The sequence below is a fragment of the Clostridium sp. FP2 genome, assembly GCF_011065955.2.
Lineage (GTDB): Bacteria > Bacillota > Clostridia > Clostridiales > Clostridiaceae > Clostridium_AD > Clostridium_AD tagluense.
Genome location: NZ_JAAMNI020000002.1, coordinates 115,343 through 167,506, shown reverse-complemented (window position 1 = coordinate 167,506; position 52,164 = coordinate 115,343). Strand labels below are relative to the sequence as shown.

The window sequence follows — 52,164 nt, the reverse complement described above, 5'->3', positions numbered from 1 at the left end:
ATAGCCATCAAGCTAAGAAAATTCTATAAAAATAAAGCCCCCCATTTGTAAAAATGTTATTATTTGAAAGATAATAAAAACACAGCAATGGGGGTAATTTACAAATGATAGAAGAAAACTTAAAATTGGATAAAGATATAAAACTTTTTGCAGCTGAACTTAAAAGTTGTTTTTCAAAAGAGGAGCTTGAAGCAATAGCAAGAGAAACAGGTTTTGTGAAAAGAAAAGGTAAAATTCGCGCATGGGAATTCGTTTGCTTATGCTGCTTTATGGATGCAGAGGTTGCGAATAATACACTTGTTACCTTATGTACAAAACTTAGTGCCAAAATAGGAATAGTTATTTCTAATCAAGCATTAGATCAACGTTTAAATGAAAAATGCGTGGAATTTTTAAAGAAAATTTTTGAGAATCTGTTGCGCCAAACAATAACAAATAATACTTGTATACCAAGTGTATGGGATGAACATTTCAAACGAATAAGAATACTTGATTCTACTGCTTTTCAAGTACCGGAAAGCTATAAAGATATTTACCCTGGATCTGGTGGCTGTTCTCAAGCTTCAGGTGTAAAAATACAACTAGAATATGAATTGAAATCTGGAAATCTTCTTAATATACAAGTAGGAGCTGGCTCTGGAAGCGACAATACTTTTGGGAGCAAAATAAGAGATACTATCAAAGCTGGGGATCTTATTTTAAGAGATCTTGGATATTTCAACTTTGAAGATTTTTTGGATATAGAAGATAGAGTAGCTTTTTACATATCAAGACTCAAACCTAATATAGCAGTATATATAGACAATGAGGATATAGAGTACTATAAGAATGGCGCCCCCAAAAAATCAAGCCTTTTTAAAAGAATCTATATTTCTGACATAATGAAACAGATGGCAGAGGGGGAACGTTATGAAATTAAGGATGTCTATGTAGGTAAGGAAAAGACACTAAAAACAAGGCTTATTTTATATAAACTAACAAATGATCAATTGAAAAAAAGAACAGAAAAATCTGTGAAGAACGCTAAGAAAAAGGGTATAGAAAAAAGTGATAATACTATTGAATTATTAGGGATATCTATTTATATAACCAATATTACAGAAGAAGTTTTAAGTGCAAAACAGGTTCATGAGTTTTACAGCCTAAGATGGCAGATCGAAATAGTTTTTAAAACATGGAAATCCATATTTAGTATACAGGTTGTAAAGTTAGTTAAAATAGAACGGTTTCAATGTCAACTTTATGGAAAACTTATTTTGCTACTCATAAGCTCTGCTGTAATGTTTAAAATGAGGACTTTAGCTTTAGAAAATAAAGGGCTTGAAGCCAGTGAAATTAAGACTTGTGAAATAGTTCATGAATATATTGATGGGATATACTCTGAGCTTATCAAATTCCCTAATAAAATTTTAAATACTTTAAAATTAATATTTGAAAATGTAGTTAAGAATGGTCTGAAATCTCATAAAAAGGATAAGAAAACTGTTTTTGATATTCTCGGAGTTTGTTATAAACTAACATCAACACAGGCTAAAGTTGCAGCATAAAACAACTTAATAAAGTTGTAAAATTTCCACTATATACGTGGTTTTTTTTGGTGTACCCTAAAATTCTTTGAATACTAATGTACACTTAAAATTTACCATTGAAACTCATTAAAAGAAAAATAATTGATAACATCTATCATTTAATAATGACTTACTAATGTTCAATAGGGCTTAGCTTGATGGCTATGTTGCCGTACCCCTATTAAAGTATATTTACCGTGTTTTGCGAGCACTCCGACATACATGTAAAAACGAGCCACATACTGGATATTAATTCCAACATGTGGCTTTTCTTAGTTATATTTATTAATTAACATATTTAAATAATTCTTCAACTGTAGTATTGAATACTTTGGCTATATCCATAGCTAATTTTAAGGAGGGGTTATATCTCCCATTTTCTAAATGTACTATAGTTTCTCGTCTAACATTCACTAATTTGGCAAGTTCAGCTTGTTTCATTAATGCTTTCTCTCTATGCTCTTTAATGTTTGTATTTAAAATCGGCATTTATTTACAAATCCCCTTTCTATCATAATATATAAAGGATAATAATCTTATTATACTGAATATAAAGAGGATTAACATTAAACATATTCCTATAGCAACTTTTGAAATAACAAAATCCTTATAAAGTGGAGCTATAAGTATGATGCTTAATATAACAATTGAAATCACTAAAAAATTCATACCAATCTTATTTACTTTAGATAATATACTAAGTACTAATTCATCAGTAATACCACTTAATTTTTCATTGAAGAAAATTATGGACCACGTTATAAACTCAAGAACACACAGAATAAATATGGTCACAGGCTGAAGTAGATTTAGTTTATACAGAAATATTATAATTAATACATATGATGCTGCTACTAATTGCAGAGCAAGCTTTGATTTAATACTCATTTTTAGATTCCTCCCAATGTTATATATTTACAACTTGTTTGTTATAAATATATAACATTGCGAAGATTCTGTCAATACAAAAATCAACATTCCTTTTCGGGAGGATGAGCAAAAAGACCCAATTTAGAATTGTACTAACATCAATGAGTAGTAGGTTTACAAAACTGGACACCAAAAGAGAAGATATATAATTTATATTATGCTAATATTTAACACAAAGAGGTGATTATATGGAGTGGTTGAAGCAACTAAGTCAAGCAATTGATTATATAGAAAATAATTTAACAGGTGATATTTCTTATGATGAAGCTGCAAAAATTGCCTGTTGTTCAACTTTTTATTTTCAAAGAATGTTTTCCTATGTAGCGGGTATTCCGTTATCTGATTATATTCGCCGTAGGAGAATGACAAAAGCCGCTTTTGAATTACAAGTAAGCGAAGCTAAAGTTATGGATATAGGTTCAAAGTATGGTTATGTTTCGCCAACATCATTTAATCGTGCATTTCAAAATGTTCATGGTGTTGCCCCAAGGGTTGCTCGCATGTCGGGAACTATATTAAACTCTTATCTACGCATTAGTTTTTCTATTAACGTCACTGGAGGGGAAAGTATGAGATATCGCGTTGAAACAAAAGATCCTATTAGAATTGTTGGAACCAGAGTTGTATTAAAAGAGGTCGTAGAACAAAATTTCGAAATTGTTCCTACATTCTGGGATACAACTTTAAAAAGCAATTTATTTTCAGAAATTTGCAGATTAGCAAACCAAAACCCTCTTGGTATTTTAGGTGTTACTGTATATCAAAATCCAGCGGAAATCTATTACTACATTGCGGCTTCTACCGATAAAGCTGTTCCAGAAAATTTGGTTGAATATGAAATTCCTTCAGCTACATGGGTTATTTTTGAATGTGATGGACATTTTCCAGATTCCATTCAAACAATCTTCAAACGATTTCTTACAGAATGGCTTCCGTTTTCTGGCTATGAATATGATGAATTGCCAGATATAGAAGTTTATCCTATCAATGACCAAAAATTAAAAGGCGGACATTCCGAAGTCTGGATTGCAGTTAAGAAAGCGAAATAACACAAGCATATTAAGGAGGAGAGAAAATGAATTATAAAATTGAGATCAAAGATATAGAGCCCATTAGGGTAGCCACTATGCGCTACAAAGGGCCCGTTACCGAGGCAGCAAAACAATTTTCAAATGTGTTTAAATCCATAAAAGGCAAAGCGAATGGAGCTCCCTTTTTCTGTTACCATAGGGTTGATCAAAATACCGGCATCGGTGAGATGGAATTGTGTGTACCTACAGGTGAAATACCAAACGGTAATGGTGTAACATTAAAAGACATGCCCCCTGCGAAAGCCCTATGTCTTACCCATATTGGGTTATACGATACCTTGCCTATGGCGTACCAAGCAATTAATCGCCATATACAGGAAAATGGCCTGTCTATACAGCCACCGTGGCGAGAAGTCTTTATAAAAGGGCCTGGAATGATTCTAAAAGGCAATCCCAAAAAATATATTACGGAAATCCTGTTTCCACTGAAAGAGGAGGAATAGAATGCTGGCCATTGAAATTGATAAATTAGTTAAGGAGTACAAGAATGGCGTCAGAGCCCTTGACGATTTAAGTATTAAAGTAAAAAGTGGAGAAATCTTCTCTTTGCTCGGTCCCAACGGCGCGGGTAAATCTTCTCTAATTAACATTCTGACAACCTACTATAAACCCACATCTGGAAATGTAACCATGTTGGGAAAGGATTTATGTAAAAACCCTGATTGGATTCGCACACAAATTGCTTGTGTTGCTCAGCATATTTCCATCGATGCGCATCTATCGCTTATGGAAAATATGATGTTTCAAAGCAGGCTATACAAAGTAGATGCACAGGTGGCAAAAGAAAGAATAAACTCTTTGATTGACAGCTTTAAGCTTGACCAGTATATGAAGTACCCTATATCATCATACTCGGGCGGAGTGAAGCGCAGGCTGGACATCGCCATGAACATGGTATCTATGCCTAAGATTTTGTTTTTGGATGAGCCCACAGTGGGTATGGATGCCCAATCACGAAAAACCATGTGGGAAATGTTACTGAAAATCAGGGAAGAATATGACACAACCATTTTACTTACAACGCATTATCTTGAGGAAGCCGACCAACTAAGCGATACCATTTGTATCATGAAAGAGGGGAAGGAATTGGCCCTGGGAACACCCAAAAGCATGCGTAGTTACATTAAGCAAAACATGCTTCACATCGTATTTTCAAGTGCCTCGGAAACAAAAAAATACAAAACTGTCCTTGATAGTATGGGGTTCATTAAATTTACAAATGTGATAGATAATTCTGTTTTTGTAGGCGTGGATGATAGCAAAACGGCTTTCACAGCTGTGAACAAGTGGCTTTTGGATCATAATGTAGAGTTTAACGCTATCGAAATTGTAGCACCCAGTCTAGAAGATGTCTTTTTTGCATTAACGGATTCAGAAGAAAAAAAAGGGTGGGATTGATATGCTGAATATTTTATGGAGAAATATGAAGTGGCGTTTTCAAAATCCTATTTCCATTGCAGTCACAATATTGCAACCTCTTATTTGGCTTATTTTGTATAGTGCTGTCGCAGGGCAGACAATGCAAAATATGGGTATCAGTAATTACACTGCTTTTATTTTACCCGGCATCATAGTTCTCGTAACTTTTTCCGCTTGTAGCAGCGGCGGTATCATCAATTTCATCATGAAATCTAGTGGCAGCTTTTACAGAATTCTGATTGCGCCTGTGAGTCGAAGCTCCATAGTGCTTGGTCAAATGCTAGAGGCAATACTGCTTTCATTTATTGAAATAGCAATTTTATGTATCGTAGCACTTTTTTTCTCGGTAAAAGTGGAGTCGGGCATTGCTGGGATTACGCTCATGATATTGCTGATTTTTATGACAGCATTTTTCATGTCAAGTATCGCCTATACCATTAGTCTCTTGCTTCCAAATGAAGTTATCTATGAGACAATAATGAATGCAATTGTGCTACCCATCTTTTTTTTAAGCTCAGCTCTTTTTCCTCCCGAAATTTTGTCCGGAGGATTGGCGGTAGCCGTGATGCTCAATCCATTTACACATATTATTAATGCTCTGCGCAGATTGATATTTGGAGAGACAATCTTGCTATGGGACATCTTGCCTGTCATTACGCTATTTGCAGTGATGTGCTGTGGAAGCTTTGCTCTGGCAATGTGGAGACTCAAAAAGGAAACTGCCCACTAATTTCAATCATAACATTTTTTTAAGATACTGAATTTTAGTAAATCAACGATTTACACGTGAAAAGAACAGCCATAAGACATTATTTTTCATTTTAATAAATTAAAATGCATAAGCAGGACATAGTTTATGAACATTATGAAGTAAAACAACTTCTGATTATGCTTATCCTGCCAGGTTATGGCTTTCTTGCCAAATACAAAACAATTGTATCATAAAGCTTTATATTATTGCCAAAACCCAAAATAGCCTCCTTGATTCCTGCGTAAAATTTCGATTTATACGGCTCCGGAAGAGTTATATGACAAGCATGTGTACTTATCCAAGAGACATACTCATCAGCGTTAAGTTCTCTTGTTTTGTGATAATGACGGCATTCAATATCAGTAAAGCCATATTTTTCAGCATTGTTGTAATTTAAATTACGTGTATATTCTGTTTCTGGATGAAAATATTCAGCGTATATTTCCTGTATCTTCAAATATAAGGGTTCATTAGCACTTTTTTCATCTGTTCGAGTGAACATCATCGCAAATATTCCATTGCTTTTTAATATATCGTAAACTTTTGGAAAGCCGATTTCCTCTGGTATCCATTGGATTGTCGCGGCTGAATAAACCAAATCGAATTGATGATGCCCAAAATCATATGTTTCAAAATCAGCATTTACAATTTGAAAATTATCATATAAACTAAATTTATTTTTTGTATACTCTGCAAGATTTTCGCCAAGTTCAATTGCCAAATACGAACAGCCTATTTTCAATATCGGTTCGGTAGCTTGACCTGTTCCAGGGCCAATTTCAAGAACTGTTTTAGTAGCATCTAGCTTTGAGTGTTTTATAACGTCGGCGAAAAGTTCATCACAATAACGGGTTCTCCATTTTTCAAATTCTTCAGGAATACTGTCAAAAATCTTCCTAAAATCCATAATAATACCTTCAATTTTGAGACGCTAAAAAGTAATGGAATATGACATGTAAAAAAAAATATATATTACAAAAAAAGTGTTAAATGGTATGATCTATACACAAGTTGCGTCACGATTGTAAATAATCACGTAACAAATTCGACTAAAGGGAGTTGTACATATATGAAAAAATGTAATAAGCAAGGAGTGCCCACCATAGATGAAGCCAGGTTATTATTGAAGGAAGCAGAAGATTTATTTCCGGGACCCTGGGTACAACATTCACTTTGGACTGCTCAAGCAGCTAAGCTAATAGCTGAAAATTGTGAAGAGTTGAATCCAGATGTGGCATACGTATTAGGGATGCTCCATGATATTGGGAGGAGAAATGGACTACCAAATGGTATAACAACTATTGGACACCTGTTAGGTGGCTATAACTATTCTAAAAAATTAGGATATGATTTATTAGCAAAAATTTGTATAACCCATTCTTGTCCATCTAAAAGCATTAATGATATTGAAGAAGTTGTAAATAAAAGCTGTAGCCATGAAGATTATAAGTTTGTTGAAGATTTTTTTAATAAACTGGAATATACTGACTACGATAAATTAATACAATTATGTGATGCTTTAGCATTACCTGATGGTTTTACACTGATAGAAAAAAGATTGATTGATGTTGCCCTGCGACATGGAGTGAACGAATATAATGTTCCAAAATGGAAAGCCTTTATCGAACTAAAAAATTATTTTGAGAAAAAAATAGGAAAATCTGTATACAGCATATTACCAGGCGTTATTGAAAATACTTTTGAATTATAAAATTAATTTTTCTCTCAAGAAGATACCAATTTAACTGGGAATATGAATAGGTTTGGATTCAGATGTTGAGCCGATAAAAACTATCAGCATAAGTATATACTTAAATGGTGATAGCCACTAAAATTGCTCAATTTCTGAAACAAGCTATAGAAGGATGCCGCGTTTTCACTACTATGGGGATTCAATCTTTCCCCTCTTTCTGAAATTAGCTTTAACATTAAGGATATTAACTGTAATTTGCACAAATGTATCTGGAATCCTTTTAAATTTTGATTGTTTTCTAAAAATAAACGCACTTTCCCCCTCCCCTAAATAAACGCTTTATGCTATTCTATTTGTTTCCCATGGCGGAGAATAGTTTTGGCGAATTAACTTATCTTTTATCATGTACCTATTATGTTAAATGGTTTTTGTTTTATTAAAACTATTTTTAATTTACTTTGATTTAAGATTATTAAACCATTCAACTGTTTCTCTTTTGTGCTCTGATGGTATTTTATTGCTCACTTGCTTATGTAACCACCCTAAAGTCTTATTGTTTAAATACAGTCTCATCTGTTCTTCCGCTTCTAACATGACAACTTTTATCAAGCAAGGACATTTTGTATATGCATCAGGCAAATTTTTTTTATCTAGCAAAATCTCATTTTGCCTAATCTCTGCACACTGAAATAGCGGAGTGTTTCCTTCTACGGCCTGAACTACATCCCAAAATGTTATGCTTTCAGGATCACGTACTAACTCATATCCACCATTAACGCCTATAATTGACCTTACAATTCCTGCTTTTCTTAATTTTGTATATACCTTTGATAAATAAGTTTCTGATACTCCTTGAAATGCTGCTAAGTCTTTAATTCCAACAGCTTTACCTGAAGGAATATCTATCATATATAATAAACAATGTAATGCATATTCTACACCTATGGAAAATTGCATTGTAATCACGCCTCCTAAATAAAAAGATAATCTTCTCATATTACTTTATTATTTTTTAGTAGTCAATAAACTTTATTCAATTATCGTTGACTTTTAAAATTAGTCACTATATAATAAATACAGACAACATGTATCTACCTTATCTACATTATACATCATTTAGTAAAATTAAAGGAGGAAAAATTAATGTTAAATGAAAAATTGCTTGATGTTATTTCCCATGAGGGAGTCGTAGCTATCGTTACTTGTAGTAACAATGAAGCACACGTAGCTAATACTTGGAACTCTTATATTAATGCTACTGAAGATGGTAGGTTATTAATACCCGCTGCTGGAATGATAAAAACCCAAAAGAACATAGAACAAAATGATAAAATTAAAGTTACAGTAGGCAGTAAAGAGATCATGGGATACAACTCATTGGGAACTGGTTTCTTAATCGAGGGAACTGCAAAATTCGTTAAATCAGGTTCAGAATTTGATATGATGAAAGAAAAATTTTCTTTTCTAAATAGAGTTTTAGAAATAAAAGTTACATCTGCAAAACAAACACTTTAGAAACTATATTGTTAATGAATAGTTCTATCATAAAGAAGCCAATGGCTTAAAATATTACTAAATTTAAATGAATTAAATAATTAAGGGCAATCAAGATAAATAATTTATGTTGATTGCCCTTAATTATTCATTTTTTTGTCGTTAAATGAACAGTTTCGGATTCAGATATTGAGCCGATAAAAGCTATCACCTTAAGTATATACTTAAACGATGATAGCTACGAAAGTTGCTCAATGTCTGAAACTAGCTATTGAACGATGCCGCGTTAGCTAAAACATTTTTTTAAAATTTTTCTGTTCTTTGTTTCCGTCATATCCACAAGATGTATAAAAGGCGTGTGCTCCAATTCTTGTTGCTCCTGACACCAATCGTACACCATAAGCCCCTGTAACCTTTGCCCATGTCTCAACTTCATTCAAAAGCATTTTTCCAATACCATTTTTTCTAAAATCAGATGAAACGGCGATACCCATAATATTTTTCAAATGTGGTGCATATAGCAACTCATAATTGTTTGCGTGAATATAGCCTACTACTTTATCTGCAACTACGGCTACATATATTTTATGGTTACTATTATTTAGTAATTGTTTTAATTGCTTTCTTGTATCTTCAGCAGGGTATTCATAACCCATTTCATTCTTATTCAGTAAAACTATGTCCGTATAGTCCTGCGTTTTACATTCTCTAACAACAATTTTCAAATTAACACCCCCAAGGTAAGATAAATAATATTTACTTCGTGATATTTTACTGTTGTGACGCAAAATATTTATTTAATTGTACCATTGTTACCATAAATTGGATATAAAAATAATCTAATTTACAAATTTATCAAGTAAAATATTTGCATTTACGGAATTGTGTTTTTATTAGCTACGAAATATCATTTTTGCGTATATTACCCCATATGTCTTTAAAATCAACTTTATATTTGCTTAGTTAAATTTAACTGAATGCTTAACACCCTATATAAATCAAGGCTTCATTCAAAATATGAATATAATGTTTTATGGAAAATTATACATTTATTTAGGACGTAGTTTATTAAGATACGACATAAATGAATATAAAATTATACCCCATTTACTATCATATTAACACTCCAAAATGTTAATTATTCTATCCGTTTGATTTGCTAAATGTTTACTATGCGTAACCATCATTACAGTTTTTCTATATTGTTTGCTTAAATCCTTAATTAGATTAAATGCTATTTCAGCAGCCGCAGAATCTAAAGATCCAGTTGGCTCATCTGCAAGAATGATATCACCTGGCTTGAGTATTGTTCTTGCCAGGGCTACTCTTTGCTGTTCACCACCTGAGAGTGTATTAACTTTTTCATCTTTAACTTTTTCTAAATGAACCTTTTTTAATATTTCCTCTATTCTTGTATCCTTTTCCTGTGTAGTGATATTAGAGAATTTCATTGCCAGAAAAAGGTTATGATAGATTGTCATATCATTGATTAACGCAAATGATTGAAATAAGTAATTAATTGTATTGCGCCTTAGCATTGTAGATTGGTTACTTTTTATTTTAGGAATTTCTTTTCCTTTTAGCTTAATCTGACCTGCATCGATTGATTCTAAAAGGCCTATCATATTTAGGAGAGTTGATTTTCCACAACCACTTGGTCCAACAATTGAAATAAACTCTCCTTCTTCAACGGACAAATTTAGATTTTTAAATATATATCTTTTCCCAAATTTCTTTGTAACATTTAATACTTCTATTGCTTTTTCCATAATTCTAATCTCCTTTAAAAGCCATACGTATTTTTTCAATTTCACATTTAGTCATATACTTTGAAAAAATAAGTATCTGAATAACTGCCAAAATAAGCATTAGTAGAAAACCAAACTTAGAATGCATAATAAGCATAATAATCAACTCAATACATATAACAGAAATAAGCATAATAATTGGCAGGCGATATAAATTAATAAATCCATAACCTAAAAATTTCTTAACATTAATTTTTTCCTGATTTGCAATTCTAAAAACTGTTGCAAGAGCGATTAATATCCCTAGAAGGATAAGCATTAATATTAAAAATACCACTCCAAACCATGCAATTGTAGTCCTTAAATCTTTCTGTAATCCATCGATATATTTTTCTGTATTTACAAATTCAAGATTGTTGTCATTTAACTTATATTTTTCAAGTATATTTGTATCCAAATGTTTTTCTGCTACTGCTTTATTAACAAATTTTATATAACCATTAAAGCCGTTTGCGTTAAGACTCTCTGATTCAAAATATGTCATATTTTCCGGTGTACATATATAAATAACCGGATTAGTACATGCATTTTCATATGTTGAATTTGGATTCCATGTAAACAGGTTATCTTTAGGCGTATATTCTACAAATTTCACATTCTTTTCTTTATTAAATACAGTACTGATATCTCCTTCATGTGGTTTTTTTGTTGATGATTCTGTGAGCCAGTTTTTCAACTTAACTTTCTCATTTTCTGAATAAGATTTTGGGATAAGGTAAACTCTTGTTCCAGATTTCGCCTCATTTATAATTCTACTATCAACATTAAAATTTAGAGATTTTATATAATTTGCGGAATATGAAAAATACCAAAATGGTTTTTCAGGACTATTTTCATATACATTATTTTGTTTCCATCCATCTAACTGTTCATTATCATAATAGGTTGTATTTATTAGATATACTCCATTATCATCATACATCCCTTTGTACCAGTCATATAAACTTTGATTAAGATATTTTGAATTTCCAGTAATAGAACTTTGATCATACCCAACAGAAACGCTTTTTAAAATCTGATACTCTGATACATTACTCCACATTTGTGAAAGTTTTGCATTTTCTGATACGTCCTTCATAGGAGCGTCTACATAAATACAACAAAACACAATCCCCACACTTACTCCAATATACGCCAGTACCCCAAAAATATATAATATATTTTTGGGTATTCTGCCCTTAATTGCATTCAGTGGATTAACTGATATCTGAATTATAGCAGAAATTGCGATTTCCAATGTTACCAATATAACATTTATAACTGCAAATAATATGAAATAACTAATAAATAAACCTGTTATTTTGCTCCAACCAGAAAGCAAAATTCCTATAAGGATTTGAATTGGAATATTTAGCAGTGCATAAACAATAAATATTCCTAAGGTTTCAGTACAATATGCGGTTTTTGACCATCCTAAAAGTGCCAATTTACCACTTTTACTTATGTTACGTATAGTTATAATCATAAAATACACAGCATTTAAAATTATCAGTGCAAAAATAAGTACAAGTATTATTGTTCTCATTAAACTATTCTCTACACTAGAACCTTTCATTTCCCTTAGTAGATTATCAGCGGGCACATTACAGGATAAAGCCAATTCTTGTACAAAAGCATTTTTATCACTAGCCTTTAATCCAAGGATAACGTAGTCTCCGTTGATAGTACCACTTTCTTTTATTAAGCGGTTCAACTTTTTAAAAATCGTTTTTTTTCCAAATCTGAATGAAGGAATTTCACCAACACTGTAAATGCTACCTTTATCTATACCAAGAGTACTTTCATCCATTTTTGATAAAAGGAGCTTATTAAGCATATCTTTATCAATAACTCTTTTACCATAAAATTCAAATGAAACCTCATTATTTTCAACATCACCATATATGCCAAAAGTATAGCCTGAAAACATAGATTTATCATTTAACGCTAAATCTTTTCTGGCTATAAATAGATTTTTTTTAGATGCTTCACTATGTAGGAATTCTTCAATATTGTCTTTATGACTCTCAGAGATATTTTGAAGATGCACATCAAGTGAAGAACCTGTTTTCAAATATTTATTCCATTGATCATGATACGTGTTATTTAGCATAAAAATAGAAAGCAATGCAATTAAAATGCCCTGCATTACTATTAATATAGCGCCAAAATAGCGAATATTACCAATAAGATGTACTTTACGCATTATTTACAAGCCCAATAAGCTGTAGCTGAGTGAGTATATTTACCGGTCTGAACATCAGAATAACTGTAAACTCCCAAACTTGTTCCATAATCCCAACTTACAGCATCACCCTTGTAATAAACCGTTGAAGCCATTGCTGGAATTGCAGTTATAAGACATAATGAAAGTGCTGTTAACCCTGTTAAAATCTTTTTTTTCATGTTAAATCTCCCTCTTTTCATATTGTTAATATTCTATTTTAAACAAGCTTGTCTCCGTAATTGTGTACCATATCATCCCTTTTGTCAACATATCCCTCCATTATTTTTATTTGTAATTAATAACAAAAATAGGTTGTTTTCAAAGTTAGTTGATTTTAACGTTTTTTTCAAGTCGCAACAACTTTTACGTAGCATATCTCTAGTTGGGGTAAGGCAACATAGCCATCAAGCTAAGAAATTATCATCACACGAGTCAATATCTATTGGCCAGGTTGTTGCTTTTTATTCGTTAAGTATAACTTTTTTTGGCTTGTCTTCTTCTGTATTTGAAATGTTGAATAGTTTTATAAATAGCGGTGTATTATTTGATAGGCTATCAGATATAGTAAGTAATGAAAAAGAGATCGATGCTATTGAAAGTAAAAAAATAGACTTATTAGGTAATATAAAATTAAATAATATTTCATTTAAATATACAAGAAATTCAAATTAATAGTAGGGAAAACCTTCGGTATTTAACTGGTTTCCTGCTCTTAATAGACATTTATATTTTCCTCCTTATTTTTGCTTCATGGTATATTGAATTTTAAAGCACTTATGGTTACTGCATTTACTATTTCAATTGAAGCTAAAGAAGGCGTAACTACAGGAGTTTCCGCTGCTGATAGAGTTACTACAATTCTTACTGCTGTAAAAGATGGGGGGCATATGACGTGAAATTAGAATATTGTGTCTTAATCATCATTTACTTTAGATAATGAAATTTTATTATTTTTGAAATATATCAAAATGGTAGCTCCTGACACAAAAATAATTTCATGAGATAGAATATCTTCATTTACTGGAATTAATTCATCATATCCCCAATCATCAAAGCCTATGCATGTCCCCTCACCTTCCCATTGTTCATAATTCATACTAAATTTCACTACATTTTTATAAGTGATTTTCCATGTAGTAGTTCTATATGTAATAACTATATCAATTGACATGGGCTTTTTGCCCCATTTATCCTTATTATTTATTTTGATATTTTTAATAGTATAATCATGAAAACGTTCATTGTATAAATACGACTTTAAGAACTTTTTAGAAAATCTATTTTGTATTGACTCAAAAACCTCATTATAGGCTTTATCATTTTTATCCCATTCAGCCAGTGATTCATCTATAATTTTCTCAGAATCACTATTAATCCCTCGCCATAGGTCATATTTAAAATACTTCATAAACACACCTCTCAATTACTACGCAATAGTTCAACCAATCCGACTTAACTTTCAAGAATATTATACCACTAGATACTATTTTTACAAACCTAGGGGTAGTAACCGCAAAACGCGGATTTTATACGTTAAGACATATATTACCAAAATACCGATATATTTAAAGAATTCTTTTAATATATCGGTATTTTAATTACTATAAAATATATTTTAAACATATTTCTTAAAAAGAACAAAATCTCCCTACGGTCGAGTATTAAAGTGATGCTCCATTAAATAGTGTAGCATCACCTCTTAATTATCATATCCGAATCACATTTTATACACATAACAATAGGGCTACCACTCTTCTTGTCAAATTCCTCAGGTGTATAACATTCAAACGCAACAAATTCAGGTACTTCTTCTTCATACCCACACTTCTTACATTTAAAAAGTATCATTTTATCGGGTTTCCCTATATCAAATGGTATCTTCTTTTCATTCATTTTAATTTTAAAAATCTTTTTAATATGTTCCCATATCATAAATATACCCATACTTTCTGTGCCAAATTTGGAATAACTCCATTAGCTGACCGCATTTTGAACATTTTCCAGGATCTTTAGAAAAATTAATAATCATTAATTCTCTATACTTCATTTTTCTTATTTCCTTTTTCCAATTTATTTTTAGTGTGCACTGAATTGCTTTAAGACCACTTTTTATGTATTGCAATAAGCCAAAACATTTTCTAATCTTTATACTTATACTTCCAGCATATACTCCGTATAATCTAACCATCTTAAAATATTTAGGTGAGATATGCATTAATAGCTTGCCTATAAACACTTGTGCTGTAACTGTTTCTTCTACTCTCTCATTAGTTTCATGGCTCTTATACCAAAACGTTACATTTTCCCCATCATAGCTAAGTATTCTATATTCTGCTATCGCAGGTCTTGCTAAGTATCTACCTATATATCTTGCTGCACCTCTTGCACTTTTCATTCTTGATTTGGCATTTATATAAAAACCATTAGGATAATCTTTGAACATTTTTAAGTACTCTGCTTTTTTCTTTGGGTTTTTACTAATCATATAATTTATTAATTTGTACTGCCATACCTTTCTAAAATACTCATAGTCGAAGAATTCCATATCCTTAACTTCATTACCCCTTGTTTTTATTTCTGGAACCAATGCATGCACATGTGGGTTAAACCCTATGTTCCTTCCAAATGTATGCACTACTCCAATCATTCCACTTTGCCAAAGTACCCCTCCTTTTTTGCTCCTTTTCTTCTTTTGATATTCTTCTCTATTTTTATAGTTTACACCATTTGCAAACTCATTTATAACCTCATTCACCATGTCTTGCAGGTCTTTCAGACTCTCTCTATTCCAAAAAAAATATTTCCTGTACTCAGCGGGTATTGTAAATACACAATGTCTATGTGGTACATCTAAAACTTTACTAACTTGTTTCTCTACCCATTCATTTATATATTTTTTACCACATTTACTGCAAAATCTACTTTTACATGTAAATCCTATTTTAAATACTTCCAAACATTTTAAACATATATATGCCACGAAACCTAATGCAATATCCCCGCATCCTATCATTTTCATAACTTCCATGTGCATATGTTCTCTCATTTTTTCAGGGTACTTCTCTTTATTCTTTTTCCAAAACTCTTCGTAATTGTCTTCAAATATTTTTTTTATAGTAATTTTATTTTTTTTCATAGCTTAATCATCTCATATTTTTCTAAATTTTTCTACCTATCTTTTAGTTAGAATGTTATCCACAGCGGTTTCCGCAAGCTGTTTCCTATATAATGAAAAAGGTAGAATTTGAGTCACACTAAAAGAAATATACGACAGACCTTAATCTAAAATTATGTTACATCAACTCTACAACTTGGAAATTATTGCTTAGTTATTATACCCCTTTGCAATAAGTTTTTTTAAATCTTTTTTTAAATTATTGCTTTTATACTCTCCACCATGGAAACATATAATTTTTTCAATATCCAAATTAACAATTTTCTTTAGTGAATTTATTTCTGCCCCTTTATCTAACACAAATTGTTCATCTGCAATACCTAATACACCACCCTCTGAAATTAACATGTCTCCACTTATTAAGGTTTTCATTGATTCAATATAAATAGAAATATGTCCTGGCATATGCCCTGATGTTTCAATAACCTTTACTCCATTACATATAATTTCATTATCTGTAACTGCTAAAGCAGAATCCAAATACTCTACACTTTTTATCATTTGTATAAATCCAGCGTCTGCCTCCAATTTTTCTGCCTGTTCTAATCGAAGTGATTTCTTTTTTCCTAAAACATATGGAATTTGCTCTGCGGAACACTTCACCTTTACAGAAGGATATTTTTTTACAAGTTCCTTTACTGCTCCCATATGGTCATGGTCGTGGTGAGTTAAAATAACTTGTTGAAGATTTCTGATATCCAACCCATTTTTCTCAAAAGCTTTTTCTATTACTGACAAAAACATAGGATAACCTGTGTCAACTAAAATTAAATCATCATTGTTTTTAATTACAACTGGATAAATATAAAATTTTATTTCACCCATTTCAAACAATAATGGTAACGTTATTAGTTCAGCCATTTCATTTCCTCCTTTTTTAAAAATTTTACATATACGACCTATTTGTTAGTATATCATTACGGTAAATACAATTCTAATTTTTATAAATTATTGCAATTTCTTCCTCAAAGGTCTCATATTATCTATTAAATTGTAATCAGAACTATCATCAAAGTTATATTGACCAATAAAATTAATATGTTCCCATCCAAGTGGAGAAACGTGTCTTAGAAGAGATTCGTCAACTTCTTCTTTTTCCTTAAGCTTCTCAACTGCTTTAGGTAAGTACATGGTATTCCAAAGAGCTATGGAGTTTATAATTATACTTAAAGCAGTAGCTCTCTGTAACTGTCCTTGAATATCTTTTTCATGAAGCATTCCATATTTCCCAAAGAATATGGCTCTTCCCAGTGCATTCATTGCTTCACCTTTGTTCAATCCTATCTGAATTTTTCTTCTGAAATCTTCGTCTGATAAATAATCAAGGATAAAAATAGTTTTTTCTATTTTGCCTAGTTCAGTTAATGCTTTAGCTAAGCTGTTTTGCCTAGCATAGGAACCGAGCTTACCCATTATCAATGATCCAGAAACTTTACCTTCCTTTATTGAGTATACAAGTTTCAATATATCATCATAATTTTCTTTTATAATTTTAGTATTTATCTTACCTTTTATAACTGACTGAATATTTTTAAAGTCTTCTTTTCTTTCAATACAATATAATTTACAGTCTGATATATCCCTAAGTCTTGGAGCAAATCTGAACCCTAACAAATGTGTTAATCCAAATACCTGATCCGTATAACCCGCTGTGTCAGTATAATGCTCTTCAATCTCAAGTTCTGTTCTATGATTAAGAAGTATATCAATTATATGAATGGCATCTCTTGAATTTGTATTTATAACACCTACTCCAAATCTTGAATATTAATCACTTACAGCTGAATACATTGTTACTCCTTTTTCTAATCCGTAATGAGGATTATAACTTGCATTTAAAGCTTCAACTGCCGATTTAACTCTTACACCATCTGACGACGAAGTACTGCCATCACTCCAATGTACAGCATAAGGCTGTCTATGATGATAATTTGTGATATCCGCCATAGCCTTTTCCATATTATCATCACTCATTATCCAATTAACTACGTTGCTCATCTGTTTGTAGCTTATTCCTTTTACTGCTTGTTCCATTTTTTTAAGTCCTATATTTGTTCCGAGAGCCATAAGTGAAGCTGTTATACATGCCCTTTCATTATCTTTTGGTTCCTTGTTAGTTGAAGCATGGATTAGCTTATTATCAAAAGCTGTAAATTTACAAATATCTATGATTATATCTGATAAATTTACTCTAGGTATTAAGCTATAAAGCTTAGCAGATAATTTTTTTGCCTCATCCGGAACTGCTTTTTCTAATCGTGATAATACAAATTTATTATCTTCTATAGATACACCTTTCAATTTTTTTATATTATCAGAAACATATTTTAATTTACTGTTTAACAGCTCCAATCTAGATTTTAAATACTCTTCAGCATTCAAAGGTACTTTAAAATCAGTATTTTCAGCTTTATACTTTTCCCATTCATCATCTGTCATCAAATATTCCTCAAAGGGTTTATGTTGCTTGCTTCCAACTATTGATATATCACCAGAACGAACTGCATTTTTAAGTTCAGTGAATGCTGCTAATTCATAATATTTCTTATCAATATTACCTTCTTGATCATATACGTATTTTTCCCACTGATTAGTTACAAAATCTAAGGGAGCACCGTTGGGTACCTTTCTCTTAGTTTTAGAATTAAGATCTTTTATAGTTTCCAGTGCTTTTAAAACAGGTTCACCTGTTTTAGAGGCTTTAAACTCAAGGATTTTTAGTAATCTAGGTGTATATCTCCTAAGGGCACTATATTTTTGAGTTATTAAATCTAGAGAATTATATTAACTTCGTTTTAAAATGTAAGGATGTATGTATCGTGTTTTTAGAATATATACAGTTTGCAAGGAAATTATAACATGTAATCCATTGATTACAGAAAATAAGCCTATAGATAGTCAATTTAATTATGCAATACAGTAATTAGTATAATGCATATCTACAAATGTTACCATATATTCCAAGTAATATTTTTTTGCTCCTGTAACTACTAAGACTCCAAGAGATATACTATCTGAATTGTTATCCTCCCACTGATGTTTTTTATTTGTTATAGCTTGTAACTCCCACTTATAGAAGTGGGAGATTTTCCTTCTGAAATGTCGTTAAAAATTATAATAAGGTACCTTTAAAAAACTGTTGACAAATTATGAAGGTACCTGTATTATTAAATCATAAGGTACCTTATAAAATACTTGATACCAATAAATGGAGGGGTTTAAAATGAATGAAGAGAAAATCGACTTAACAGAAGAATTTGTACGCGTTCAGTGGTTATTTCACCGATACCATCAGCAAAATCATACGCATTATGGCCCGATGGGTGATCCAACGAGAGGGCAAGGCAGAGTGTTAACGCTCCTTAAGATGCAGCCTGAAATTAGCCAAAAAAATTTATCATATTTGCTGGACATGAGACCACAATCCTTGGGAGAGATTCTTTCTAAGTTGGAGAAGAGCGGATACATTGCTCGTACACCATCGGAAACTGACCGCCGAGTTATGAATATTAAGCTTACGAAAGAGGGAATCGTGGCAATTGGCGAAACCGATCAGAAATTCAGCTTTGACAAGCTGTTTGAATGTCTAGGCGAAGAAGAACAAAAGAATTTGAGCGGCTATCTTAGGCGTATCATCGAAACGCTTGAAACTCAGATTGGTGACGAACAGCCCGAACCCGATTTCGACCCGCGCGAACGTGGAGGCAATCCGTTTGGCCATCGTCCCGGAAAGATGCCTTTTGGTCGACATCCTGGTCACATGCCATTCGAGCGTAGTCCCGGAATGAGCCGAGGACACGAAGAACGTCCTGCACCATCACAAAAAAAACCTGACAAAGAATAAGGATAATTACGAGAGAGTGATATGAAGGCACTACCGCAAAGTAACCGCATTGCAGCAGTGCCTTTATATTTTTTATGCCAATTTTAGTGCCCAGTTTGCTCATAAGTCTTGTTGTGAAGAATGCAATTCCATAATCATAATCCCCATTGAGAAAGCCATGGGGGTGGACAAGACGATGACGGGCATCGCTTTGACTAACTTAAATTCGACCATCTATTTTTGGAATAGATTAAAATTACAATATAAAACTTAGAACACTAAGTTTTATAGGAGGATTTTTTATGAACCAAACAGATCCAAATGCTTATTATTTTGAAAACTCACCTATCTGGAAAGCAATCGCGCATATGTCTTTACCCATGATGCTTGGCTTGTGCTTGAATGTATTCTATAACCTAGTAGATGCCTTTTTTATCGGAAAACTTAACCAGACGCAGATGTTATCGGCGATTGCATTAGCTTTACCCTTTATGACTATTCAAATGGCAATCGGAAATGTTTTTGGAATCGGAGGCGGTACTTATATTTCACGCTTACTGGGTGAAAAAAAGCATGATGCAGCAAAAACTGTTTCTTCCGTGACGTTCTATTTTAGTTTAATTGCAGGTCTACTATTAATAATTATCTGCCTTCCTATTCTCCATCCAATTCTGCAGGTGTTGGGCGCGCAAGGTGACACAATCCAGCCAACCAGGGAGTTTATTCTGGTATTCTTGATGGGAAGTCCTGTTGTAATTGCAAATTTTGCTTTGGGCGAAGTCGTCCGTGCAGAAGGTGCTTCTAAAGAATCAATGTATGGAATGACCATCAGTGTTATTGTCAATATCATACTTGACCCTATTCTAATCTTTTTGTGCCATATGGGAGTGGCCGGAGCAGCTATGGCTACCATTCTAGGTAACCTTTGTGCAGTGATTTACTATGTTTTTTATCTGCAAAAGAAAAGCCTGTTTCTGACTGTATCCCCAAAGGCCTTCAAACCCAATCTGGAGGTCACCAACGGAATCTTTAAAATTGGAATAACCGTCCTAATACAAAGTTTATTTATGATTGTTTCAACACTTTTGCTCAATAACTTTTCCATCAGGTATGGCGAGTCCGTAGTTGCCGCTTTTGGAATTTCCCTGAGGGTGGCACAGATTTCCGATTTCATCGGTATGGGTTTATTCATGGGCGTTATACCCCTAATTGCGTATTCTTATACAGCGGGGAATATCAAAAGGATGAAAAAAATCATTCAAACAACCGCGTTGTATATTACAGTTCTAGTTCTTATCATAACCGTGATAATGATGATTTTCCGCACACAGGTATTTGAATTCTTCAGCAAAGACCCACAGGTCATCCAGGTTGGAGTCACTACGTTAGCTGCATTGTTAATATCTTCCTTGTTCGTCAGCTTTTCAGGACTATTTATAGGAATATTTCAGGGAGTAGGTAGGGAAAAAGAAGCTTCTATCTTGTCGATGGCGGAAGGGGTGTTATTAATTCCAACCATGATCGCCGGAAATATCTTTCTGGGTTTGTATGGCGTAATTTGGTCAATAACTATAGCTCAAATTCTCACATCTTTAATCGGATTGGGAATGTGGATTCACTTTAAAAAAGATTCTTCAATGAAAAATATTATCCCCGTATGTAACGAATAAATGTTATTGTAAACTAAACAAAATGAGCAACACATGGTATACTACAGTTTCATTTTAAATTGTTCAAAACATTTCTTTGTTTCGCTACTCTTGAAGTGTGGTTGTTAGTAGCAAGCACATAATACATATAAGCCCAGCAGCTGTTTTTGCCTTAACATGAGTGAAACCAACAAACCTTACCCGGTTAATTACTTTGCGTGGGTTTTGTCGGAAATGTTGGAGACACCAAATTAATAACTCAAGAAGAAGTGTTTTAAAAATTTAAGAATCATTAAGTTTGTAGTAGGAGAAATCCTACTTTATTTCATTGGAAATTTATATTGATGTATAGATTAACTCGATAAAAAGCGATTTGCTAAATCTTACCTTGACAGGATTCCCACCTGCTAGAATATACGCCCTTTCGGGACTCACCATGTATGTCGTCTGTACCCGTATTTCAACTCTGAAGATTTTTTGGACATAGAAAAGAGAGAAGCCTTTTATGTTGCCGTACCCCATATAAAACATTTATTTGATTATAGCATTATTATCGTAAATTGGAGTCGCAGTCAGTAAACTTATTCAAAACAAAAATAACGTACTCGTGTCTATTCACGGTAGCGTGTACGTGACCGTGAATGTATCTGTACTATTATCCGTGTTGTCAATGCTTTTACCATCAATGGTACTCTTGAAAAATGCATCTGAACCTTGTCCTTTTTTTACTCCTTGTGATTGAAGTTCATTTGCTTTTTTCATCATAGAATGAAAAACAAGATAACTCTTTTTAAGCTCTGCAACTACAGCTTTGTGGTGTGTTGTTCTATTGTCGTATAAGAAAAATATTCCGTATTAAATATTAGCTATAACCACTAATTTATAAGTATTATAATTTGTACTCCAATTGAACATCAAAAGGCTCATGGCTAGCTATGTCATCATTAATTTCTTTTGCATCCACACACCCAACAGCTTCATAAAATTGTTGGGTTTCTTCTGCTGAATGCCCTGATATATAAAGTTTTTTTGCACCCCATTCTTTAGCTTTCTTAACACATAAGGCAAACAGTTCTTTTCCAAATCCTAATCGCCTATACTCAGTAGAAATATGTAACTGCATTAACTGTACGTATTGCTTTTGACTCCCAAAAAAGTTATGTAGTAATGATGAAAATGCTATAAGGGTGTTGCCATTATAAAACACACCAAAAACAATTCCTCCACTATTTATACAATCGGTAAAATCTTCATAAACAATTTCTCGTTTTAATTCATTATCCCAATTCTCAATAAATGGGTTTTCTATCAATAATTTTTTACCATCAATCATCCTCCAAACATTTGAAATTTTCTGATAACGATTGAAATGTTCTAATAAATCTGGAACTAAATCAACATATTTCAATTCCCTAATTACTATATTCATTAATTATTTTCTCCTTTTGCATCAAATAATTTTCTTTATCATATCTTGTATAAGCAAATTTATGATAACCTTTCAAGTAGCGACATTGTATCAAGGTTTCTTCAAACTATGGCAAAAAATAAGTTATGTGGAAAGTAAGGAAACAGTACAAAATAATAAAGTTCAATCATATTTAAGCAATAATCAATTTGTAGTAATTTTACTTTTAGTTGGTACTGTAATAGTAGCTTTCTTTATAGTTAGATTTAAGAAGAGGCACAATAATTAAATCATCACCTGCGAAGCCACAATATTAACAACTTCTAATCTCGTTATTTATAATAAATTTTTAATACGCTCATTTGATATAAATTTAATTATTATGATTGGAATAAATAAGATATATACAATAGTCGTATTAGCTGGTTTAAAAACCGTATAAATTCCTGCTATTACTAGTAGTATTATCAATATCGTTCGGATATTTAATATGAATTTAATTTTCTTATAATTCTTTTGATTTATTCCCTTTGATTTAATTAAATTTAGCGTAGCTTTATCTAATAAGAAACTTACAGAAAACCTATTGTATTCTTGTTTTGAGAAATAATAAAGACCTATTATTACGTTAACTATTATAAATATTACTAGTGTAATAAATAATCTGTTAATAAACATGTTATACCACTCCTTTTCAATTCAATACTTTATAGTTTACTACACATGCAATTATAGCTTTTTCTAACATGAATTCCTCTTCCATCTTATTTGGCAATATTGTCTTTATACTATTCGTGTAAAAAACAGCAATTGACTGTCTTCTATTTCTTGTGAAGTTTAAAAATATAAGACAGCCATTTTGTACCTGCAATTATAAAAAAACTAATAACAAACCCTATAATATTAATATAGACATATTTAATAGAAGTAAAGCCATTGGAACGCAAAAATAATAGATAAGCAAGTATTATTCCAATAATACACCCTATTGTTGACGGTAAACTTTTTTTAATAGCTTTAATTAATAATGCTCCATAACTCATACCACACCTCTATCCTTTCTATATGATCTTGATTTTACTTATAAATTTCAGGTATTACAACCTATGGACTGGAATATTTTTTTTCATTAAATATTTAGTAATTCCACCACAATATTCTACCAATCCAACCTAACTTTTAAAGATATTATACCATTAAATACTATTTCTACAAGTCTATCACAAAAGTAGGGTTTTTATATTGTCATTATTTGTATATCACAGTTTTTTTACATTAATTTCCATCTGACGATATCAATATTGCGAGGACAAAAACAAGTCCTACTGTTATGCCGTAGGACTTGTTACCCCTAGAGGGAAAGAATTTTTTTTTACTTTGGACAAGTTTACTGACTACATTTTATTTATATTAAGGGCAATTAATAAAGAAACTCATGTTATTGTACCTGTTGTTATGAGTATAGAGCTGGAAAACAGCTGAAAGAAATAGCCCGAAAAAGTGAACGTAGCAGATCCCCCCATTTGTACTATTTATCTACTCAGCCATAATACATCAATTCAACCCTTAAATCTTAAAATATCTATAATTAATGCTTGAAGATTACTAAATTGATAAAAATACAGTGTGCTAAATCCTAATAATAATAGCAATGTACCATAGTATGTTATGTACTTCACCTTAGTATTTCTCTCTACTCTAAAATAATTGTCCTTATAATATTTTTCCCTTAATTCATAGGTTTTGCCTATCCCTATGGCCAATAAAATAACCCATAAAAGCTTATGCTTTGATGTTATAGCTATAAACAATAAAAATATCAACCCTATATAACTTATAATAGGTGATATTATTTCCGCAACGTATGCCCCATCAAAAGGTTGTACAGGAATTAAATTTAATAAATTTATTGATACTGAAACAAAACTTAATACGAAAAATGTAGAATTTCCAGTGAAATGATAAATTAAATAGTAAATTAAAGCCAATATTCCTCCAAATAGAGGACCTGCTATTGCAACAAGCGCATTTTCCTTACAACTTTTAATATCATCATGTATTATATATGCACCAAAAGGTGTTAATCCACCGAAGATAATCTTTATATTTAAAAATTTTGCTCCAATATAATGACCCAATTCATGAACGATGAGGATAAATAGATAACCTATTGAAAAATAAATATTAAAAACAACTCCTATTACTAAAATTGTTAAAATAACCGTGAATACACTAAATAATATACTTAATACCTTTTTTCTTTTTGTGAGATTTTCAGCATTTGCCATAGCATTTCCCTCCATAACTATAAAAAAAGAGGCTAAGCCTCTTTTTTTTTATTGATGAAATCAATTATAAGCGTTAGGAATATTTTAATCTAAATTTTTGATTATTACAATAAACTTAATATATAGCTATTGTAATATTATAATTTAATGTATTCATTTCACATTAAATTATAAAAATAACATTAAAGTTTTGCTTATCCACCAAGCCGCAGTTGAATTACCAGTAACTTCTAATGCACCTTTATAAATACCATCTTCAATTGCACCAGTGTAGTTTTCGATGACATCCATCATTTTTTCAAATCCTACGTACCCACCTATAGCTGTTTTAACCTTAGTAGGTATTTTATCCCAAGCAACCCTCAAAGCCTTGACAGCCCATGATAGTTTACCTCTTGAATTTTTTATTGCATTAACTTCATCCCTAGTTTCATGTATTCCTTGTAATATTTCTTTTCTTTCAGCATCAGTATAAGGAAGTTCCTTCAAAGCTTTTAGAATATCAGCATCAGTAGCAGCTGGTTTTGCTTTGATTGTTTGTATTATACTTGTTTTATTACTTTGAATTTGTGTTAAAGTACCTGCAAAAACTGTAGTAGTGGTAACTGTTGCTAATGTTCCACATAGAAGCATTGATAATATTTTTTTGTTTAACATTTTAAACTCCCCCTAAAATAACTTAATTATAAATTTCTGTTTTATATGCATATGTATCTCTCATTTCTTCTAAAAATCAAACAGTTAGCTAACTAGTTCCTATTTTACCAATATTATATTTATTTTCAATAGAACTATCGCAAACTCCTATTTCTTCATTGTAAATGGTAAATTTGTGCATAAATAAAGGTTTTTTATCATTTACGATGAAAAACGTGTCTTTTACGAAATATATATGGTTTTAAATCAATAAAAATGTTATAATTTGAAAAAATGGAGGATTCTGATGGATTTTATAGCACAGTTTAGCAGTATATGTACAGATTTTATTAGGAAAAATTCCGTTAAATCCGAAGTAGCCTTGGAAAAAATACAATATGGTCTTCATGTGCTTTTTATTAACATTATAGAACTGTTTATTTTATTTTTAACAGCATATTTTCTAGGCGTATTTCAATATACGGTAATTGCATTCAGTAGCTTTGCACTACTCCGAACCTTTGCCAGTGGCATTCATGCGAGTTCTACCATATGGTGTATTACTGTGAATTATATTCTCTTTCTTGGAAACACTTATTTAAGCCTTTATTTAAAAACAGATAAATTTTTAATATCTATAGTATTTATACTAAGTTTTTTGCTGATGTTTAAGTATGCACCAGCAGATACAGCAGAACGCCCCCTTATAAGTGTTTCATTAAGAAAAAAACTAAAAAAATGTTCTCTTTCAATGGTGGTTATTCTTTATATAGTTACATGGATAAAATTTGATACTATTTATATAAACTTGATCACTTTCTCTGTTCTTACGGAATCTATTTTAATAACACCTGCAATATATAAATTGTTTAGAAAGGAGTATAGAAACTATGATAAATATAAAGATTAAAAACCATATAGCTGAAATGTTGAGTGTTTGTGCAATGTTTATGGCAGCTACATCTTCTGCATTATGTGCAGGTTGGACATTTTCAGAACCTAAAATGCCAACATCCTTATATAAGAAAAACTAAAATGAACAAACTATTTATGGCATCTTGTTCGTTTTTAAGAATAAATTGCTAATTCTTGCACAAATACTCCAGACCCTATTTTGGTATTCAACATAATATTTGAATATTTTTCATCTGTTATAGTTTTGACAATATTTAATCCAAAACCTCTATTAGATCCTTTGGTAGAAAAGCCTTTTTCATATAATTTATAAATAGGTGGAACATCCAATGAACAAGTATTCGAAACTAAAAATAGAGTACAGTTATTCTCTATTAGTATTGCGAATTCTATCTTAGATTTTTTGCATAATAAAGTGCCTTCTATTGCATTATCAAAAAGTATACCTAGAATTCTACATAAATCCAATGTATGTATGCTAACAATAGAAATTTTTTGCGAAATTTCTATTGTTACTTTTATTTCTAGATGTTGTGCAGAGAGTATTTTAGAAGAAATCAGTCCTTTTAAGCCATCTATCTGAATTTTTTGTAAAACAGATAAATTCATATCTGTTTTTAAAATTGCATTGCTTTCTGGCAAAAGTTGTTCAGTGAAATATCGTTTAAAGCCTGGTAAATCTTCTTTTTCTATAAAGTCTTTTATACTAAATAGTATGTTATTATAATCATGTTTGAATTTTCGCAAATCACAAGCAAGCTCTTCTATCATAAAAGTATATTCTTTTAACTGCGCTAATTCTTTTTCCTTAAATTCTAATTCTAGGTGATTCCTTATGCTTTTATGGTTTAAATAGAAAACTAAAAGACTTAGCATAAAATATAATATGAAGATAATTATATTTAATGTGAAAATTTTATTTCCATTAAAATTTATTTTCTTACAGAGTTGAACATATATATACAGTATAAATAATGAAATACCAATATAAATCACGGCAAATGTTTTATTGGTTAAATGAAATTTTATAAAGAAAGGTTTCACTGGGGTTTTTATAAAAAAAATTCCTATACATTTACTAATAAAAAAACTCACTATAAATACCAAAATATGAGTATTTATGTGTAGATTAAAATTTTCTCTTAATATACTATAATTTACTTCAAAAATTTTTAATACAATTGTACCAGAAATAGCATCGCTTACCCCAAAAATAAAATTCACCAAAAGAGCAGTAATAATAGAATTATACATCTGTCTACTAACAAAAAACAAATATGTACTCATAAAACAAATAGAAGCAGGCACTGTAATTATGGGATTTATAAAAGAACAAACCATATATATAGAAAAATTAATCAATGTTAAAATAATAAAATTTAAAATATTAATTTTTATAAATTTTATGTTATAAGCACTGCAGCTCAGAGCAAGAGATAAAATAAGAGAGTATACAAAATTATCCAATTTTATATCCATTTATTCAGCAATTCTTTCAAATATTTTGAAGATACATAGCACCTTTCATCATTTACCATATAAATGGTCAGTGTCCCCTTATTTACTTCTTTAATATTTTTTAAATTCACAAGATAACTCCGATGTGTTCTGTAAAATTTTCCATTTGATTTTTTCTCTAGTTCTTTCATAGAGTCATAAAACTCAACCTGTTGGTTTAAACCATGAATTCTTATTTTACGATTCGTTTCTGTGGTTTCAAAAAATAAAATTTCGTCAAAAGGAATTTTAAGAACTCGATTTGCTAAATTTATGGAAAAATATTGTATATTTTTTTTATTTAGATATTTATTATAAGCTTCCATTAAGCAATCTTTAATTTTATTTTCCATGCCAGTATCATTATTTTTAATAATATAATCCATCGCTTCCACTTTATACTGAAAAGTCATAAAGCTTAATTCATAATGACACGTAACAAATATAATATATCCGAAAGGATCAAGATTGCGAATGACTTTGGCAAGCTCTAGACCATCCATAGTAGATTTTAAATCAATATCTAAAAAATAAATACCTGTACAATCTTTATGATTCTCTAAGTACTTTATTATAGAAAAAGGTGTCTCTGAAAATATACCTTTTTTTAAATCTAAGTTATAATTCAAAATTGTATCTGATATAACTTTTTCTATCTTTTCTCGTTGAATGCTATTGTCCTCACAAAGGAATACTGTAAGCATTAAAAATCCCCCTTACTCTTCATTAGTGAATTCGGAAAACCTTAGTCCCCCTATATCGTAGTCGCGGATGAGCAATTTTCATTCTTACCCCATAATCTGGAACAATTTTTTTTGAAAAATTCTTATATTTATTAAAAAACACTTGACATAGTTAGTTTTTTGAATATTGCATTTATTTCTAATTGAATTGTAAAGTGTTTTTCTATTACAGGTAACCCTTCAAATCATTAACCAGAAATGTTGAGTTCTTTTATTTTGATGTTTATCATCAATCTTAAAAAAAGTCATTGATGCCTTTTGGTTATAAATTTTACTACACAATAAAATACGGTTACGACTTAATCACTAGAAATATTATACCATTAAACACCATTTTTACAAAGTAATACAGCCTATCTGGTGTAGTGCTCACAATTCTATTCCAATTAGTTCCTATTCCCCATTTCCTAAAAATTATTAATATTGATTCCTAATATATCTATATAATGTTGACTGGCTTATTTCAGACATTGCTACGATTTCACTTATGCTGTATTCTTTTGAATTATATAGGTTCAATGCCTTTTCAATATTTTTATCTTTAACTTTCTGACGCCCAGCTTTTCTACCTCTAGCTTTTGCCCTTTCAAGTCCTTCTTTTTATCCATTGAACTATAATATCTCTTTCAAATTGCCTAAAAGCCTAAAAAATAGTAATCATTAATTTTCCTTGAGGCGCATTTGTATCAAAATTCTCTTTAATACTTATTAAATGTAAATAGTTTATCAAATTATTGTGTTGTTAGAACTATTAGACGTCACACTCAAGAAATTAGAAGAATATATGGATATCATGATTTTAATGATCACCCATATCATTAGAGATTAACACGACGGTAATAGTATAAATTGTATTTTACATTCCTGTTTTTGTTCCATTGCTACAGAGACCCCCATATCAGTAACTTTAAATAAATTTACAATTATATAGCAGTGAGTAAGTTTGTCCAAAATTTCAGCTAAGCTTGAATTGCTTTTAACTTGTAGTTGTTAACAGTTAATAACCATGATATACTAACGATAATGGAGGTGTTACAATGGCAATTAATAAAGAAACTCATGTTATTGTACCTGTTGTTATGAGTATAGAGCTGGAAAAGCAGCTGAAAGAAATAGCCCGAAAAAGTGAACGGAGCAGATCCGCACAAATGGTTACATATATTAAAGAAGGTATAAAAAAGGAACTAGACGGAGGGGATATATAATGGCACAAATCATTGCAGTGAGCAATCAAAAAGGAGGCGTTGGCAAGACAACGTCAACATTAAATTTAGGGGTAGCTCTTACAGAACTTGGCATGAAAGTATTAATGATAGATCTAGATCCACAAGCCAGTTTAACAATTTCAATAGGTCTTGAGCCTGAAAATTTAGAAAAAACAATTTATAATGCACTGATTGATGATGTGGATATAAGGAAATTAATTTTATTTAATGAGCTTCTCTATTTCGTACCATCTACCATAGACCTTTCTGCCGCAGAAATGGAACTAGTATCTGAAGTAGGTCGAGAATTCAAATTAAGGGACGCACTTGACCCCGTGAAAGCAGACTTTGACTATATATTAATCGACTGCCCTCCGTCACTTGGGCTCCTAACTATTAATGCATTAGCTGCATGTGATGTTGTAATTGTACCTATGTCCCCGGAGTATCTTGCATTAAGAGGCTTCAATTTGCTTGAAAAAACCATGGCTAAGGTAAAAAGATTAAATAAAAAGCTTACCTTAATGGGAATATTAATAACTTTATACGACAATAGAACAACACACCACAAAGATGTAGTAGCAGAGCTTAGAAATAGTTATCCTGTTTTTAATTCCATGATAAAAAAATCAATAAAATTTCCAGATGCAGTTTTAGCTGGACAACCTATTATGACCTTTGATAGAAAATTCGAAGGATCTATTTCCTATCAAGAATTAGCTAAGGAGGTTATAGCATGGGACGCAACAAAATAAGCCTAGCCGATAAGATGAAAAAAGTAAATGAACTTCAATCACAAGGAGTAAAAAAAGGACAAGGTGCAGATTCATTTTTCAAGAGTACCATTGCTGATCAAAGAATTGAAAACACTGGTAACAATACGGATATAGTAACGGGCACGTACACGTCACCGTGTACAGACACAAAACCGTGCACAGATACAGATGCAACTACAGACATGTCACAAGCTACAGTTATAAATACGGATTCAGTGCTAGATTCCTTACTGAGCAATAATGAACAATTTGTAAGATGTGTGGCCTATTTAAGAAAAGATCAATCAGATTTTGTAAAGGATCTATCAAAACAACTGACTAAGAAAAACAAAGGAAAAAGGATAAAAGAATCGGAGATATTTAGAATGGCTATGGACATGCTTATGGATGCTGTGAAAAAATAAGTTGTAATGTAATCAGACTAAGGATACCCAATGTTATTATAAATTAACTATAAATAACATTGTTCTTTAGATAAACATATATTCTATGATAAATAAGACGCCAATTTGGCGTCTTATTTACTTATTACCACTAAAAATTATTTTTACAATATTTTTAATTTTTTAATAAACTTTCAATTTTATTATCATCAATATAATTATCTTTTATTAGATAAGCTCTCTCAATTGTCTGAGAATTCTCAGTATCATCTTTTCCTACTATCTTTATTGTAAATACAAATTTATTAGGATAATATAAGTATATAAATCGATCTTTATAATAAAAAATAATCGAAAAATTTTTTTTTGGAGTATCATTATTTAAAAATTTAACAGGATGTATTTCTTTTATATTAAACTCATTTAAATAATCTAGTATTTTTTTGCCTTTTTCTTTTGATTCTTGAGTATCATCATAGAATTGCTGTGAATATGGATTAGACCAAAATACAGAAAGATGTTCTAAATTTATATCTTTATAACAGTTACTATCTTTAGTAGAATAAAGGTTTGTTGTTAAAGATTTTGGTATATAAATAGTGTATTTATTTTTAAAAATATAATTATAACTTGCATAACATACAATGATAATCATTACTATAAATAAAATAATTGAAGAAAAAATAATCTTTTTCTTTTTAGTCACTATAATCCCCCCCCCGTATATTTTAAATAGAATATAGTATAAATATATTTTAGGTTAAATTTATTCACATTGTAACATTTGTGTAAAATTTATACAATAAGTCAAGTAATTGATTTTTTTATAAAAGAAAACCCTTATCAAACTCCTCCATCATATGAAAAACTTATTGGAAATTTAAAAGGATTTTATTCAAGGAGGATAAATATACAGCACAGAATAGCCTATGCTGTATATGAAAAAGAAAATACGGTCAAGATTTTAAGAATGCCATTAATGGATAAAGCATTGAAAACACTGATAATAGTACGGATATATCTATGGGCACGTACACGTCACCGTGTACATACACGAAACCGACTACGGTAACAAGCACAGACAAGGCCATGAGCACGGGTTGGGTGCTAAAGAGTAATGAAGGTTATGTCGCGTTGGTAGAAAATGGCTAACTAAATAAATATATAAAGTTTCTGTTTGATGCTTAAAATAGATTTGAGGAGGCATAGTATATTATGCAAGAACAAGTGATAAAAAAATCGTGTTGAGCAAGTGAGCAAGACTCTACTCGTGTAGTGGAGAATAATAACCTTTGCCCTATATGTAATAGTGAGGGTATAGAAGTAAAAAACATTACTATAAAGCATTTAGTTATTGATGAATTAACATACCAAATAAAAGATTATAATTATTTTATTTGTATGAATGAGGGATGTAATGTTGTATACTTTAACCCTAATTTAGGCATATCATACAATAAGCAACAAGTAAAAGTACCTATATGGTTTAAAAAAGACGCTAACCCCAAATATATATGTTATTGCAACCAAGTTACAGAGCAACAAATTATAAATGCTGTTCTTAATGATGGAGCGAAAGATATGAAGGATATTATTATGCTTACAGGAGCAATGAAAAATGGGAAGTGTGAAATTAACAATCCTTTAGGTAAATGCTGTAGCGAATTTATTCAAAAAACTATCAACAAAGCATTGAATATTAAGAGATAATCAGTGACGCAATCTTCGTATATGTCGAAGTTACAAGGAGGGAAATTTATGTTTATAGAAACTAATCCAAGAGAAAAGATTTATAGAGATTTAATAGATTTAGCTTTTGAAGTTTGTAATGAATTTGTATTAGTGGTAAGAAGTAATATGGATATAAATACTAATATTAATTACGTTTTAGAAAAATTACAACCATCTCTAAAAGAAGTAAAAGAGCAATTTGAATGGCCAGGTACAATATATGGTGGTGAGCAACCTGCATTGGTATATTATTACAATACTGATGATCATGCTAAAGAAATACTAAAGCAAGTATCAAACTCACTACATGATTGGGTTCAACCAAACTTACCAGAGGACTTGTCTTTTATAAAAAATCATAAGCCTTGGTTAATTAACACTTCACATGAATACGAAAGTTACTTTGAAACTAAAGATGAAGAAGAAATCAATAAAAGTTTGTGACGTTTTTAATTGTGCCAAACTAGGAAAATATGCTGCCATAATTGGACTGCTTTTAATTCTTGCTTTTATGCTATACAATGGTAATAATGATTCGAAATAGTAAGAAATGATGAATTAGGTTAGTACAAACACAAATTATTTTTAGGATGTGATTATATGAGTGCTTATTCGTTTATAGCAACTAATTATGAAATACCAGAAGTTGAAAATTCAAAGAAAAAAATTATCACTGTGCAAGAGGCCATTGAATTAGGAATAAAAGCACATGCATTTATGCCTTGGGAGAATATGAACCCAAATGATAAGATATTGTTCCTTGAAAAAGAAAGCGATTTAGATGAACTGGTTATTACAAAAGATACTGAATATGAGAAAAACGTGAGATGGTATACTGATAAACCATCCATTTATTCAGTAAATTTTGGGTATTCGGAATTAAGAGTAAAGCAGTTATTAGAATACTTAAAAGAAAATATTAGTGAAGGACATCAATTAGAACTATGGTCAATATGGCTTGATGATAAGCAAAACATTGAACCTATTACATGTAATTATGAAGAAGTTTCTACACATAATCTGAAGCAAATGTATGATTGGCAGGATAAAAAACATGTATGTCATAGTTGTATAATAATAGAAAGATAAAATTACATCCAATATATTAGATAAATAGACTAACCATATAAACTTTTTGTTATATGGTTTTTTAGTATTGACACATACAGTCGAACTATATACAATGTAACTATACAGTATAACTATATATTTACACTTTATAACAAAGGGGTTAGAGAACTAAATGAAAAGAAATAAAAATTTGCCACTTACAGAAACAGTGTATTACATTCTTTTATCTCTACTTGAACCAGCACATGGATATTTAATTATGCAAAAAGTTGAAGATTTAAGCGGCGGTAAGGTAAGAATAGCGGCAGGGACTTTATACGGAGCCATTGAAAATTTGCTGAAATTAAAGTTTATTCAACCTGTTGAAAGTGATGACATTAGGCGTAAAGTTTATCTTATCACAGACGAAGGAAAGAAAGTATTACTTCTTGATTTTGAAAGAATGAAACATATTATTGAGATTACTCAGAATAATTTGAAATAGAATGGGGGTCAATATGAAAAAACTTAGATGTTATGTCAGTCTTGATAAAGAAGAAAAATGGTTAAATGAAATGACAAGCCAAGGTTGGGAATTGTATAGAAAATATATAAAATATGAATTTCGCAAAACTTCATCTAGCAATACTATTACAAAAATAGATTATCGCAATTTTAAGTCAAAGTATGATTTTCAAAATTATATTACACTTTTTAAGGACTGCGGGTGGGAACATATTACGGGTTCAAAAACATCTGGAAAACAATACTTTAAAAAAATGGATGAGAGAGCTGGTGATGATATTTTTTCTGATGTATCTTCCAAAGCAGAGCGATACAAGAAGTTATCAAATATGTGGTTATCAATGGTAGCATGTTATATTGCAATATTTATGTCCTTCGATATTGACATTACTACAGTATTAAATCCAAAATTATGGTACTATACGCCTGAATTATGGCAAAAGATAGGAACATCCTTTTGGGGCGCATTCTTATGTGAAACACCTTTCGCAATGATGAGAGGATTTATTTGGTTGGCTTTCCCTTGCTTGATTATTCTATATACTATTTTCGCAGTAAAAGCACAAATGTATTATAAAAAGACAAACCTTGAAAACCGAATATAAGAATTATTGGGATATGAGTATTATGATTAATGATTATTGCCCTAAATGTCATCTATTTACAATGCATGCCACTGATAAAGACAGAAAAAAATGATAAAGGTAAGATTTTTAAAATTATAACAAGTAGTTATCAATGCAGCATGTACAAATCTTCAGTAGGTACGGGTACAATAACATATGCATTTTCTGATACTAACAAAAAAATTATTCTTATATTACGTGATAACGTAACTGGAATAACAGCAAGCTCAACATTTAATGCTGTAAATTCAAAAATAGATAAAATTACGATACTTTCAAGCAAAATAGGTTTTAATAATGAAAAAACTAATACGATTGGATATGTTACGTATGATATCTTTGATTAGTATGGAAAGTGTGTAAAATACGAACCAATTGCTAATAACGTGACATTCAAAAGTGAAATATTAGCAAACAATAAATGAATAAGCATCAGCGGCTATAAAAATAGTTGCTGGTGCTTATTTTAATTGAAAACAATGGTAATAGTATGGATATAGTAATGGGCACGTACACGTCACCGTGCACAGGTACAGATGCAACTACGGACAGGTCACAAGCTACAGTTATAAATACGGATTCGGTGCTAGATTCCTTACTGAGCAATAATGAACAATTTGTAAGATGTGTGGCCTATTTAAGAAAAGATCAATCATATTTTGTAAAGGATCTATCAAAACAACTGACTAAGAAAAACAAAGGAAAAAGGATAAAAGAATCGGAGATATTTAGAATGGCTATGGACATGCTTATGGATGCTGTGAAAAAATAAGTTGTAATGTAATCAGACTAAGGATACCCAATGTTATTTTAAATTAACTATAAATAACTTATAGTTAGGTTAGCGTACGAAATGTCATTTTTGCGTACGCTAACCTTAACTTATTCACTTAAAAAAACAGCAATATATGGTTTATTATGGTATAATTGACTTAAAATTGTTGCGTAATTGTTAAAAATATTGATGTAAAGATTATATTTTATTTGGAGGAGGAGTAATCATGAAAAGTATTAATTCATCGAAAACAATTTCGATAATATGTTATGGTGTTTCTTTATTAATTTTTTTGGTAATTGGTCTTGAGGGAGTATTTCTTTCTGCGGGTGACGAAATGGGGTATTGTGTTCTTTATTTTTACATTGTAATGCCGTTAACTACTTTAATTGCTTCATTTATCATTAGTATGAAAAAAGGTTATCTGTTTTGGTTTTATCCTGCATTTGTTAGTCTTTTAGAGATAATAATTTCGTTTGTAGTGTTTAGTACATTTGGTGGAATAGACTTATTCTTTGCTTTTTTTCCTGCATTGATTGGACTTATAGTTGGGTTTATTATAAGGTTTAAAACAAAAAAAGAACTTAAAATGAATTAAGGCGAGGTAGAAAATAATAAACTAAAAAGTATTTATATTAAAATGTGGGAGTGTTTGATGATAATAAGCAAGGCTTTATGGATATTTTTACCTATCCACGCTGAAATGTATATTATATAGATAAAATATCAGTTTATGGTTCTTATTTTAACATTTTTTTAATATTTCAAAGTTACACAATGCACAATTGTATTATATTGTATTGTAGATTATAATGTTATTTAAGAGACAAAAACCTTATATTTGAAAAAATGTTATGATTTAATATGAATAAGAAATTAATTTCATTATGTCTAATGTGTAGTATATTGGGAAGTAGTACCAGTGCTTTAGCAACTATAAACTCTAATACTGCGTTACCTACACCTGTTGAAAGTGTAGTAGTGTCTAAATTAGGATGAGGGCCAAGTAAAGAAGGAGGAATACATGTGATACTAAAAATAATTATAGTAATAAATATAATTCTTATTATATCTACCTTAATTTTTTGTATAATTAATTTTAAAAATGAAAAGAAATATCTGTATAAAATGCTTATGTTGATAGGTACATTCGTTATACAAACTGGAATAGTCGCAGGATTTATTTTAAAACAGAATGTTACTGAAATTGCAGTTGTTTCTGAAGTTTTATATTTAATTTATTTCATATATAAGATAAATACTCTATATAAAGTAACCTGTAAATAATCTTGTGTAAGAATACATTCAATTCTATTCTATTTAATATATTAAAAAAATCTTCTTTGTAGGGTCAGCTGCTACATTGCGACCATTAATGACTTTGAAGAATGATGCAAATCTTATATGTCAACGCTTTATGTTATTTTTACGAATGTAAGGTTTTAGTTAAAATCGTACATTCGTTTATGACATAATTTACGAATAATATTCAGTATGTCCGAAATCTCTTAATATAACATTTATTATATTTTAGGCTCAACAGTTTTAAATATAAATCTTAATGTCATTATTACTGATGCAAGCTTATATTTTATCTCAATTGGCACTGTGCTACTATCAATCATGAAATCTAAAACACACTGAGTTGGAATTTCGGCAAATTTTGCAATGGTATCAGCACTAATCTTATGTACTTCAATTAGAACTTCTAAAAATGCTTTAAACTTAAAATCTGGTTCCTCCTTTGGAATAGTGTCTAACATCATTATTAAATTAGTAAAAGAAGAACGTTCTGCAAACCCAATTGGTTCTTCAATTTTATGTCCATCGCTCTTTACTCCCAACAAATGTGATAGACATTCTGTGCTCATTCCATAATCCTTTATCAGAGTATCTATCATTTCTTCTATATCTTTGCCTGTAATTGCATGAATTTCATTATCTTTAGTCAATGTATCTAATGTTTCTTCTATCTCTTTATCTGTAATTGCCTGAATTTCATTTATCATTACTATCACCTCTTAAATCTAATTCATATTTTTTTACGGTTACGACACAAAACGTTTATTTAATTATACTATTGTTACCGTAAATTGGATATAAAAAAGAATGTATGATTTTAACCAAAAAATTAAATGGTTACATAAGAATTTAAAACTTGAAATTATAAGAACAATCTAAACATTTTGTTATTATTTTTGCAATATGCAGTACCAATAGTATTATGCACACTCACAAATGGTTTAACTTGATACCCAAGCTATTAACTCTATTAGGGTTAACCTTATCCCTAATAGTTATTGTACCATCGGCTGCTATTGCCCTTATACATATCATAAACATAAGTGTCTACTAATTCAGAGGTAGTGATTATGATTAAAAAGAATATCAAGTAACTACCATTACATTTCATCTAAAAGGCAAATTGTATAACTCACCATTTTTTAATGGTAAACGAATACTTGGAACAATAGAAATCGAAGGTAACAAATATACCATTGATTTAGGTAAAAGCAATTTATCTCATTTTATTGGATCATCAAGTTTTGGAGATAATGACTTTATTGCAAGACTTTCTGATGATTTCGAGTCAATTGATATGATTGGAGTGAGTCAACCTTCAATGATAATATTCGCTCCCGCTAAAAATAAGGAAAATTATTTAATTGTACAAAAAAAATTACACGTTAAAACAATTTCAACCTTAAAATAGTGAAAACAAAATCTAAATTTGCTTTTTTAATTAATACAAAAGTTATAATACGTCAGACTTTTCTTATATCATGTCACAATAACGTACCAAAAGAGTACTAATATTTTACACAATTTGAGTATTTAAATTTGGAAAGGAGACTTAATGTGGATATAATCGAAACAATTTATAAAAGAAGAAGTATAAGGAACTATTTGGATAAGAAAGTTGAAAAAGATACGATTATGACTTTATTGAAAGCTGCAGAGGCGTTGGCAAAACAACGTCAACATTAAATTTAGGGGTAGCTCTTACAGAACTTGGCATGAAAGTATTAATGATAGATCTGGATCCACAAGCCAGTTTAACAATTTCAACAGGTCTTGAGCCTGAAAATTTAGAAAAAACAATTTTGATGATGTGGATATAAGGAAATTAATTTTATTTAATGAACTTCTCTATTTCGTACCATCTACCATAGACCTTTCTGCCGCAGAAATGGAACTAGTATCTGAGGTAGGTCGAGATTTCAAATTAAGGGATGCACTTGACCCCGTGAAAGCAGATTTTGACTATATATTAATCGACTGCCCTCCTTCCCTTGGGCTCCTAACTATTATTGCATTAGCTGCATGTGATGTTGTAATTGTACCTATGTCACCGGAGTATCTTACATTAAGAGGCTTCAATTTGCTTGAAAAAACCATGACTAAGGTAAAAAGATTAAATAAAAAGCTTACCTTAATGGGAATATTAATAACTTTATACGACAATAGAACAACACACCACAAAGATGTAGTAGCAGAGCTTAGAAATAGTTATCCTGTTTTTAATTCCATGATAAAAAAATCAATAAAATTTCCAGATGCAGTTTTAGCTGGACAACCTATTATGACCTTTGATAGAAAATTCGAAGGATCTATTTCCTATCAAGAATTAGCTAAGGAGTTTATAGCATGGGACGCAACAAAATAAGCTTAGCCGATAAGATGAAAAAAGTAAATGAACTTCAGTCACAATGAGTAAAAAAAGGACAAGGTGCAGATTCATTTTTAAAGAGTACCATTGCTAGTCAAAAAATTGAAAACACTGGTAATAGTACGGATATAGTAACGGGCACGTACACGTCACCGTGTACAGACACAGATGCAAATACGGACAGGTCACAAGCTACAGTTATAAATACGGATTCGGTATTTAATCCTGAACTAGTTTTTTATTTTTGGGTTTCTAAGGTTTCTGGGTATAAAGACTTTCTTAATATCATTGCATACTTGGGTCTCGCCAACATTTCTCTAAATCACACCAACTAGAATCAAAAAATAGCCTACTTTTTGTGACAGCCTGCATAAACGAATGGTATAATATTCCTATGAGTTACGTCACATTCGTATTTTATTGTGTAATATTGAGGAGGAATTATATTGAATAACCTATTACAGGAAGCACAAGTTATAAATAAAGACTCGGTTTCACTTAATTCTTATGAAGATATGGCTGAATATTATTTTGAATATGTAGATGCTAAGCCATTCAATGCCTACTATGAGAGACCTGCAACTATATCATTACTTGGAGAAGTTAAAGGCAAGAAGGTTTTGGATGCAGGTTGTGCGGCAGGCTGGTATACTAAATGGTTATTGGAAAAGGGCGCAAGTGTAATAGCATTAGATTTCAGTCCAAACATGATAGAGATGACTAAAAAAAGAGTTGGAAAAAAGGCTGAAATTATAAGGGCTGATTTAAATGATCCATTAAATTTTATTGAAGATGAATCTTTAGATATTGTTTTGTCATCATTGACACTTCATTATATTAAAAATTGGGATGTAGTAATGAGTGAATTTAATAGAATACTAGAGAATGATGGACAACTTATTATATCTATTCATCATCCGTTTATGGATTTTACAGCATTTAATAGAGAGAATTACTTCTTAACAGAATTATTAGATGATGAATGGAATACTAATAATGGAAAGGTAAAAGTACAATTTTATAGAAGGCCGTTAAGTAAGATTATCACCTCTATTATTGATGCAGGATTTATAATAGAGCAAATATTAGAGCCTATGCCGATTGAACAATTTAAAATCGAACTACCTAACGTATATGATAAATTAACTAAGAAACCTCAATTTTTATTTATAAAAGCAAGGAAATATAAAGTTTAGATTTGTTGATACATACTTTTCTTTTTAGGCGTCACAAACAATAAAAGTTTGTGGCGTTTTTACTTGTGACGACTTATGAAACTGTCACGACACATCAATAAATTTGAATGCACAATAGAGGACTCTAAATAGTCTCTTTTCTTTGCACTATTGTTACGGAGTTGGTAAAATACATTATTTAAAATATGTAAAAAAATAAATAATAAGTAATTAATGGTTTTAATATATATTTTTAATAGAAAAGAGGATATTTTGTATGAATATAGAATTATATAAACATAGCTAAATTAAATTTTAGATGGCCATCTAATATAGGGGAGAAAATTTTATGTTGAAAAAATTTAGTAAAAAATTGTTAATGGGTTTAGTATGCTCAAGTCTAGTAATTTTTACTTCTGTGCCTGCATTTGCAAGTACAAAAGAAGCTACAAGTGTAAAGGCACTTTTTACAGCTAGATCAGCAAATGGGGACACATTAGTGGACGAAGCTCCGATTTCTGTGGGGGTTTGGAGCGGAATAGCATCGTTTAATGTAAATGTACCTGATTCTGATAAAAGACATTTCAAGGTAACATCGAGTATCCCTGTTAGAGTTGAAATATCTTCTGCGGATGGGTCAACTCGTTATGATTCAGGTGAGCCGATGCTTAATCCAACGGTAGCACGGAATTTTTGTCCTAATAAAGACTATAGGGTAATGATTTTTACTAAAAATGAAGCAAATGCCAATGTAACAGTAGGTATGTCAAAACGAGGAGAAAATATTTCTGCGATTAACATAGCTGATTCCCCAGTCAAAGAAACAAGTGAATTATGGGGACAAGCAACTGAAATGTATTATATTGGATTTCAAAAACCCGGAACATATAGGTTTACAGTATTATCTGAAGTAATCAACAATAAAGGTTATGGACTTAATTTGACTGGTCTTAATGCAACGTTATCACCTACTGGAGGACACAGTGAGTTTAACATGGAGAGTGGTACTACGTTTACATCTGATATTGTTATATCTACACCAACACCGTCAATATACCAGTGGAACTTAATGCTTTATAATAATAATAATTTAGGTTCACATGGACCTTACACTGTTACAATTGAAAAATTAAACTAGAAATTAATATTTATAATATACTCAACGATCACCTACTAAAAGTAGGTGGTCGTTGAGTATATTATTTAAACAATGCTGACCAGATTGCAGCGATTATTGATGATTTATTACTCATGGCTAATCAATAAAATTATTAGCATAATGTGAAGTTAAGTTGCTTCGCAACCTTCATCTTAGACGTCACAAACAATAAAGCTTTGTGACGTTTTTGCTTGTGATAAACCAGGGAAATATGTTGAATTTAAAATAGTAGTATCCTAATCTTTATTTTTATGTTATATTATGGTATTATTAAGACGGAATCATAAGAATTTGTATATTAAATTAAAAATTTATATAGAATCGGAGGGCGACCTTAATTGAAAAATTCGAAAAAATTACTAAAACAAATTCTCATTGTTTTAGTAATTGTCCTGGTAACTGCAGGTATAATTTATATGTATCCCAAAGATATTGATAAATCCTATCAAGGGTGTGTATATTTACATGAAAATAAAAAAGTAACTACCATTACATTTCATCTAAAAGGCAAATTGTATAACTCACCATTTTTTAATGGTAAACGAATACTTGGAACAATAGAAATCCAAGGTAATAAATATACTATTGATTTAGGTAAAAGCAATTTATCTCATTTTATTGGATCATCAAGTTTTGGAGATAATGACTTTATTGCAAGACTTTCTGATGATTTCGAGTCAATTGATATGATTGGAGTGAGTCAACCTTCAATGATAATATTCGCTCCCGCTAAAAATAAGGAAGATTATTTAATTGTACAAAAAAAATTACATGTTAAAACAATTTCAACCTTAAAGTAGTGAAAACAAAATCTAAATTTGCTTTTTTAATTAATACAAAAGTTATAATACGTCAGACTTTTCTTATATCATGTCACAATAACGTAGCAAAAGAGTACTAATATTTTACACAATTTGAGTATTTAAATTTGGAAAGGAGACTTAATGTGGATATAATCGAAACAATTTATAAAAGAAGAAGTATAAGGACCTATTTGGATAAGCAAGTTGAAATAAATATGATTATGACTTTATTAAAAGCTGCTACAGCAGCACCCACGGCAGCAAATTGTCAGACATGGGAGTTTATAGTTATTGATGATGCAGAGAAACTTTCAGAAATGAAAGAGCAATTAATTTTTGCAAGGTACAATGCACCTGTTGCTATTGTTGTGTGTGGGAATATGAAGTTAGCATTTAAAGGCCCAGGTAAAGAAATGTGGGTTCAAGATTGCAGTGCAGCAATAGAGAACATTTTAATCGCTGCAACAAGTATTGGACTTTGTTCAGTTTGGATAGGTGTATACCCTATTGAAAGTAATATAAAGCCAGTAAAAAAAATACTCAATATCCCAGAGCATGTTACTCCTCTTGGTATTGTATATGTTGGATATTCAGCAGAGGAAAAAGAAGCGAGAACGAGATTAGATGAAAAAAGAGTATATTGGCAGGAATATGAACCTAGTCGTAAGCATAGGACAAAGGATAAGCCCATTAAAGGTCATTATTAGAGGGTTTAGAGTGGTCTTGGTGGTAATCAACAGTTAAATTTCAAAAATATCTTTGATTTTTAACATGGATATAATATAAAGGAAGGTTAATTCGCAACCTTCTTATAATACCAACTAAAGAGTATACTCTTATTGTGTGGTATTATACGCTACAGTATGATTTCTATAATCCTATCTACAACAGTATCCCATGGCCTTGATTCAATCACTTTAATCCCTAATTTCCCACAGGTATCCACTAGCCAATCTCCATACTCAGCACTGGTATCCGCTCTGAAATGTTGCAATTTGCCACCCTCTCTGGCAAGATAATTTTGCACAATTTGATTTTTATCAGGCTCATATATATAGATAGATTTTACCTTTGGATTTTCAAAAGATACCGCAAATTCAGGGTGTATAAAATCTCCCTCAATAATGACGGGTACATCAGCTTCAATGTGATTGTCAACAATTGCCTTTAATCCGGGAATCATTTCTTTGCTTACGTCAATAAGCCACTTTACATTGCCGCTTACACCGATATCCATCCAGTTTATGCCGGTACTCCAATAATGAATTGCCGGAAGAATCTCTCTCGTTGTCATTGCTTTTACAGCTTGGCAAATATCATCCACTTCCATGACATTCACGTTATAAAAATGAGCCAGTTTATAGGCAACACTTGATTTACCCATACCTGAAGCACCGCCTATAAACAAAACCGTCCAATTTCTATCTCTGTTCAATTTATCACCCTCATTCCTATCAGTATTTAGCACATAGTACATAAATAACCTATGCATCGCACAATAAAATACCAATCCGACTTAACTTTTAAGAATATTATACCATTAGATACTATTTTTACAAATACTCTCTACTATCTCGGCACATTTTCTTATAGAATAACCATTTATCATACAGCCTTTATCTAAAATCATACATTCACTTTTCCATACCCCAATTTACAGTAATAATGGTATAATTAAATAAATTGTTGCGTCGTAACTGTAAAAAAATGTGACATATAAATGGTATAAACAATTCAATAAACAGGAATTTTACGCTTAAAAATATCACCATCCGTTTGCCGGAGGGGCTTATCATGGGGCTACTCGGCCCCTGCGGTTTCTTATGCTCACAATATTATTGGTGTTTTGATTATGAATGGGAAAATGGCTCTTACATATCATAGCATGGAGAATGGCAACGGTGCAGACAAAAATTTCTTTGATAGAGGTATTGAAAACCTCATATTGTAGGCCAGACGCAAAGATGCAGAACTTAAAAGAGAAAAATGAAATAACAGCAAGTAAAATCAAGCAGTAATCTCTCTATTTCTTTATAATGAATGTAGGGTGATTGAAACGAGGTGAACAGACGAATGTACGAGTGGAAGAAGCAAATTCAAATAATCGTTGATGAAATTGACAATGGTATTAAAAATTATAATGATGAAGCCTTGACACTACGCTTTCTTTCTCGCAGGTTGGGTTATTCTGAATTTTATACAACGAGAAAATTCAAAGAAATATCGGGTATGCAATTTAGGGATTATCTGCGGCATAGGAAATTAGCCTTTGCACTAAAAGAGGTTCGGGATAGTGAAAAAAGCCTTTTGGATATTGCTTTTAATTATAGTTTTTCATCACATGAAGCTTTTACCAGAGCTTTCAAGGGAACATATGGTGTAACTCCAAGTGAATACCGAAAAAAGCCTAAGCCTGTCGTTCTTCGTACAAAAATAAACCCTTTCGACCGCTACTTTTTAGGATTGGGAGAGATTGGTATGATGAAATCTACAGATGATGTTAAAATTTATTTTGTAACCATTCCCGCACACAAATTTTTGCACATTAAAAACTATGAGAGTAATGGGTATTGGGATTTTTGGCAAAAACAAAGTCTTATTCCGGGACAGGACTGTGAAACAATTTGCGGCTTACTCGATAGTATCAAGGGCAAATTGGATGACGATGGTGGAAGCGAATCTAACGGCAGCAGCGGTCAGATTATGGCGTACATTAACGACCCGGACGGCAGACTCTGCGATTGGGGTATTCCTCGCACAGAGTGTTACGGTACACGTCTTCCTTTTGATTATAAAGGAGAAATACCCCCACAAATGCTTATGATTGATGTTCCCGAAGCCGAGTATATTGTTTTTGAACATGGGCCATTTGATTATGAGCAGGAAAATCGTAGTGTAGAAGAAAAAATTGAAAAGGCAATGGCAACTTTTGATTTTGCAGGCACTGGCTACTGCTTTGATACTTCCACCGGTAGAATAATTTACTTTTATTATAATCCGGAACGGTTTTTTAAGTATATCAGACCAGTGCGAAAGTAAATAAAATGGACTGCCTATCCACTATTGTTTCTAACGAGAAAACCAAACAGGAAATAACAAATTCCAATTTGTAGGGTTTGAATAACATAGTTTTATCTTAAGTTATGTCGCATCTTTCATCTATGCCGTCTCAAGTACCCCTCTATCATTAGATGCGGGTGGGGGGGAATATTAACAATGGACTATTAACAATAATTATTTCGATTGTAATTATGTTAATATCTAAAGTATCTTAAACCGTATCTTTCACGACATCCATTGTTTATTAATAGTTTCAGTTTACCTTTAACTTTTCTTTATTTTTCTTAGATATATGCATGCAACCTAAATAGACTGAGACTATACATGTATATATAATTACTATTAGTATTTGTTTATTTATTTTTATATAATCTAAAAAAAGTGTAGATAATATACATGATGATATAAAAAATATTATTTGTATTATAGACTGTTTCATAGAGGCCTCCCAATGTAATTTAAAACTATTTTACCTTTACCTATAGTAACATAGTGTAATTAGTTATGCTAGCAAAATTAAACATATATGTTTAGAATACTCATTATCCCAACACTTTATTTTAACTTGTATTAATTTAAGCAGGTTATTCTGACTTATGTTTAAAGTTTACGACTTTAGTACCCATTGGACTTGTTAGTATAGTTATTGTTTCTATGCCTCTTGGAGGGTTATGTGGTTCAGTAAAAGTTTCTAATTGTACTGTTATTTCATATTCAAGTTCTTCTGGCGTTTTTTTTATACTTAATATTTTTGTACCCCATAAGTCATATTGTTGAAAGTGACCATAATATTTATCTATTGCATGGGAGATATAGGGGTTTAAAAGAGACAATAGACTGCCTATGTATAGTTCTTGTTGATTAGTATCATTTACTTGCTTGGCATAAGGATTATTATATGAACAAACATTTTTTGAATTAAAACTTATTAATACTATTAGTAATAATGAAATAATTGCTTTTTTCATAAAATCAACTCCTTGTATTATAGTTTGTGTAAGAAGTATTGTTTTATTAGTAATTCATACTAATCACATTATTGCAAAACTGCGATTTATGAACAATCCTATCTTGTTGTGAATTAATGATTATTTATATAATTTGGAGGTGTAAAATGATAGGGTTATTAAGAGGAACTGTTTTGCTGGAACCGTAAAATTTCCATATGGTGTAATGTACTATTTTTATATTAGCTTGTGAGGTGAAATAATATATGAAAATCAGAGTGTATCAATCAGATGATTGTAAAGAAATCATTGAGTTGTTTTATAATACTGTCCATAGCATAAATGTAAAAGATTATACAGAGGCACAGCTTGATGTGTGGGCAACAAAAACAATTGACCGCATTGCTTGGGATAAATCTCTGTCAGAACATTATACTGTTGTTACTGAAATAACTGGCATAATTGTTGGTTTTGGTGATATTGATAATACCGGATATTTGGATAGGTTGTTTATTCACAAGGATTATCAAGGTAAGGGAATCGCAACTGCAATTACAACTGAGCTTGAAGCCTATGCTTTTAAAAAGACCCTCAATTTGATTCTAACCCATGCATCTATTACGGCAAAACCCTTCTTTGAAAAATGTGGTTATCATGTTTTAAAGAAACAAGTTGTTGAAAGAAGCGGACAAAGACTAACGAATTTTGTGATGCAAAAGCAGCTCGTAAAATGATCATTATTCTTGGTAAATTAATTATAAAGTTGAGTCACAACATTCGTATTTTGCGTCACAACGGTCTTAAAATATAACTTATTAATGGGGTAGTGCTCGCAAAACGCGGAAAATATACATTAAGACAGTTATTACCAAAAAAAACTTTTATCAAAACATTCTGAGTTAGAATGAATACCTAATAGTTCTAACTCGAAAAAGTATATAACATCAGTGTAAAGTATTGATATAACTAGGGTTTAATCACTAAATGATAAAGCTCTTATTTTTTGCTCAAAACCAGTTAGTTAAAGTACAATTATAGTATTGATAATACTAACTAAGCTAGGGATAACCATGGCAAATGATAAAATAAAAAAAGGAAGCAAAACAGTAGATCCAATAAAAAGTAAAAGAGAAATTCAGGCAGTAAAAAATTATCTATCCGGAAAAAATTTAAGAGATTATACTATATTTTTGTAGGTATAAATTCAGCTCTAAGGGTAAGCGATGTTGTAAAATTAAAATGGGAGAATAGAAATGTTGGCGAGACCCCTTATAAAAACCACATCATCTATTCAAAGAGGATGACAGTGCCAAGTTATGACTCATATTTTGAGCTCATACCGGCAATCGGAGAAGATATTACTGTGGCGAATCCTGAATTAAAATGTACTGTTCCTGCGTATTGCTTCATCAAATATATTGACAATGAATACAAAGATAAAGATATTAACATTGAATTCTGCGAAGCGGTAGAAATGTAATGGGTTCCATTTTGAAGTGCTTTTACTGAAATATAATTAACATTATCATATGAAATCACGCTAATATAATAAGCTATTAATCTACTATTTATACAAGAAAACACAGGCTAAAAACCTGTGTTTTCTTTGAGTTTAATTTAATATGAGCCGATGTTAGGTGTAAGTAATTATATTGCAAATAGATTTTATATATTATGTTATAATTTCTAATATCTAAATCTTATGTTATAATTACTATATAATTGTAAAATATGGACAAGTGAAGATTATAAATAATGTGAAAAGGAGTATTTGAATGAAAAATAGAAATGAATTATTGAAAACTTACATTCCAATTGCAATTTTTGGATTTCTATGCTTAACAAGTGGAGGTTTGAATAATGTTGTTGGCTTAAGATTAACTATTCTTTTTTCAATATTGTATTTATTTATTGAAAACAAAAGGAACAAAGGAAAAATGGAAGACATCGGTTTTATTCCAAAAAACGTCTTATCTGATATAAAAAAATATTGGTGGTTAATTTTGATTCCTGTTGTTTCGGGTATTGTATCAGTTAGTTTGCTTAAATTTGTCCTACCAGAGTTCTACTTGTCTGTTTTAGACAAAAAACCGATGTTATCATTTGATAAATCGTTTTTACAGATACCTAAATTATTGATTTTAGCATTTGCTGAGGAAATAGCATTTAGAGGTTTTTTCCAGACTAAGCTTTGCAATATTATAAAACCAATTTGGGCTATCATCATTACTTCATTATTTTTTGCTATAGGAAATTTTTCGGCTGGCTCCATTTCAGCTCTTATTATTTATATCTTGTTTTTTATTTTTATAGATAATATTATTTATGGCGTGATTTATCAAAAAACTAAGAATATTTACTCGTGTACTATTTCACATTTTTTAGCAAATGTCATTGGGACATTTATTCTTTTATTTATTTGATTAAACATAAGGAGTATGAGAAAACTCTGCATTAAGTTGAAATATAAGAGATAATATTCCCCAAATCCTGCCTTCTTCATTTTTAGGGAATATGTTTAAAATATATTTTAGAGTAATTAAAACACCGATATATTCAAAGAACTCTTTTAATATATCGGTGTTTTGGTAATATATTTTTCTTATACGACAATAGAGTAGCAGACCACAAAGATGTAGTTTCAGAGCTTAAAAGAGTTATCCTGTTTTTCATTACATGATAAAAAATGGACAAGAATTAGGTGCATTTTTCAATAGTACCATTGATGGTAAAATCATTGAAAACACTGATAATGTCACAGATGTAATTGAAGCCACGTACACGTTACCGTTAATGGGCACGAGTACGTTTTTTTTTGCTTTAGACAAGTTTGCTGACTGCTACTAATAATAAATAGAGATATGAATGTTGCGATGCCTTAATAGAATGTTATATTAAATGGCAGTGCGTAAGATTGTCGAAATCTTACTTTTGGACCAGGAGCATTAAAAGAGCTTGTAAATTATTTATGTCGCCTCAGTAAAAAATGGTTAAGGATGTGCTTCAAGTTGAAATACTGTATCACAATTAAGATTCTGAATATTTTTATCAGGAGAATTAAATTAACTAATAGTTAATTTTTATGAATAAAAGATGAAAATGCTTCAATTGTTTAAATTATATAGATTTGATATCATTTAATTAACAAAGTCCTAAGTTAATTAAATGTATGAATAAATGGAGGAGTTAACTTTATGAGAATAAGTGAGGTTATTAGAAATTATAGAAAAAAGGAAAATCTTACTCAAGAGCAAGTTGCTAATTATTTAAATATAAGCGCACCAGCAGTAAATAAATGGGAAAGTGGAATATCATGCCCAGATATAGCACTGTTAGCACCTCTTGCACGTGTTTTAAAAATTGATGTTAATACTTTATTAGCATTTAATGAGGAATTAACAGATGTAGAAGTAAAAAAGCTTACAAAAGAGGTAGGTGAAATGGCATCAAAAGAGGGATTTCAAAAAGCTTTTGAAAAGGCCAGTGATTTAATTAAACAATATCCAAGTTGTGATGAGTTAACATATTGGATATCAGTAGTATTAAGGATATATTTATTGGGGCCTCAAATTGAGGAAAAAGATAAATATGAAAGAAAAATAATTGCTTGGCTTGAACTTGTATCAGGAAGCAGTAAAGTAAAGACAGCTTCTATGGCAAAATTAGAATTATCAGCAATGTATAGGGCGAAAAAAGAGTATAAAAAATCTCAAGAAGCATTAGATAAAATTCCAGAAGTAAAGGTGGATAAAAAAATCCAACAGGCATTATTATTTGAAAGTAGCGGAAAAACTGATGAGGCTTATGGCGCCTATGAAGGTATATTAAGGGAAAATGCTCATGAAACATTTGCTGCTTTATCTTTAATAATACAGATGTTATACAAAGAAAAGAAATTTAGTGAAGCAGAAGAATACATAGAGCGTGCTAAAAAGGTTGCTGAAGTATTTGATTTAGGAGCATACCATAAATATCAATTAGATTTATCTTTAGCAAGAGAAAAACAGGATAAAGAAAAAGCTATTGAAATGATTATAAATATGGTGAATGAAGCAAGTAGCATGGATATTTCTATGAAGTCAAAGCTTTATAAGCATATGAAATTTAATGTAACCAACAGTTGGAGTAAAGATAAATATGAAAGATTAGTAAAAGGGGGATTTAAAGAAGATAAAACCCTTGATTTTGTCAAAAATGATCCTAGGATAAATTTTCTGTTGGAATAAGACTAAGTTGGCAAAAAGAGTTATCCTATTTTTCTTTCCATGATGAAAAATGCACAAGGTTCAGATGCATTTTTCAAAAATGCCATTGATGATAAAAGCATTGAAAACACTGATAATAGTACGGATGTAACCACGGTCACGTACACGTTACCGTAGATAGGCACGAGTATGTTCTTTACTTTAGACAAATTTACTAACTTCTACTAATACTAAGTAGAAAGATAAATGTTGCGGTGCCTTAATAGAATTTAGCATGTAACTCCCACTTATAGAAGTATGAGCCTTTCCTTTTGAAATGTCGTTAAAACTTCTAAATTTATAAACGATAAAAACGATTATTCTCATTATATGTAAATCCAAATTTTTTATAAAAATTATAAAGGTCACCTTTTGCTATTAGACCAATAAATGCTTCCTCTAAGCAATTTATTCTGATATATTCCATTATTTTTTCCATAATTCTAATACCAATTTTTTGTTTCTGAAATTTTGGTGATACCATTATATCGTGAACATAAAAAACTGTTGTTCCATCTCCTACAACTCTTCCAAATCCAACAAGGGAACCTTCACATTCAACACATAAACAATAGCATGAATTGCTTATTCCTTTTCTGGTGACTTCTATATCTAATGTCCCCCAACCAACTTCTTTCCTTAATTTAATATATTGATTTGTATCTGGTAATTTCTCAATGAGTACAATATGCTTCATAAATTTCCCTCCAAGGTAATACATTATTTTACCAATCCGACGTAACTCTTAGGAATATTATACCATTATGTGCTTTATATGAAAACTGTCACACTAAGTATATATAACGTGCAAATTGTTTTTACAACTAAAGTAAAATCAAGGTCAATTTTTATTTCTAGATGGTATATTTAATATTATTTTTTTAATTTTAAACTTATAGAGGTTCTCTGCCTCTATAAGTTAGTATTATTGTATCTACAAA

At 30.8% G+C, this 52,164-nt stretch carries 63 protein-coding genes and 3 pseudogenes; 41 read left to right on the top strand and 25 right to left on the bottom strand.

What is annotated here, in order from left to right; translation table 11 throughout:
* Positions 1-104: 104 nt before the first annotated feature.
* A complete protein-coding gene (locus G9F71_RS25630) occupies positions 105-1,547 on the top strand; it encodes an IS4 family transposase (RefSeq protein WP_224626904.1) in 1,443 nt (480 codons plus the stop codon).
* Between the two features lie 306 nt (positions 1,548-1,853).
* Here G9F71_RS25630 and G9F71_RS25625 read toward each other — a convergent pair whose 3' ends face one another.
* Positions 1,854-2,057, bottom strand: a complete 204-nt coding sequence (locus G9F71_RS25625; RefSeq protein ID WP_164952459.1) for a helix-turn-helix transcriptional regulator — start codon at positions 2,055-2,057, stop codon at positions 1,854-1,856.
* The gene (locus G9F71_RS25620; protein ID WP_164952460.1) at positions 2,058-2,456 is read right to left on the bottom strand and encodes a hypothetical protein; all 399 of its coding nucleotides are present in this window, start codon (positions 2,454-2,456) and stop codon (positions 2,058-2,060) included.
* 230 nt (positions 2,457-2,686) lie between these two features.
* Here G9F71_RS25620 and G9F71_RS25615 point away from each other — a divergent pair, with 230 nt between their 5' ends.
* Genes G9F71_RS25615 through G9F71_RS25600 form a run of 4 tightly spaced genes read left to right on the top strand, consistent with a single transcriptional unit; the run spans position 2,687 to position 5,738 of the window.
* Positions 2,687-3,547, top strand: coding sequence for an AraC family transcriptional regulator (locus G9F71_RS25615; RefSeq protein WP_164952461.1), 861 nt, complete (start codon positions 2,687-2,689; stop codon positions 3,545-3,547).
* A 26-nt stretch (positions 3,548-3,573) separates the two neighbouring features.
* Positions 3,574-4,032 (top strand): GyrI-like domain-containing protein, encoded by a 459-nt coding sequence (locus tag G9F71_RS25610; protein ID WP_164952462.1) that lies wholly within the window; start codon positions 3,574-3,576, stop codon positions 4,030-4,032.
* Position 4,033: 1 nt separating this feature from the next.
* On the top strand, positions 4,034-4,987 hold the full coding sequence (locus G9F71_RS25605) for an ATP-binding cassette domain-containing protein (protein WP_164952463.1): 954 nt from the start codon (positions 4,034-4,036) through the stop codon (positions 4,985-4,987).
* 1 nt (position 4,988) lies between these two features.
* Complete coding sequence (locus tag G9F71_RS25600; RefSeq protein ID WP_187353515.1) at positions 4,989-5,738, top strand: ABC transporter permease; 750 nt, start codon at positions 4,989-4,991, stop codon at positions 5,736-5,738.
* A gap of 175 nt (positions 5,739-5,913) precedes the next feature.
* On the opposite strand, the gene G9F71_RS25595 is transcribed toward G9F71_RS25600, so the two are convergent.
* Positions 5,914-6,666 carry an rRNA adenine N-6-methyltransferase family protein gene (locus G9F71_RS25595; RefSeq protein WP_164952464.1) on the bottom strand — a complete coding sequence of 251 codons (753 nt, stop codon included), beginning with the start codon at positions 6,664-6,666 and terminating at the stop codon, positions 5,914-5,916.
* Positions 6,667-6,828: 162 nt separating this feature from the next.
* On the opposite strand from G9F71_RS25595, the gene G9F71_RS25590 reads away from it, so the two are divergent.
* A complete protein-coding gene (locus G9F71_RS25590) occupies positions 6,829-7,470 on the top strand; it encodes an HD domain-containing protein (protein ID WP_164952465.1) in 642 nt (213 codons plus the stop codon).
* Positions 7,471-7,905: 435 nt separating this feature from the next.
* On the opposite strand, the gene G9F71_RS25585 is transcribed toward G9F71_RS25590, so the two are convergent.
* Positions 7,906-8,409 carry an RrF2 family transcriptional regulator gene (locus G9F71_RS25585; RefSeq protein WP_164952466.1) on the bottom strand — a complete coding sequence of 168 codons (504 nt, stop codon included), beginning with the start codon at positions 8,407-8,409 and terminating at the stop codon, positions 7,906-7,908.
* Between the two features lie 186 nt (positions 8,410-8,595).
* On the opposite strand from G9F71_RS25585, the gene G9F71_RS25580 reads away from it, so the two are divergent.
* Positions 8,596-8,967 carry a pyridoxamine 5'-phosphate oxidase family protein gene (locus G9F71_RS25580; RefSeq protein ID WP_164952467.1) on the top strand — a complete coding sequence of 124 codons (372 nt, stop codon included), beginning with the start codon at positions 8,596-8,598 and terminating at the stop codon, positions 8,965-8,967.
* A gap of 269 nt (positions 8,968-9,236) precedes the next feature.
* Here the strand turns inward: G9F71_RS25580 and G9F71_RS25575 are convergent, their stop codons facing one another.
* The 4 genes from G9F71_RS25575 to G9F71_RS25560 form a co-directional block, all read right to left on the bottom strand.
* Positions 9,237-9,671 (bottom strand): GNAT family N-acetyltransferase, encoded by a 435-nt coding sequence (locus G9F71_RS25575; protein ID WP_224626901.1) that lies wholly within the window; start codon positions 9,669-9,671, stop codon positions 9,237-9,239.
* Positions 9,672-10,064: 393 nt separating this feature from the next.
* Complete coding sequence (locus G9F71_RS25570) at positions 10,065-10,715, bottom strand: ABC transporter ATP-binding protein (RefSeq protein ID WP_164952468.1); 651 nt, start codon at positions 10,713-10,715, stop codon at positions 10,065-10,067.
* Between the two features lie 4 nt (positions 10,716-10,719).
* On the bottom strand, positions 10,720-12,939 hold the full coding sequence (locus tag G9F71_RS25565; RefSeq protein ID WP_164952469.1) for a hypothetical protein: 2,220 nt from the start codon (positions 12,937-12,939) through the stop codon (positions 10,720-10,722).
* The gene (locus G9F71_RS25560) at positions 12,939-13,139 is read right to left on the bottom strand and encodes a hypothetical protein (RefSeq protein ID WP_164952470.1); all 201 of its coding nucleotides are present in this window, start codon (positions 13,137-13,139) and stop codon (positions 12,939-12,941) included. The genes G9F71_RS25565 and G9F71_RS25560 overlap by 1 nt, the downstream gene beginning before the upstream one ends.
* Before the next feature lie 133 nt (positions 13,140-13,272).
* Here G9F71_RS25560 and G9F71_RS25555 point away from each other — a divergent pair, with 133 nt between their 5' ends.
* Together G9F71_RS25555 and G9F71_RS25550 are read left to right on the top strand one after the other, a co-directional pair.
* Positions 13,273-13,632: a hypothetical protein gene (locus G9F71_RS25555; RefSeq protein ID WP_164952471.1), complete on the top strand. Its 360-nt coding sequence runs from the start codon at positions 13,273-13,275 to the stop codon at positions 13,630-13,632.
* A 110-nt stretch (positions 13,633-13,742) separates the two neighbouring features.
* Positions 13,743-13,838 (top strand): annotated as a pseudogene (locus tag G9F71_RS25550) (3,4-dihydroxy-2-butanone-4-phosphate synthase); the annotation flags it as partial.
* Between the two features lie 35 nt (positions 13,839-13,873).
* Here the strand turns inward: G9F71_RS25550 and G9F71_RS25545 are convergent.
* The 5 genes and pseudogenes from G9F71_RS25545 to G9F71_RS25525 all read right to left on the bottom strand — a co-directional run bounded on the left by G9F71_RS25545 (position 13,874) and on the right by G9F71_RS25525 (position 18,574).
* Positions 13,874-14,368 carry a DUF4085 family protein gene (locus tag G9F71_RS25545; RefSeq protein ID WP_164952472.1) on the bottom strand — a complete coding sequence of 165 codons (495 nt, stop codon included), beginning with the start codon at positions 14,366-14,368 and terminating at the stop codon, positions 13,874-13,876.
* A gap of 284 nt (positions 14,369-14,652) precedes the next feature.
* Positions 14,653-14,853, bottom strand: a complete 201-nt coding sequence (locus tag G9F71_RS25540) for a hypothetical protein (protein WP_164952555.1) — start codon at positions 14,851-14,853, stop codon at positions 14,653-14,655.
* 19 nt (positions 14,854-14,872) lie between these two features.
* Positions 14,873-16,096 carry a transposase gene (locus tag G9F71_RS25535; RefSeq protein WP_164952556.1) on the bottom strand — a complete coding sequence of 408 codons (1,224 nt, stop codon included), beginning with the start codon at positions 16,094-16,096 and terminating at the stop codon, positions 14,873-14,875.
* A gap of 189 nt (positions 16,097-16,285) precedes the next feature.
* Positions 16,286-16,996, bottom strand: a complete 711-nt coding sequence (locus G9F71_RS25530; protein WP_164952122.1) for an MBL fold metallo-hydrolase — start codon at positions 16,994-16,996, stop codon at positions 16,286-16,288.
* An 87-nt stretch (positions 16,997-17,083) separates the two neighbouring features.
* A pseudogene (locus G9F71_RS25525) lies at positions 17,084-18,574 on the bottom strand (Tn3 family transposase).
* A 784-nt stretch (positions 18,575-19,358) separates the two neighbouring features.
* Between G9F71_RS25525 and G9F71_RS25520 the strand changes: the two are divergent.
* Positions 19,359-19,979, top strand: a complete 621-nt coding sequence (locus G9F71_RS25520; protein WP_164952120.1) for a MarR family winged helix-turn-helix transcriptional regulator — start codon at positions 19,359-19,361, stop codon at positions 19,977-19,979.
* 281 nt (positions 19,980-20,260) lie between these two features.
* Positions 20,261-21,628 carry an MATE family efflux transporter gene (locus G9F71_RS25515; protein ID WP_164952119.1) on the top strand — a complete coding sequence of 456 codons (1,368 nt, stop codon included), beginning with the start codon at positions 20,261-20,263 and terminating at the stop codon, positions 21,626-21,628.
* A gap of 868 nt (positions 21,629-22,496) precedes the next feature.
* Here the strand turns inward: G9F71_RS25515 and G9F71_RS25510 are convergent.
* Complete coding sequence (locus G9F71_RS25510) at positions 22,497-23,036, bottom strand: GNAT family N-acetyltransferase (RefSeq protein ID WP_164952118.1); 540 nt, start codon at positions 23,034-23,036, stop codon at positions 22,497-22,499.
* A 61-nt stretch (positions 23,037-23,097) separates the two neighbouring features.
* On the opposite strand from G9F71_RS25510, the gene G9F71_RS25505 reads away from it, so the two are divergent.
* A complete protein-coding gene (locus G9F71_RS25505) occupies positions 23,098-23,304 on the top strand; it encodes a hypothetical protein (RefSeq protein WP_164952117.1) in 207 nt (68 codons plus the stop codon).
* 47 nt (positions 23,305-23,351) lie between these two features.
* On the opposite strand, the gene G9F71_RS25500 is transcribed toward G9F71_RS25505, so the two are convergent.
* The 3 genes from G9F71_RS25500 to G9F71_RS25490 form a co-directional block, all read right to left on the bottom strand.
* Positions 23,352-23,693, bottom strand: a complete 342-nt coding sequence (locus G9F71_RS25500) for a hypothetical protein (protein WP_164952116.1) — start codon at positions 23,691-23,693, stop codon at positions 23,352-23,354.
* An 881-nt stretch (positions 23,694-24,574) separates the two neighbouring features.
* On the bottom strand, positions 24,575-25,303 hold the full coding sequence (locus G9F71_RS25495) for a site-2 protease family protein (protein WP_164952114.1): 729 nt from the start codon (positions 25,301-25,303) through the stop codon (positions 24,575-24,577).
* Between the two features lie 168 nt (positions 25,304-25,471).
* Positions 25,472-25,960 (bottom strand): hypothetical protein, encoded by a 489-nt coding sequence (locus tag G9F71_RS25490; RefSeq protein WP_202018009.1) that lies wholly within the window; start codon positions 25,958-25,960, stop codon positions 25,472-25,474.
* Between the two features lie 286 nt (positions 25,961-26,246).
* Here G9F71_RS25490 and G9F71_RS25485 point away from each other — a divergent pair, with 286 nt between their 5' ends.
* Together G9F71_RS25485 and G9F71_RS25480 are read left to right on the top strand one after the other, a co-directional pair.
* Positions 26,247-26,849: an accessory gene regulator B family protein gene (locus tag G9F71_RS25485; protein ID WP_164952113.1), complete on the top strand. Its 603-nt coding sequence runs from the start codon at positions 26,247-26,249 to the stop codon at positions 26,847-26,849.
* Positions 26,830-26,973 carry an AgrD family cyclic lactone autoinducer peptide gene (locus tag G9F71_RS25480; protein WP_164952112.1) on the top strand — a complete coding sequence of 48 codons (144 nt, stop codon included), beginning with the start codon at positions 26,830-26,832 and terminating at the stop codon, positions 26,971-26,973. Before G9F71_RS25485 ends, G9F71_RS25480 begins: the two co-directional genes overlap by 20 nt.
* Positions 26,974-27,007: 34 nt before the next feature.
* Here the strand turns inward: G9F71_RS25480 and G9F71_RS25475 are convergent, their stop codons facing one another.
* From G9F71_RS25475 to G9F71_RS25465, 3 genes are all read right to left on the bottom strand, one after another.
* Positions 27,008-28,141, bottom strand: a complete 1,134-nt coding sequence (locus G9F71_RS25475) for a sensor histidine kinase (protein WP_224626899.1) — start codon at positions 28,139-28,141, stop codon at positions 27,008-27,010.
* Between the two features lie 182 nt (positions 28,142-28,323).
* Positions 28,324-29,055: a LytR/AlgR family response regulator transcription factor gene (locus G9F71_RS25470; protein ID WP_164952110.1), complete on the bottom strand. Its 732-nt coding sequence runs from the start codon at positions 29,053-29,055 to the stop codon at positions 28,324-28,326.
* Between the two features lie 456 nt (positions 29,056-29,511).
* The gene (locus tag G9F71_RS25465) at positions 29,512-29,613 is read right to left on the bottom strand and encodes a helix-turn-helix domain-containing protein (protein WP_202018007.1); all 102 of its coding nucleotides are present in this window, start codon (positions 29,611-29,613) and stop codon (positions 29,512-29,514) included.
* A gap of 518 nt (positions 29,614-30,131) precedes the next feature.
* On the opposite strand from G9F71_RS25465, the gene G9F71_RS25460 reads away from it, so the two are divergent.
* From G9F71_RS25460 to G9F71_RS25450, 3 genes are read left to right on the top strand one after another with little or no spacing between them, the layout of a single operon-like run.
* A complete protein-coding gene (locus G9F71_RS25460; protein ID WP_164947900.1) occupies positions 30,132-30,299 on the top strand; it encodes a hypothetical protein in 168 nt (55 codons plus the stop codon).
* Positions 30,299-31,054, top strand: coding sequence for a ParA family protein (locus G9F71_RS25455; RefSeq protein WP_164952109.1), 756 nt, complete (start codon positions 30,299-30,301; stop codon positions 31,052-31,054). The genes G9F71_RS25460 and G9F71_RS25455 overlap by 1 nt, the downstream gene beginning before the upstream one ends.
* The gene (locus G9F71_RS25450; protein ID WP_164952108.1) at positions 31,036-31,479 is read left to right on the top strand and encodes a hypothetical protein; all 444 of its coding nucleotides are present in this window, start codon (positions 31,036-31,038) and stop codon (positions 31,477-31,479) included. Before G9F71_RS25455 ends, G9F71_RS25450 begins: the two co-directional genes overlap by 19 nt.
* Before the next feature lie 154 nt (positions 31,480-31,633).
* On the opposite strand, the gene G9F71_RS25445 is transcribed toward G9F71_RS25450, so the two are convergent.
* The gene (locus G9F71_RS25445; RefSeq protein WP_164952107.1) at positions 31,634-32,164 is read right to left on the bottom strand and encodes a hypothetical protein; all 531 of its coding nucleotides are present in this window, start codon (positions 32,162-32,164) and stop codon (positions 31,634-31,636) included.
* A gap of 78 nt (positions 32,165-32,242) precedes the next feature.
* Between G9F71_RS25445 and G9F71_RS25440 the strand changes: the two genes are divergently transcribed.
* The 11 genes from G9F71_RS25440 to G9F71_RS25395 all read left to right on the top strand — a co-directional run bounded on the left by G9F71_RS25440 (position 32,243) and on the right by G9F71_RS25395 (position 37,452).
* Positions 32,243-32,530, top strand: coding sequence for a Txe/YoeB family addiction module toxin (locus G9F71_RS25440; protein ID WP_164947904.1), 288 nt, complete (start codon positions 32,243-32,245; stop codon positions 32,528-32,530).
* Positions 32,531-32,673: 143 nt separating this feature from the next.
* Positions 32,674-33,168: a Csac_0668 family 2Fe-2S cluster-binding (seleno)protein gene (locus tag G9F71_RS25435; protein ID WP_318011122.1), complete on the top strand. Its 495-nt coding sequence runs from the start codon at positions 32,674-32,676 to the stop codon at positions 33,166-33,168.
* 48 nt (positions 33,169-33,216) lie between these two features.
* The gene (locus G9F71_RS25430; protein ID WP_164952105.1) at positions 33,217-33,633 is read left to right on the top strand and encodes a stage III sporulation protein AH; all 417 of its coding nucleotides are present in this window, start codon (positions 33,217-33,219) and stop codon (positions 33,631-33,633) included.
* Between the two features lie 156 nt (positions 33,634-33,789).
* Complete coding sequence (locus G9F71_RS25425) at positions 33,790-34,278, top strand: hypothetical protein (protein WP_164952104.1); 489 nt, start codon at positions 33,790-33,792, stop codon at positions 34,276-34,278.
* Positions 34,279-34,432: 154 nt separating this feature from the next.
* Entirely contained in the window at positions 34,433-34,744 is a 312-nt protein-coding gene (locus tag G9F71_RS25420; protein ID WP_164952103.1) for a PadR family transcriptional regulator, read from the top strand.
* 13 nt (positions 34,745-34,757) lie between these two features.
* Complete coding sequence (locus tag G9F71_RS25415; protein WP_164952102.1) at positions 34,758-35,369, top strand: DUF2812 domain-containing protein; 612 nt, start codon at positions 34,758-34,760, stop codon at positions 35,367-35,369.
* Positions 35,370-35,434: 65 nt separating this feature from the next.
* Positions 35,435-35,737: a hypothetical protein gene (locus G9F71_RS25410; RefSeq protein WP_164952101.1), complete on the top strand. Its 303-nt coding sequence runs from the start codon at positions 35,435-35,437 to the stop codon at positions 35,735-35,737.
* Positions 35,738-35,847: 110 nt separating this feature from the next.
* Complete coding sequence (locus G9F71_RS25405) at positions 35,848-36,162, top strand: hypothetical protein (protein WP_224626896.1); 315 nt, start codon at positions 35,848-35,850, stop codon at positions 36,160-36,162.
* A gap of 229 nt (positions 36,163-36,391) precedes the next feature.
* Positions 36,392-36,763 carry a hypothetical protein gene (locus G9F71_RS25400; RefSeq protein ID WP_164952099.1) on the top strand — a complete coding sequence of 124 codons (372 nt, stop codon included), beginning with the start codon at positions 36,392-36,394 and terminating at the stop codon, positions 36,761-36,763.
* A 266-nt stretch (positions 36,764-37,029) separates the two neighbouring features.
* Positions 37,030-37,164, top strand: coding sequence for a hypothetical protein (locus G9F71_RS27465; RefSeq protein WP_263488324.1), 135 nt, complete (start codon positions 37,030-37,032; stop codon positions 37,162-37,164).
* 27 nt (positions 37,165-37,191) lie between these two features.
* Entirely contained in the window at positions 37,192-37,452 is a 261-nt protein-coding gene (locus G9F71_RS25395; RefSeq protein WP_164952098.1) for a hypothetical protein, read from the top strand.
* Between the two features lie 236 nt (positions 37,453-37,688).
* Here G9F71_RS25395 and G9F71_RS25390 read toward each other — a convergent pair whose 3' ends face one another.
* Complete coding sequence (locus G9F71_RS25390; RefSeq protein WP_164952097.1) at positions 37,689-38,174, bottom strand: HTH domain-containing protein; 486 nt, start codon at positions 38,172-38,174, stop codon at positions 37,689-37,691.
* Between the two features lie 416 nt (positions 38,175-38,590).
* On the opposite strand from G9F71_RS25390, the gene G9F71_RS25385 reads away from it, so the two are divergent.
* The 7 genes and pseudogenes from G9F71_RS25385 (at position 38,591) to G9F71_RS25355 (ending at position 43,679) form a co-directional block, all read left to right on the top strand.
* Entirely contained in the window at positions 38,591-38,878 is a 288-nt protein-coding gene (locus G9F71_RS25385) for a hypothetical protein (RefSeq protein ID WP_164952096.1), read from the top strand.
* Positions 38,879-39,006: 128 nt separating this feature from the next.
* Positions 39,007-39,153 carry a nitroreductase family protein gene (locus G9F71_RS25380; RefSeq protein WP_224626894.1) on the top strand — a complete coding sequence of 49 codons (147 nt, stop codon included), beginning with the start codon at positions 39,007-39,009 and terminating at the stop codon, positions 39,151-39,153.
* A pseudogene (locus tag G9F71_RS25375) lies at positions 39,111-39,832 on the top strand (ParA family protein). Before G9F71_RS25380 ends, G9F71_RS25375 begins: the two are co-directional and overlap by 43 nt.
* A 449-nt stretch (positions 39,833-40,281) precedes the next feature.
* Positions 40,282-41,031 (top strand): class I SAM-dependent methyltransferase, encoded by a 750-nt coding sequence (locus G9F71_RS25370; protein WP_224626891.1) that lies wholly within the window; start codon positions 40,282-40,284, stop codon positions 41,029-41,031.
* A gap of 328 nt (positions 41,032-41,359) precedes the next feature.
* Positions 41,360-42,148 (top strand): hypothetical protein, encoded by a 789-nt coding sequence (locus tag G9F71_RS25365; protein ID WP_164952094.1) that lies wholly within the window; start codon positions 41,360-41,362, stop codon positions 42,146-42,148.
* A 359-nt stretch (positions 42,149-42,507) separates the two neighbouring features.
* Positions 42,508-42,969, top strand: coding sequence for a hypothetical protein (locus G9F71_RS25360; protein WP_164952093.1), 462 nt, complete (start codon positions 42,508-42,510; stop codon positions 42,967-42,969).
* 146 nt (positions 42,970-43,115) lie between these two features.
* Complete coding sequence (locus G9F71_RS25355) at positions 43,116-43,679, top strand: nitroreductase family protein (RefSeq protein ID WP_164952092.1); 564 nt, start codon at positions 43,116-43,118, stop codon at positions 43,677-43,679.
* A 149-nt stretch (positions 43,680-43,828) separates the two neighbouring features.
* Here G9F71_RS25355 and G9F71_RS25350 read toward each other — a convergent pair whose 3' ends face one another.
* Entirely contained in the window at positions 43,829-44,449 is a 621-nt protein-coding gene (locus tag G9F71_RS25350) for a hypothetical protein (protein ID WP_224626888.1), read from the bottom strand.
* A 596-nt stretch (positions 44,450-45,045) separates the two neighbouring features.
* Between G9F71_RS25350 and G9F71_RS25345 the strand changes: the two genes are divergently transcribed.
* Positions 45,046-46,011 carry a helix-turn-helix transcriptional regulator gene (locus G9F71_RS25345; protein WP_164952091.1) on the top strand — a complete coding sequence of 322 codons (966 nt, stop codon included), beginning with the start codon at positions 45,046-45,048 and terminating at the stop codon, positions 46,009-46,011.
* A 605-nt stretch (positions 46,012-46,616) separates the two neighbouring features.
* On the opposite strand, the gene G9F71_RS25340 is transcribed toward G9F71_RS25345, so the two are convergent.
* Positions 46,617-47,000, bottom strand: coding sequence for a DUF3888 domain-containing protein (locus G9F71_RS25340; RefSeq protein ID WP_164952090.1), 384 nt, complete (start codon positions 46,998-47,000; stop codon positions 46,617-46,619).
* Positions 47,001-47,245: 245 nt separating this feature from the next.
* Here G9F71_RS25340 and G9F71_RS25335 point away from each other — a divergent pair, with 245 nt between their 5' ends.
* From G9F71_RS25335 to G9F71_RS25320, 5 genes are all read left to right on the top strand, one after another.
* Positions 47,246-47,713, top strand: coding sequence for a GNAT family N-acetyltransferase (locus tag G9F71_RS25335; protein WP_164952089.1), 468 nt, complete (start codon positions 47,246-47,248; stop codon positions 47,711-47,713).
* 336 nt (positions 47,714-48,049) lie between these two features.
* Positions 48,050-48,175 (top strand): hypothetical protein, encoded by a 126-nt coding sequence (locus tag G9F71_RS27455; protein WP_263488321.1) that lies wholly within the window; start codon positions 48,050-48,052, stop codon positions 48,173-48,175.
* Between the two features lie 110 nt (positions 48,176-48,285).
* A complete protein-coding gene (locus tag G9F71_RS25330) occupies positions 48,286-48,459 on the top strand; it encodes a hypothetical protein (protein WP_224626886.1) in 174 nt (57 codons plus the stop codon).
* A 295-nt stretch (positions 48,460-48,754) separates the two neighbouring features.
* The gene (locus tag G9F71_RS25325) at positions 48,755-49,402 is read left to right on the top strand and encodes a CPBP family intramembrane glutamic endopeptidase (protein ID WP_164947747.1); all 648 of its coding nucleotides are present in this window, start codon (positions 48,755-48,757) and stop codon (positions 49,400-49,402) included.
* 771 nt (positions 49,403-50,173) lie between these two features.
* Positions 50,174-51,205, top strand: a complete 1,032-nt coding sequence (locus G9F71_RS25320; protein WP_164952087.1) for a helix-turn-helix domain-containing protein — start codon at positions 50,174-50,176, stop codon at positions 51,203-51,205.
* A 316-nt stretch (positions 51,206-51,521) separates the two neighbouring features.
* On the opposite strand, the gene G9F71_RS25315 is transcribed toward G9F71_RS25320, so the two are convergent.
* On the bottom strand, positions 51,522-51,920 hold the full coding sequence (locus G9F71_RS25315; protein WP_164952086.1) for a GNAT family N-acetyltransferase: 399 nt from the start codon (positions 51,918-51,920) through the stop codon (positions 51,522-51,524).
* Between the last annotated feature and the right edge of the window lie 244 nt (positions 51,921-52,164).

Excerpts from the sequence above, each read along its gene's own strand:
- G9F71_RS25515 (WP_164952119.1), top strand. The coding sequence starts at position 20,261 with ATGAACCAAACAGATCCAAATGCTTATTATTTTGAAAACTCACCTATC.
- G9F71_RS25620 (WP_164952460.1), bottom strand. The coding sequence starts at position 2,456 with ATGAGTATTAAATCAAAGCTTGCTCTGCAATTAGTAGCAGCATCATAT.
- G9F71_RS25540 (WP_164952555.1), bottom strand. The coding sequence starts at position 14,853 with ATGAATGAAAAGAAGATACCATTTGATATAGGGAAACCCGATAAAATG.
- G9F71_RS25390 (WP_164952097.1), bottom strand. The coding sequence starts at position 38,174 with ATGATAAATGAAATTCAGGCAATTACAGATAAAGAGATAGAAGAAACA.
- G9F71_RS25425 (WP_164952104.1), top strand. The coding sequence starts at position 33,790 with ATGAGTGCTTATTCGTTTATAGCAACTAATTATGAAATACCAGAAGTT.
- G9F71_RS25415 (WP_164952102.1), top strand. The coding sequence starts at position 34,758 with ATGAAAAAACTTAGATGTTATGTCAGTCTTGATAAAGAAGAAAAATGG.
- G9F71_RS25545 (WP_164952472.1), bottom strand. The coding sequence starts at position 14,368 with ATGAAGTATTTTAAATATGACCTATGGCGAGGGATTAATAGTGATTCT.
- G9F71_RS25615 (WP_164952461.1), top strand. The coding sequence starts at position 2,687 with ATGGAGTGGTTGAAGCAACTAAGTCAAGCAATTGATTATATAGAAAAT.
- G9F71_RS25510 (WP_164952118.1), bottom strand. The coding sequence starts at position 23,036 with ATGAATATAGTAATTAGGGAATTGAAATATGTTGATTTAGTTCCAGAT.
- G9F71_RS25490 (WP_202018009.1), bottom strand. The coding sequence starts at position 25,960 with ATGTTAAACAAAAAAATATTATCAATGCTTCTATGTGGAACATTAGCA.
- G9F71_RS25450 (WP_164952108.1), top strand. The coding sequence starts at position 31,036 with ATGGGACGCAACAAAATAAGCCTAGCCGATAAGATGAAAAAAGTAAAT.
- G9F71_RS25410 (WP_164952101.1), top strand. The coding sequence starts at position 35,435 with ATGCCACTGATAAAGACAGAAAAAAATGATAAAGGTAAGATTTTTAAA.
- G9F71_RS25345 (WP_164952091.1), top strand. The coding sequence starts at position 45,046 with ATGTACGAGTGGAAGAAGCAAATTCAAATAATCGTTGATGAAATTGAC.
- G9F71_RS25595 (WP_164952464.1), bottom strand. The coding sequence starts at position 6,666 with ATGGATTTTAGGAAGATTTTTGACAGTATTCCTGAAGAATTTGAAAAA.
- G9F71_RS25420 (WP_164952103.1), top strand. The coding sequence starts at position 34,433 with ATGAAAAGAAATAAAAATTTGCCACTTACAGAAACAGTGTATTACATT.
- G9F71_RS25315 (WP_164952086.1), bottom strand. The coding sequence starts at position 51,920 with ATGAAGCATATTGTACTCATTGAGAAATTACCAGATACAAATCAATAT.
- G9F71_RS25560 (WP_164952470.1), bottom strand. The coding sequence starts at position 13,139 with ATGAAAAAAAAGATTTTAACAGGGTTAACAGCACTTTCATTATGTCTT.
- G9F71_RS25340 (WP_164952090.1), bottom strand. The coding sequence starts at position 47,000 with ATGAAAAAAGCAATTATTTCATTATTACTAATAGTATTAATAAGTTTT.
- G9F71_RS25475 (WP_224626899.1), bottom strand. The coding sequence starts at position 28,141 with ATGAGTACATATTTGTTTTTTGTTAGTAGACAGATGTATAATTCTATT.
- G9F71_RS25400 (WP_164952099.1), top strand. The coding sequence starts at position 36,392 with ATGAAAAGTATTAATTCATCGAAAACAATTTCGATAATATGTTATGGT.
- G9F71_RS25565 (WP_164952469.1), bottom strand. The coding sequence starts at position 12,939 with ATGCGTAAAGTACATCTTATTGGTAATATTCGCTATTTTGGCGCTATA.
- G9F71_RS25585 (WP_164952466.1), bottom strand. The coding sequence starts at position 8,409 with ATGCAATTTTCCATAGGTGTAGAATATGCATTACATTGTTTATTATAT.
- G9F71_RS25520 (WP_164952120.1), top strand. The coding sequence starts at position 19,359 with ATGAATGAAGAGAAAATCGACTTAACAGAAGAATTTGTACGCGTTCAG.
- G9F71_RS25580 (WP_164952467.1), top strand. The coding sequence starts at position 8,596 with ATGTTAAATGAAAAATTGCTTGATGTTATTTCCCATGAGGGAGTCGTA.
- G9F71_RS25630 (WP_224626904.1), top strand. The coding sequence starts at position 105 with ATGATAGAAGAAAACTTAAAATTGGATAAAGATATAAAACTTTTTGCA.
- G9F71_RS27455 (WP_263488321.1), top strand. The coding sequence starts at position 48,050 with ATGGCAAATGATAAAATAAAAAAAGGAAGCAAAACAGTAGATCCAATA.
- G9F71_RS25485 (WP_164952113.1), top strand. The coding sequence starts at position 26,247 with ATGGATTTTATAGCACAGTTTAGCAGTATATGTACAGATTTTATTAGG.
- G9F71_RS25535 (WP_164952556.1), bottom strand. The coding sequence starts at position 16,096 with ATGAAAAAAAATAAAATTACTATAAAAAAAATATTTGAAGACAATTAC.
- G9F71_RS25505 (WP_164952117.1), top strand. The coding sequence starts at position 23,098 with ATGATAACCTTTCAAGTAGCGACATTGTATCAAGGTTTCTTCAAACTA.
- G9F71_RS25470 (WP_164952110.1), bottom strand. The coding sequence starts at position 29,055 with ATGCTTACAGTATTCCTTTGTGAGGACAATAGCATTCAACGAGAAAAG.
- G9F71_RS25455 (WP_164952109.1), top strand. The coding sequence starts at position 30,299 with ATGGCACAAATCATTGCAGTGAGCAATCAAAAAGGAGGCGTTGGCAAG.
- G9F71_RS25430 (WP_164952105.1), top strand. The coding sequence starts at position 33,217 with ATGTTTATAGAAACTAATCCAAGAGAAAAGATTTATAGAGATTTAATA.
- G9F71_RS25590 (WP_164952465.1), top strand. The coding sequence starts at position 6,829 with ATGAAAAAATGTAATAAGCAAGGAGTGCCCACCATAGATGAAGCCAGG.
- G9F71_RS25570 (WP_164952468.1), bottom strand. The coding sequence starts at position 10,715 with ATGGAAAAAGCAATAGAAGTATTAAATGTTACAAAGAAATTTGGGAAA.
- G9F71_RS25335 (WP_164952089.1), top strand. The coding sequence starts at position 47,246 with ATGAAAATCAGAGTGTATCAATCAGATGATTGTAAAGAAATCATTGAG.
- G9F71_RS25350 (WP_224626888.1), bottom strand. The coding sequence starts at position 44,449 with ATGTACTATGTGCTAAATACTGATAGGAATGAGGGTGATAAATTGAAC.
- G9F71_RS25605 (WP_164952463.1), top strand. The coding sequence starts at position 4,034 with ATGCTGGCCATTGAAATTGATAAATTAGTTAAGGAGTACAAGAATGGC.
- G9F71_RS25500 (WP_164952116.1), bottom strand. The coding sequence starts at position 23,693 with ATGTTTATTAACAGATTATTTATTACACTAGTAATATTTATAATAGTT.
- G9F71_RS25495 (WP_164952114.1), bottom strand. The coding sequence starts at position 25,303 with ATGGCAAATGCTGAAAATCTCACAAAAAGAAAAAAGGTATTAAGTATA.
- G9F71_RS25530 (WP_164952122.1), bottom strand. The coding sequence starts at position 16,996 with ATGGCTGAACTAATAACGTTACCATTATTGTTTGAAATGGGTGAAATA.
- G9F71_RS25600 (WP_187353515.1), top strand. The coding sequence starts at position 4,989 with ATGCTGAATATTTTATGGAGAAATATGAAGTGGCGTTTTCAAAATCCT.
- G9F71_RS27465 (WP_263488324.1), top strand. The coding sequence starts at position 37,030 with ATGAATAAGAAATTAATTTCATTATGTCTAATGTGTAGTATATTGGGA.
- G9F71_RS25480 (WP_164952112.1), top strand. The coding sequence starts at position 26,830 with ATGATAAATATAAAGATTAAAAACCATATAGCTGAAATGTTGAGTGTT.
- G9F71_RS25365 (WP_164952094.1), top strand. The coding sequence starts at position 41,360 with ATGTTGAAAAAATTTAGTAAAAAATTGTTAATGGGTTTAGTATGCTCA.
- G9F71_RS25325 (WP_164947747.1), top strand. The coding sequence starts at position 48,755 with ATGAAAAATAGAAATGAATTATTGAAAACTTACATTCCAATTGCAATT.
- G9F71_RS25625 (WP_164952459.1), bottom strand. The coding sequence starts at position 2,057 with ATGCCGATTTTAAATACAAACATTAAAGAGCATAGAGAGAAAGCATTA.
- G9F71_RS25320 (WP_164952087.1), top strand. The coding sequence starts at position 50,174 with ATGAGAATAAGTGAGGTTATTAGAAATTATAGAAAAAAGGAAAATCTT.
- G9F71_RS25460 (WP_164947900.1), top strand. The coding sequence starts at position 30,132 with ATGGCAATTAATAAAGAAACTCATGTTATTGTACCTGTTGTTATGAGT.
- G9F71_RS25610 (WP_164952462.1), top strand. The coding sequence starts at position 3,574 with ATGAATTATAAAATTGAGATCAAAGATATAGAGCCCATTAGGGTAGCC.